Source organism: Clostridium tanneri, from assembly GCF_033659955.1.
In the GTDB taxonomy this organism is placed as follows: domain Bacteria; phylum Bacillota; class Clostridia; order Clostridiales; family Clostridiaceae; genus Clostridium_AM; species Clostridium_AM tanneri.
Genome location: NZ_JARUJP010000016.1, coordinates 57672 through 101345 on the forward strand (window position 1 = coordinate 57672; position 43674 = coordinate 101345).

The 43674-nt window shown below is 33.2% G+C and carries 39 protein-coding genes and 1 other annotated feature (1 of these 40 cut by a window edge); of the genes, 7 read left to right on the plus strand and 32 right to left on the minus strand.

Translation table 11 applies throughout. The features are described 5' to 3' along the window. On the minus strand, positions 1 to 919 hold the 5' portion of the coding sequence (locus P8V03_RS13450; RefSeq protein ID WP_318798499.1) for an ABC transporter ATP-binding protein. 812 nt of this gene lie to the left of the window's left edge; only the first 919 of its 1731 coding nucleotides appear in the window; its start codon is at positions 917 to 919; the stop codon falls past the left edge of the window. Positions 920 to 1004: 85 nt separating this feature from the next. Then, the gene (locus tag P8V03_RS13455) at positions 1005 to 1448 is read right to left on the minus strand and encodes a MarR family winged helix-turn-helix transcriptional regulator (protein ID WP_318798500.1); all 444 of its coding nucleotides are present in this window, start codon (positions 1446 to 1448) and stop codon (positions 1005 to 1007) included. A gap of 481 nt (positions 1449 to 1929) precedes the next feature. Between P8V03_RS13455 and P8V03_RS13460 the strand changes: the two genes are divergently transcribed. After that, complete coding sequence (locus P8V03_RS13460) at positions 1930 to 2160, plus strand: glutaredoxin family protein (protein ID WP_318798501.1); 231 nt, start codon at positions 1930 to 1932, stop codon at positions 2158 to 2160. A 53-nt stretch (positions 2161 to 2213) separates the two neighbouring features. On the opposite strand, the gene P8V03_RS13465 is transcribed toward P8V03_RS13460, so the two are convergent. The 16 genes from P8V03_RS13465 to P8V03_RS13540 form a co-directional block, all read right to left on the minus strand. Then, positions 2214 to 2870 (minus strand): DUF3786 domain-containing protein, encoded by a 657-nt coding sequence (locus tag P8V03_RS13465; protein ID WP_318798502.1) that lies wholly within the window; start codon positions 2868 to 2870, stop codon positions 2214 to 2216. A gap of 103 nt (positions 2871 to 2973) precedes the next feature. After that, the gene (locus tag P8V03_RS13470; protein ID WP_261669881.1) at positions 2974 to 3177 is read right to left on the minus strand and encodes a hypothetical protein; all 204 of its coding nucleotides are present in this window, start codon (positions 3175 to 3177) and stop codon (positions 2974 to 2976) included. Positions 3178 to 3522: 345 nt separating this feature from the next. After that, positions 3523 to 4962, minus strand: coding sequence for an IS200/IS605 family accessory protein TnpB-related protein (locus tag P8V03_RS13475; RefSeq protein ID WP_318798503.1), 1440 nt, complete (start codon positions 4960 to 4962; stop codon positions 3523 to 3525). Beyond that, entirely contained in the window at positions 4898 to 5083 is a 186-nt protein-coding gene (locus tag P8V03_RS13480) for a hypothetical protein (protein ID WP_261669879.1), read from the minus strand. Before P8V03_RS13480 ends, P8V03_RS13475 begins: the two co-directional genes overlap by 65 nt. 248 nt (positions 5084 to 5331) lie before the next feature. After that, positions 5332 to 5958: a lysozyme inhibitor LprI family protein gene (locus P8V03_RS13485; RefSeq protein ID WP_261669878.1), complete on the minus strand. Its 627-nt coding sequence runs from the start codon at positions 5956 to 5958 to the stop codon at positions 5332 to 5334. A 149-nt stretch (positions 5959 to 6107) separates the two neighbouring features. Beyond that, positions 6108 to 6626 carry a nitroreductase family protein gene (locus tag P8V03_RS13490; protein ID WP_261669877.1) on the minus strand — a complete coding sequence of 173 codons (519 nt, stop codon included), beginning with the start codon at positions 6624 to 6626 and terminating at the stop codon, positions 6108 to 6110. A gap of 192 nt (positions 6627 to 6818) precedes the next feature. Beyond that, entirely contained in the window at positions 6819 to 8309 is a 1491-nt protein-coding gene (locus P8V03_RS13495) for an amino acid permease (protein ID WP_318798504.1), read from the minus strand. Between the two features lie 357 nt (positions 8310 to 8666). Beyond that, positions 8667 to 10187 carry a CoA-acylating methylmalonate-semialdehyde dehydrogenase gene (locus P8V03_RS13500; protein ID WP_318798505.1) on the minus strand — a complete coding sequence of 507 codons (1521 nt, stop codon included), beginning with the start codon at positions 10185 to 10187 and terminating at the stop codon, positions 8667 to 8669. 81 nt (positions 10188 to 10268) lie between these two features. Further along, a complete protein-coding gene (locus P8V03_RS13505; RefSeq protein ID WP_318798506.1) occupies positions 10269 to 11501 on the minus strand; it encodes a PucR family transcriptional regulator in 1233 nt (410 codons plus the stop codon). A gap of 117 nt (positions 11502 to 11618) precedes the next feature. Then, on the minus strand, positions 11619 to 12965 hold the full coding sequence (locus P8V03_RS13510) for an aminotransferase class III-fold pyridoxal phosphate-dependent enzyme (RefSeq protein WP_318798507.1): 1347 nt from the start codon (positions 12963 to 12965) through the stop codon (positions 11619 to 11621). 597 nt (positions 12966 to 13562) lie between these two features. Further along, positions 13563 to 14165 (minus strand): ABC transporter ATP-binding protein, encoded by a 603-nt coding sequence (locus tag P8V03_RS13515; RefSeq protein WP_318798508.1) that lies wholly within the window; start codon positions 14163 to 14165, stop codon positions 13563 to 13565. Further along, positions 14155 to 15090 carry an ABC transporter ATP-binding protein gene (locus P8V03_RS13520; protein WP_318798509.1) on the minus strand — a complete coding sequence of 312 codons (936 nt, stop codon included), beginning with the start codon at positions 15088 to 15090 and terminating at the stop codon, positions 14155 to 14157. Before P8V03_RS13520 ends, P8V03_RS13515 begins: the two co-directional genes overlap by 11 nt. Before the next feature lie 10 nt (positions 15091 to 15100). After that, entirely contained in the window at positions 15101 to 15967 is an 867-nt protein-coding gene (locus tag P8V03_RS13525; RefSeq protein ID WP_261669870.1) for an ABC transporter permease, read from the minus strand. Next, positions 15967 to 16956, minus strand: coding sequence for an ABC transporter permease (locus P8V03_RS13530; protein WP_428978978.1), 990 nt, complete (start codon positions 16954 to 16956; stop codon positions 15967 to 15969). Before P8V03_RS13530 ends, P8V03_RS13525 begins: the two co-directional genes overlap by 1 nt. Positions 16957 to 17010: 54 nt before the next feature. Further along, the gene (locus P8V03_RS13535) at positions 17011 to 18615 is read right to left on the minus strand and encodes an ABC transporter substrate-binding protein (protein WP_318798511.1); all 1605 of its coding nucleotides are present in this window, start codon (positions 18613 to 18615) and stop codon (positions 17011 to 17013) included. Positions 18616 to 18816: 201 nt separating this feature from the next. Next, complete coding sequence (locus tag P8V03_RS13540; protein WP_261669867.1) at positions 18817 to 19167, minus strand: metal-sensing transcriptional repressor; 351 nt, start codon at positions 19165 to 19167, stop codon at positions 18817 to 18819. A gap of 504 nt (positions 19168 to 19671) precedes the next feature. Here P8V03_RS13540 and bioB point away from each other — a divergent pair. Then, complete coding sequence (bioB, locus tag P8V03_RS13545) at positions 19672 to 20628, plus strand: biotin synthase BioB (protein WP_318798512.1); 957 nt, start codon at positions 19672 to 19674, stop codon at positions 20626 to 20628. A gap of 90 nt (positions 20629 to 20718) precedes the next feature. Here bioB and arsB read toward each other — a convergent pair whose 3' ends face one another. The 5 genes from arsB to lysS form a co-directional block, all read right to left on the minus strand. Then, a complete protein-coding gene (gene arsB, locus P8V03_RS13550; RefSeq protein ID WP_318798513.1) occupies positions 20719 to 21780 on the minus strand; it encodes an ACR3 family arsenite efflux transporter in 1062 nt (353 codons plus the stop codon). 80 nt (positions 21781 to 21860) lie between these two features. Next, a complete protein-coding gene (gene arsA, locus P8V03_RS13555) occupies positions 21861 to 23606 on the minus strand; it encodes an arsenical pump-driving ATPase (RefSeq protein ID WP_318798514.1) in 1746 nt (581 codons plus the stop codon). Between the two features lie 18 nt (positions 23607 to 23624). After that, positions 23625 to 24023 carry an arsenite efflux transporter metallochaperone ArsD gene (gene arsD / locus P8V03_RS13560; protein WP_261669863.1) on the minus strand — a complete coding sequence of 133 codons (399 nt, stop codon included), beginning with the start codon at positions 24021 to 24023 and terminating at the stop codon, positions 23625 to 23627. Positions 24024 to 24123: 100 nt separating this feature from the next. Beyond that, a complete protein-coding gene (locus P8V03_RS13565) occupies positions 24124 to 24447 on the minus strand; it encodes an ArsR/SmtB family transcription factor (protein ID WP_261669862.1) in 324 nt (107 codons plus the stop codon). Between the two features lie 230 nt (positions 24448 to 24677). Then, on the minus strand, positions 24678 to 26198 hold the full coding sequence (gene lysS, locus P8V03_RS13570) for a lysine--tRNA ligase (RefSeq protein ID WP_318798515.1): 1521 nt from the start codon (positions 26196 to 26198) through the stop codon (positions 24678 to 24680). An 85-nt stretch (positions 26199 to 26283) separates the two neighbouring features. Next, positions 26284 to 26537: a binding site (T-box leader), on the minus strand. Positions 26538 to 26866: 329 nt separating this feature from the next. Here lysS and P8V03_RS13575 point away from each other — a divergent pair. From P8V03_RS13575 to P8V03_RS13585, 3 genes are all read left to right on the plus strand, one after another. Next, complete coding sequence (locus P8V03_RS13575) at positions 26867 to 27853, plus strand: alpha/beta fold hydrolase (protein ID WP_318798516.1); 987 nt, start codon at positions 26867 to 26869, stop codon at positions 27851 to 27853. Positions 27854 to 28225: 372 nt separating this feature from the next. Further along, positions 28226 to 28975 (plus strand): GNAT family N-acetyltransferase, encoded by a 750-nt coding sequence (locus P8V03_RS13580; protein WP_261673258.1) that lies wholly within the window; start codon positions 28226 to 28228, stop codon positions 28973 to 28975. Positions 28976 to 29309: 334 nt separating this feature from the next. Further along, a complete protein-coding gene (locus P8V03_RS13585) occupies positions 29310 to 29801 on the plus strand; it encodes a DMP19 family protein (RefSeq protein WP_318798517.1) in 492 nt (163 codons plus the stop codon). A 63-nt stretch (positions 29802 to 29864) separates the two neighbouring features. Here the strand turns inward: P8V03_RS13585 and P8V03_RS13590 are convergent, their stop codons facing one another. Next, entirely contained in the window at positions 29865 to 30785 is a 921-nt protein-coding gene (locus P8V03_RS13590; protein ID WP_318798518.1) for a carbon-nitrogen hydrolase family protein, read from the minus strand. 302 nt (positions 30786 to 31087) lie between these two features. On the opposite strand from P8V03_RS13590, the gene P8V03_RS13595 reads away from it, so the two are divergent. Then, positions 31088 to 32128 (plus strand): tungsten cofactor oxidoreductase radical SAM maturase, encoded by a 1041-nt coding sequence (locus tag P8V03_RS13595; protein ID WP_318798519.1) that lies wholly within the window; start codon positions 31088 to 31090, stop codon positions 32126 to 32128. A 72-nt stretch (positions 32129 to 32200) separates the two neighbouring features. On the opposite strand, the gene P8V03_RS13600 is transcribed toward P8V03_RS13595, so the two are convergent. From P8V03_RS13600 to P8V03_RS13635, 8 genes are all read right to left on the minus strand, one after another. After that, positions 32201 to 32611 carry an arsenate reductase ArsC gene (locus P8V03_RS13600; protein WP_318798520.1) on the minus strand — a complete coding sequence of 137 codons (411 nt, stop codon included), beginning with the start codon at positions 32609 to 32611 and terminating at the stop codon, positions 32201 to 32203. Positions 32612 to 32684: 73 nt separating this feature from the next. Beyond that, positions 32685 to 33179: an arsinothricin resistance N-acetyltransferase ArsN1 family A gene (locus P8V03_RS13605; RefSeq protein ID WP_318798521.1), complete on the minus strand. Its 495-nt coding sequence runs from the start codon at positions 33177 to 33179 to the stop codon at positions 32685 to 32687. Between the two features lie 9 nt (positions 33180 to 33188). Then, positions 33189 to 34004 (minus strand): arsenite methyltransferase, encoded by an 816-nt coding sequence (gene arsM, locus P8V03_RS13610; RefSeq protein ID WP_318798522.1) that lies wholly within the window; start codon positions 34002 to 34004, stop codon positions 33189 to 33191. A 16-nt stretch (positions 34005 to 34020) separates the two neighbouring features. Beyond that, positions 34021 to 34461, minus strand: coding sequence for a MarR family winged helix-turn-helix transcriptional regulator (locus P8V03_RS13615; RefSeq protein WP_261669850.1), 441 nt, complete (start codon positions 34459 to 34461; stop codon positions 34021 to 34023). 174 nt (positions 34462 to 34635) lie between these two features. Continuing rightward, entirely contained in the window at positions 34636 to 37842 is a 3207-nt protein-coding gene (carB, locus tag P8V03_RS13620) for a carbamoyl-phosphate synthase large subunit (RefSeq protein ID WP_318798525.1), read from the minus strand. A 53-nt stretch (positions 37843 to 37895) separates the two neighbouring features. After that, positions 37896 to 38945, minus strand: coding sequence for a carbamoyl phosphate synthase small subunit (locus P8V03_RS13625; RefSeq protein ID WP_318798526.1), 1050 nt, complete (start codon positions 38943 to 38945; stop codon positions 37896 to 37898). Positions 38946 to 39480: 535 nt separating this feature from the next. Then, positions 39481 to 40308 carry a CPBP family intramembrane glutamic endopeptidase gene (locus P8V03_RS13630; protein WP_318798527.1) on the minus strand — a complete coding sequence of 276 codons (828 nt, stop codon included), beginning with the start codon at positions 40306 to 40308 and terminating at the stop codon, positions 39481 to 39483. 311 nt (positions 40309 to 40619) lie between these two features. Further along, a complete protein-coding gene (locus P8V03_RS13635; RefSeq protein ID WP_318798528.1) occupies positions 40620 to 42317 on the minus strand; it encodes a methyl-accepting chemotaxis protein in 1698 nt (565 codons plus the stop codon). A 528-nt stretch (positions 42318 to 42845) separates the two neighbouring features. On the opposite strand from P8V03_RS13635, the gene P8V03_RS13640 reads away from it, so the two are divergent. Then, complete coding sequence (locus tag P8V03_RS13640) at positions 42846 to 43439, plus strand: TetR/AcrR family transcriptional regulator (protein WP_261669845.1); 594 nt, start codon at positions 42846 to 42848, stop codon at positions 43437 to 43439. Positions 43440 to 43674: the final 235 nt, after the last annotated feature.

The window sequence follows — 43674 nt, forward strand, 5'->3', positions numbered from 1 at the left end:
TAATTCTAACCGCTGAAGCCTCTGCACGAGGAATTAACACGAACATCATGGAAACCATTATTAATGAGAACATAATCTGCATAGCATATTGAATAAATGCCATCATTGAACCTACTTCCATATTTCCAGTATCTATTAGCTTACCACCAAACCAAATAATTGCTACCGTTGTTAAATTCATTATAAGCATCATAGCTGACATCATGAAGGCCATTATTTTGTTAACTTTAATGGCGATATTAGTCAAGTCACCATTTGCCTCTTTAAATCTTTCCTTCTCGTATTCATTACGATTAAAGGCACGAATTACTCTTATACCTGTAAGATTTTCACGTACAACTGCGTTTAGCCTATCAAGCTTTACCTGCATTACTTTAAATAAGGGTACTCCTCTACTTGCAACTAAAGCAATAACTGCAATAAGAATTGGAATAACTACTACAAGTATTAAAGATAGCTGTCTATTTTTTGATACAGCCATAATTATACCGCCTATACACATCATTGGCGCAGTTATCATCATTCTCATTATCATAATAGTTACCTGCTGAACCTGCATAATGTCATTTGTAGTTCTTGTAATAAGGGAGGATGTCCCTATTTTGTTAAATTCATTTAAAGAGAAACTCTCTGCTTTTGTGAAAACTTCTCTTCTAACATCCCTACCAAATTTTGTGGCAATTTTAGAGGATAGTAAACTTGCTAGTATCGTGCAAATAGCACTGCCACCGGCAACTAAAAGCATATATCCACCTATTTTTATAATGTAATCTGTGTCTCCGTGAACTATTCCCTTATCAACTATATCTGACATCAAGGTTGGCAGATATAAATCTGAAAGGGCTTGAAAGAACAATAGTACTAAAATGGCAGCTATAGTAGCTCCATAAGGCTTTAAGTACCTAAATAATTTAATCATAATATCTCATCTCCAATCTACTATCCCTACTTAGATTAATTTTTCATATAATGCTGTTCTTAAATTTAATCAATTTCTGAAAATCTTATTTTTCATCACATACTTTGTTTAAGTTGTCTCTAACCTGCATTAACAGCCTGCGAAGCAAAATTTGTTCTTCTGATGTAAAATTATTAAAGCAATCATTATTTATAATTTTTACAACTTCACTTACTTCTCTCCAAACTTCTTGCCCCTGGTCAGTAAGATATACCCTTGAAATTCTCTGGTCATCAGGGTCCTGTTTTCTTTCAACTAAACCAGCTTTCTCCATTCTGCTAAGCATAACTGTAATAGTAGCTGGCTTAATCTTTAACTTTTCTGCCAATTCCCTCTGACTCTGCCCATTTTTCCTATGTAGTGCATATAACATGGGCGGTTGACCAGGATATACTCCAACTTTGTCTAGCAGCAGATGGGTACGATGATAATGTAATTTTATTATCTCCAGAAAAATCATATATAATGAATCCCTCTCATGAAAGTCCATTTTATCACCACCTATTTGTTTAGTCGACTAAGTATATTAAGATACTATCATTAATCTTGATAATTAGTCAATATATCATATGATTCAATTTATGTCCTTCTAAACTGTTTACATTGCTAGTATGCTTCATCATACTTTATTTATTATAGCATTATGAAAGTATTATTTACATTAATAACTTTAGCAAATAATAGTTAGTCTACTAATTTTTATTCGCTAAAATTATTCCTTTATATCTTTAACATAATTTCAATTTTAATCATATAATATATATAGGAATTTAAAGTTTATAAAGATTTCTCATTAGAATAATTTATTTATCTAGTGAAAGAATATATAAAGATTGAGATTTTTCAAAATAATTAATATAAATTATTTAATAATAATCTTTACAAATACCAATGTTTACTATATAATTAGAATATAGAAATTATATAACTGTTTTAGTTATATAAAATATAAATACAATGGAGTGATTTTTATGAAAAAAGTAGATATATATACTAGCAACACTTGCGGTTACTGCCACGCAGCTATGGATTATTTTCAAGAAAATAATGTTGAGTTCACTGAACATAACATTTCAGAGAATGCAGAAGCTAGAAAAGAATTGATGAAAAAAGGCCATAGATCTGTACCGGTTATCGTAATTGACGGAGAAGAAATCATTGGTTTTGATAAAGAAAGAGTATCTTCTTTATTAGGATTATAATCTATAAAGAAAGAGGTATGCTAACTAAATAAGCATACCTCTTTCTTTATAAATTAATTGTCTCTGTAAAAGCAAGCAGCTGAAATTAGTTCATCTGCTGCCATGGAACATAAACCAGCTAAGTCCTCTACATGAAGCTCCTTGGTAGCTGAATAATCATAGAGGATGGTAGCAGTTGCTTCCAATTCCTCATCTGCTAGCCATAATACAAACCTCATTGGAACATTTGGCAATACATTAATCTCTATTCCAACATCTCCAGAAGGTATCTCTTTTCCACCTAATTTAAGACCAGCTTTTAAAAAAAGGTCACCTTTATCCCCAAAGAATTTTACTAACTTATTTATGCCCTGAAGTGCAAAGCCATTATAAGCATGGCCAACTCCCTCTAACTCTCTAAAGGGTACCCACTTTTGTGTCAGACCATTATTAGTACATCGGTAAAGATAGCTAAGTATTACCGTTTTATCAATTATCTTTCTGTTTTCCTCCTTAGAAAAACTTTCTTCAGCATTATTTTTCAAAACAACCCTTCCCTTTGGATAGGAAATTAAGTATTCTCTGTTGAAATAAGTTAAAGTGAGCTGCTTTTTTTCAGCATCGTAGTAAGCACCACTTCTTCTAGCAACTTCTTCTGGGTCATACTTTTGAAACTCTTCACATAAAGTTTCATAGCAGAGATTATAATTGTTCTTTTTATCCTTCCCCATATTAAATATCCCCTTCTTAATATAATTATAGATATAGGATAGATTTATATTTATAATAAACAGATTGTATCTTTGAAATGCGACTATTCTTCAACCGCTTAAGTTATTTACTTTCTTCTAACTTTTTATTAACTATATATGTTAGTTCTTCCACTGTGGCTTTTATTTCTTCTAAATCATCTTTTTTGCAACTATCAGTACATATTGAAAGATAAATATATTCTAAAGACTTAAGTATTTCTTCTTTGTTAATTTCCAAAATAAATAAACCCTGATTTCTAAAACTATGACAAATTGACTTTTTCATAGTTTTTCATCCTACTCACTAAATAGGACGGTAGTATCACAGGATTCAACTACTAGGATTAAGACAATCATCTTAAAATCTCGCCTTACATCTAGGTAATGCCTTAAGACTCCTTTAAGGAAACTCCTTTTTGTTCCTCAAAGGAGTACTCGAAGAGTAAGCGACCACTACAAAATCTCTGATTTTGAGTGTCTGCTTAACCAATTCGCACAAAATCAGAGATTTTGGCTCTCTGCTTAAGTCCTGCAAGATTATGGGTGTTACCCATTCCTCAAGTATATTATTCTACCAGAGCCTTTCCTTCTAGGTGTACTCTAGCAGTTTTTATGTCTTAGAAGTTAAGATTTATGCTATTCCTAATATTTGTTTCCTTTTTACTATCCAAAAATCAGGTTTTTCACCTACCTTTCTTTTTATAATTTTATCTATATGACTCCATTTACTCCATTCATTCTTTTGATTAAATAACTTAATATCATCTATAAATTTATTTTTTAATAATTTAGGTATTCTCTCTTTAAATTTATAACTTCTCCTGGCTATTACCATAGCAGCACCATTATGGACTTCCATTCCATACTGATGACAATATTTATACAATCCTATTTTACTTGTATATTGTGGTTTTACTTTAACTAATTCTATACCTTTCTTATAACAAGATGCCTTAAGCATTGTCAACAGTTTCGAGTATATAAACCCATGCTTTATTCTTGCAAATTTACTTTGAACATCTTTATCATTTTTAAATTTTAAATTCTCAATAACTAAGCCACAATTATAATTTTTAGCAATTAAAACAGCTTGCTTAACTAATTCACCACATAAATTTAACCTTCTATTACTTCTAGCATATAATAGTTCATGTTGTTTCAAGTAAGTATGCCATTTGTAGTTACCTTTGTTATCTATCATAGTTAAAGCTATGCCATTTGGATTAGTATCTATACCTATAATCCCATTATGTCCTGTATATATTTCATCTGGCTTTCTTAGCTCAAAGGTTATATGGCAATAATACTTCCCTTTTTTCTTAATCATTTCTACTTGGTAAGCTTCCCTAGTAGCTAAATGATTTAAAAATAGGCTTCTATAATCAGTTCCATTTACTTTACCAGTCTTTTTTGATAATTTTTGCGGCAAATATATAGGAACTTCCATTTTTACCGCTCTATTATTTTCAGTTTTTTCAAGAGTAGATATTTGGAGATAACTCATGCCATTGTTTATTATTACTCTTAAATTTGGATTACCCTTTTTTGTTTTATCTCCTCTTGAATAAATGCGGTTGTTTCTGCAAGCTTTCCATTCTTCATTGGATATTAGACCCTTGCACCTTTTTAAAAACATTTGTTTAGTTCCGAAAACTACAGATGGAATAGCATTAGTATGGATGAACTCCCTGAAATATTCAGCCTTTCTCTGTCTCTTATCCAACTTTTTAAGTAAAGCAGTTCGCTTTTTTTCTGATAAATTTTTCTTCTTATCCTTTAAAATATTTTCAATTGTAGTAACCTTTTTAACATAACTTTCATAGTTCATTTTTACTAATTCTTTTTGCGAAGCAATAGTTTGCCTTGCACTTTCTACTGCATCTTTTGCCTGCCTTATATTAAGATTAAACTTAGAAGCTACATCTTTTTCTAAATCCACCCTTCTTTTACCTTGTAATATTCTCTTAAAAGAATATCTTATAGCCGTTGAAAACACTAACATCATATTATCTATAACTTGAATTTGTTCCTTTGTTTGATTTATCAAAAGTGCTTTTATCGTTATTTTCACTGTTTTCCATCTGCCTTTCCAGCTCTAATTCTTCAAGAGCTTTTTTTACTTTTCTTCCACCCCCTGAACCATAAAGCCTTGCTGAAAAGCAAGTGACAACACTTATTAAATCCTGCACCATTTCTTCATTAGGTTCTAATTTTTCTTTTGTTCCACTATCTATAACTTTTATTTTGCACTATCTGTTTTGGTGTTCTACACTGGTCAAACACATCTACCTGACATTTTTATCCGATGACTACCCGCTCTAATACTTCCTCGCACACAGTGAAAGCGATTCGCACCAAATCAAAGATTTGGGCTCTCTGCTTTTCTGCAAGAGAGAGCAAAGAGCGGCTACGTCCCTTGATTCGTTCAACTATCTAATCTTTATTTCATATACTTTTCTACTAGTTCATAGCATCTATTTTTTGTTGTCTCTGCTAAGGAACTAACATATAGTACTGATTCCATTGTTCCACCCTTCATTTCTGAGGATGCCTCTTTAGCTTTAGCATCTCTATAGGCTATCCACTTAATTTCTTCACTCTGTAATTTTTTCATATCATTAGAAGATAGTTGTCCTTTTAGTACGCCATAGATTTCATTTAAAGCAGCATCCCATCGTTTATACCTTTCACTTGCAGCCTCTCTCATGTCTGCTGTTACTCCAGAAGACTCTTTTTCTTCTAAATCCTTTAATCCTAGTTCAATATTGTTTAGCTTAGTTCTATATTCTTCTTTCCTGCTTATATTCTGAATACTAATACCGACATTCTTTTTATCCTCTACTTTGTTCTCTACCTTAGCTTCTTCTTTGTTCTCTGTTTTATTCTCTACCTTAGCTTGTTCTTGGTTCTCTGTTTTATTCTCTGTTTTATCATCTACTTTGTTCTCTACCTTATCCTCTGTGCTAGTCTTTACTGGCTCAGTATTTGTATTTTCTGCAGCACTACTTCCACAGCCAGCTAATCCCAGTGATAGTACTAAAATTATAATTCCTAAAATTTTTTTCATATTTTCCCCCAATAATAAGCTTATAATTTGAATTATTTTGAATAACCATGCCTTATAATGTTAAAGCATGGTTTATTTTTAAGGAGGTATTAAGCAAACAAATTTATTATTTACAAAGTTAAAATACCTCCTCCTTGTTTGATATTCCTCTAAAAGCTTTCGTAAAAAACTATGTCCTCCAAAGGTTTACGAGCTTTGTCATGTCTATCTGGTGATGCCGCTTCACCTTCTGCGTAACCTACTGCTAGTATATTCACTGGCTCAAAACTCTCCGGTAAATTAAATTCCTTCTTTATAACCTGAGGGTCAAAATAGCATATCCATACTGTTCCAAGCCCCTGTGCTGTAGCCTCTAGCATCATATGGTCTGTAACAATGGTTACATCTATGTCCGATATCTTCTTTTTATCAAAAGGCCTCTTCCATACAGCACTATGATCTACACAGGTAATAATAGCAACAGGTGCACCGTATACATTGGCAGATTTACTAAGCTTTTCTAGTCCCTCTTTCTCCTTTATAACAAGAATTCTTTGAGGCTGAGTATTAGCTCCTGTAGGGGCAACTCTTCCAGCCTCTAGTATTCTCATAAGTTTTTCTTCTTCTACCTTTTTACCTTGATATTTTCGTACGGAATAACGTCTTTTTGCAAGCCCTAAAAAATCCATAGTTTTCACCCTTTTCTAAAATTTATTATACTAAGATAATATCACAAAACTTAGCTTTTAATACTACTTACTTCGTTAAATTATTAATTATTTTATATATTTAAAGTGCCCTAGCGAAGACACTAGGGCACTTTAAATATATTTTAAATACACTTTAAATTCATTTTAAATATGTACCTTTTTATACGTTATTTATACAACTTTTTTATACTCAGAATGTGAAAAATCACATTCCATAAGAGGAACTAATTTTGTCTTATGTTTTATTTTATATACAACATAAATTGCTATAAATATAGGAATAAGTGCATAATTTGTTATAAAATCAAACCAGCTAAATGTCTCAGCTTGGAATACCCAAATATTGGCACCAAATATAACAATTGTACATAATATAGTTGCAAATATAGGACCAAATGGATACCATAATGCTCTATACTTTAAATCTTCAACCTTATTACCTTGAGCTACATAAGCTTTTCTAAATCTATAGTGACAAATAGCTATACCCAGCCATGCAAAGAAGCAAGTAAGTCCAGATGCGTTATAAAGTATATAATATATTTTTCCATCTCCAAACATAGAAGCAAAGAATGCTGTAGACGCAACTAGTGTTGTAAGATAAATTGCATTCATTGGAACACCACGTTTATTTACCTTTCCAAATACCTTAGGAGCTTTGCCTTCCTTAGCCATAGCATACAACATACGGGATGCAGCATAAAGTCCAGAGTTACCACAGGAAAGTACAGAAGTTAGTATAACTGCGTTCATTATAGAGGCAGCAACTGCAATACCCGATCTTTGGAATACTATTGTAAATGGACTGAAAGCTACATCTGCTACTCCGCTTTTTAATAAGTTTGGATCAGTAAATGGAATAAGGAAACCTATAACAGTAATTGTACCTATATAAAATAGTAGAATCCTCCAAAATACTGTATTAATAGCTTTTGGTACGTCTTTTTCAGGATTTTCAGATTCGCCGGCTGCAAGTCCAACAAGTTCTGTACCTTGAAAGGAGAATCCAGCAGTAAAAAATGAAGTTAATATAGCTGATATTCCACCAACAAAAGGTGCAGAATGACCTTGTCCATCACTAAGAGTCCAGTTACTAAATCCAGGTGACTTTCCTCCCATGATACCGAGAATCATAAGAACCCCAACAATAATGAAGATAACAATGGTTACAACCTTAATACCTGCAAACCAAAATTCTCCTTCTCCATATGCTTTAGCAGATAATATATTTAACCCAACTAAAATCGTTAGAAAAATTATACTCCAGATAGTTGTCCCTGTGTTTGGAAACCAAAATTTAATGATAAGTCCAGCTGCAACTAACTCAGCTGCAACAGTTATAGCCCAGGCAAACCAAAAATTCCAACCTAATGCAAAACCTAAAGCCGGATCAACAAACTTTGTTGCATAGGTTTCAAAAGAACCGGATATTGGCATCTTTGTTGCCATCTCTCCTAGTGAAGTCATTAAAAAGTAAACCAGTATGCCCATAACAGCAAATGCTGTAATAGCCCCTCCTGGACCTGCAGAACTTATAGCATTTCCGCTTGCAAGGAATAGTCCAGTTCCTATTGCGCCGCCGATTGCAATCATGTTCATGTGTCTTGCTTTTAAACTTCTTCGTAATTCAGCTTCATGACTTTTTTCAATGTTTGTGTTCATTTGAACTCTCTCCTTTCATTCCTTCGAACCTATAATTCCGTTTTGCAAAAACTTATATAAGTATAAAAAATAAATTATAATTATACAAGGCCCCTGTCAGTCAGTTACAAGTATTTTTTAGCCATATCTTTCAAAATTACTTTAAATTTCTCTTTATTTTATCAAATTAGCACTTTGTATTGAATTTGTTCATCTTTTTTTAGGATACCTAATATTTGCTCTAATTTTCATGGGATAAATTGTAGTTATCCATTAAAGATTACTGATGTATAAAGTAAAAAGGATAGCTATTAACTATCCTTTTTAGACTACTGACAAACATATTTTAAATAGGCACCTTTTGGGGTAGTTTTATACCTATTTTCCGCCTAAAGAACCATCCCAAGAATCCACATTAGTATTCTTCTTTTCTTCTTCGTCAAACCATCTAGTAGTTACTGCCTTTGTTTCAGTATAGAATCTTATTCCGTCTTTGCCTAGGCAGTGTAGGTCTCCTATAAAGGAATTCTTATGACCTGTGAATGGGAACATAGTTACTGGAACTGGAATTCCTACATTTACTCCAACCATACCGCCGTCAGTTCTTCTAGCAAACTCACGAGCATAATGACCGCTTTGAGTAAATATTACGGAACCATTTGCAAATTGGTTTTTGTTCATAAGTGCAAGTCCTTCTTCAAAATCCTTAACTCTCTTTATACATAGAACTGGTCCAAATATTTCGTTATCTCCTACTGACATTTCAGGAGTTATGTGGTCAAGTATTGTAGGTCCTAAATAGAATCCACTTTCATATCCTTCTACTTTAACATCACGGCCATCTAATGCAAGTGTTGCTCCTTCTTCTATTCCTTTTGCTATCCAACCAGTTACAAAGTTTCTATGTCCAGCTGTTACTACTGGTCCAAGTTTTGAATCCTTTTCATATGCTGGTCCAAGCTTAAGCTCCTTTGCATATTGCTTTAATAATTCAACTAACTTATCTGCTATACTCTCTTGAACAACTAATGTTGATAAAGCCATACATCTTTCTCCAGCACATCCGAAGGAAGAGTTTATTATTCCACGAGCAGTTCTTTCTAGTGCTGCATCCTCAAGCACTAAACCATGGTTCTTAGCTTCACATAATGCTTGTACTCTCTTGCCATTAGCTGCAGCAGTAGAGTATATGTGTAATCCAACAGAAGTTGAGCCTACAAAAGTTATACCTTTTATTTCAGGATGGTTTAGGAAAATTTCAGCTTCATTTCTGCTGCAGGTAACTACATTTATAACTCCGTCTGGAAGTCCAGCTTCTTTCCATAACTCTGCGCATCTTAATGCTGTCATAGGTGTCATTGAAGATGCTTTTATAACAATTGTATTACCTGCTGCTACACATAGTGGAGCCATCCAGCCCATTGGTACCATACCTGGGAAATTGAAAGGAGCTATTCCTGCAAAAACTCCTAATGGCTCACGGTATAAAACAGTGTCATAACCAGTAGATGTGTTCATTAAGGATTCTCCCATCATAAGAGTAGGAGCTCCACATGCAAACTCAACACATTCTATAATCTTTAATATGTCCCCTCTAGATTCTTCCCATACTTTTCCGTGCTCTGTTGCTACCATGCGAACAAGTTCTTCCTCATGCTTTAAAACAAGTTCACGGAATTTATATAAAACTTGAACTCTCTTCATTACAGGAGTTTGTGACCATGCTGGAAAGGCATCACTTGCTGCTTTTATTGCAAAGTTAACGTCTTCTTCAGTGCAGCATGGAGCTTGTGCTATTACTTCTCCAACACTTGGATTAAATACATCCATGTACTTTTCTGTTCTAGATTCTTGATACCTTCCATTAGCGAAAAATCCTAATCTCTTTACTTCTTTCATAATTAAAACCCTCCCAAAATTTCAGTATTTGACCTAAGTTAAAATATTTTAATATGCAGGAAGCATATGTTATATTTCAAATTAATATTTTTTATCTTCTGCCCCAAAGTAATTGATTTGTTTTACTAAATATCCCAAGTAAAACTCCAGTCTCAATTTTGTGTCTGTCAAATCTCTTTTTATTATTTCTTGTATTTTATTAATCTTGTACATCAGAGTATTTCTATGCATATAAAGTTTGTGTGATGTCTGAATATAATTACCATTTTCCTGAAGAAAGGTATGAAATATTTTTGAGTAATCTGTATGGTTTTGTAAGTCATATCTCTCCAACCTTCCTACTGTATCATCATAATATTCCTTAAGAAGATTAATATTTTCTATTTCAGTAAGCAGCTTATAGGCTCCTATATTAGAGTAAAATATTGTTTCATCGGAGCCGCCTTCTGCTTTTAGGACTTTTAAAGCCTTTTCAGCTTCATTATAACTTCTCTTTATTTCATTAAACTCTGTATACGCATTTCCAATTCCAATATTTATACTAATATCAGCGAAACTATGCTTGACGCTTTCCCTTATAATCTGAGAAAGCATTGTTAAATCTATAAACTTGTCCTTTTCATTGATCTGCAGTATTACTACAGAGTCCTTTTGCAAAAAACTTATTGGTTGAAATCTAGGATCCCAAATGGCACCATTTACTGCTCTTAAAAAATTATCTTTAATATAGGCTATACTTTGTTCATCTTTAATATTTTTAAAGGATAAATATTCTTCCAGCTTATCTATTGCCACAGTAATTACCCTAAAGGAATTGAAGTAACTGTATCCATAAGCTGACATTCTTTTGGTGAAATCTTCATAAGTGATTCTGTTAAAAAATATTATGTTTTTTAACAAGTCTTGATAGGAACTTTCTTCTATTTGTCTTTTCACTATATCACCACAAATTATTCTTGTTATTTCTGCCAAGTTAGATTCCCAGGGAACCTCAAATATTGGAAAACCTTCTTCATTTGCCAGTTCTCTTATTTCCTCTGGAACCTTTGAAAGATACTTACCTACATTTACAATAAGGCCAGATGCTTTTCTTTCTATAATTCCCTTTACAAGCTTAATAAAACTTGAACTATCTTCAAAAACTCCAATGCCAGTAAGTATTATAAGCTCGTCATTTTGTACATATTGTACTATATCAGGAGTTTCTACATTATGAACCCATCTCGTTACCTTAGAAACTCCATTGCCTCCCCCTACTAGTTTTAAATCCTTCAATTCCGGTAAACTCATTAATTGATCAATTCTAACGCCCATAATCGAACCTCTCTCTTAAGATATATTTAAATTTCCATTTATTACATTTTAGTATATTCTAAAGATTCTGTCACTATAATAGTTATTTTCTCAATTATGGGCATTTTTGAATACTTTCTATTCCTCTACATAACCATCAGCAATAGTCAAAGCCTTATCAATTGCCAGGAATGCTTCCTTCATTTCTTCCTCACTTATTGTACAAGGTGGTACAATAAACATATAGTTCCATCTTAGATACATATAAACACCATCATCCATAAAGGATTTTTTCACTCTATCCATTGCTTCTCCGCTTCCATTCCATGGGACAATAGGTTCTTTAGTCTCACGATTTTTTACTAGCTCTATACATCCAAATAAACCTATATTTCTAACATCTCCTACAGATCTATGCTTCTCTTTCATTTCAGCAATAAAGTTAGCTAGTAATTCTCCCTGTGCCTTTGCATTCTCTATTACTTTTTCTTCTCTATAAGCAGTTATTGTTGCCACTGCAGCAGCACAAGCTAAAGGATGTCCACTATATGTCAAGCCGCAGAAGAGATTTTTATCATAAATTTTCTTTGTAACTTCATCGGATACTCCAACTGCCCCTAAAGGTACATAGCCTGAGTTAATTCCCTTTGCCATAGTCATTATATCTGGAAGAACACCAAAGTTATCTATACCAAACCATTCACCGGTTCTTCCAAAGCCACTCATAACCTCATCTGTAATAAGAAGAATATTATATTTATCACAGAGTGCTCTTAGCTGAGTAAAGTATTCCTTAGGTGGAATAAATATTCCATTTGATCCTGTCACTGACTCTACAATTATTGCAGCTACAGTATCTGGATTTTCATACATTATAGTTTCTTCAATGTGTTTAACACATTCCATATTGCATTTTCCATATTCTTTACCAAAGGTACATCTATAGCAATATGGGTCATAAACCTTTACAACTCCAGGCATACCAGGCTCAACTGGTGGTCTTCTTGGATCTCCTGTTAGTGCGATTGCACCATAGGTTGATCCATGATATGAGCGATAGCGTGAGATGATTTTCCACTTTCCAGTTGCTAGTCTAGCTATTTTGATTGCATTTTCATTTGCATCTGCTCCACCGTTAGTAAAGAAGAAGTGATTTATGCCTTCTGGAGTTACTTCACTAAGTAGTTTTGCTAGAGTACTGCGGGCTTCGTTAGCAAAACCTGGTGCTGCAAAACAAAGTTTATCAGCCTGATCTTTTATAGCCTTTACAACTTTAGGATGTTGGTGACCTATATTTTGATTTACAAGCTGAGCAGCCATATCCAAATATTTCTTACCGTTACCATCCCAGAAATAGCAACCCTCTGCTTCATTAACTACCATAGGATTAAGCTTGGACTGTACCGACCATGAATGGATCATATGATCCCTATCATTCTTGTAAACTTCGTCAACATTTACTTTTTTTAACTCACTAGTATTCATTATTTACACACCTCGCTTTATTAAATAACCAAATAAATATATTTTATAATTTAAATTTTTATATTTTAACTTTGCGATTACTTCCTTGCATAATTATAGTACCATTTCCTCAAAATGGAGTATATGTATAAAGTGAACAACCTTTTTGTGCTTTTTACCAAATTTTTAATTACTTTTAATAAAGATAAAAAAAACAGACAATATGATCTTAATATTGTCATGTTTTTAACATATTTGTCTATTTTCTAACAATGCTTCACCCTTGATTTATATGGTTTTTATGCACTTTCTCCTATATATATTTATTTGTATTGCCCTTAAATATTACTATAAATAAAATAATAGTTGTGAATCTACTAACAAATACCATATTTATAACTAAAATAAACTAGCTAAATACAGGGCTGATACAATGATAAAAACTAAACCCTTGAAAAAAATGAAGTCTCATGATAAAACTTACACCTTTGTAAGCTTTATCATGAGACTTCATGCCAGAAGAGATGAAAATCCCCTAAACTTTAATAACAAACTGAAGTTATTTTGAAAATTGAAATCTATGTGTGATATATGATAATTATAATAGTCAGGGTATAATTATTGTTTTTCTAACTCAACAACTCTGTCACAGATCTTACCAACCAAACTTGATTCATGACTTATTACAACAACACCAATATTGTGTTCCCTAGCATAATCTATAACAACTTTCCAGATCTGCGCCTGGGTAATGGCATCTAGCATAGTAGTCATCTCATCTGCAATGATAAACTTTGTTTTTTCCGTTAGCACCCTAAGTACACAAAATCTTTGTAATTCACCACCGGACAACTCTGTAGGCCATCTATTTAACCAATCTTCTTTGATGCCCATAGCGTCCATTAATTCCTTAGAAGGCTCACCAGCCTCAGAAACTATTTTACTCATTTTCCACAAGGGATTTACAGCTTTCTCAGGATGTTGGAAAATCAACTGTACTGGGTTGTAATCCTTATTGTTATAATTACAATCCTCTAGTATAACTTTCCCGCTTTCAGGCTCTTCGTATCCTGCTAGGATTTTTGCCAATGTAGTTTTTCCAAAACCACTTGGTGCCACAAGTCCCACAATTTCACCGCTTTCAACAGAAAAATTAACATCCTTTAGAATATATCTCTCTTTATTATATTTAAAATTTATTTTTTCTGCCTTAAGTCGCATAAATACATCTTACCTTTCCACCACGTATTTTTCGAAATTCCGGTCTTTCTTCCATGCACCTTGCGTTTTTTTGCCAGCATCTATCATAGAATAAACAGCCCTTTGGAAGCTCATTTGGCATAGGCTGAGTTCCTTCTAGTGGTATAAACTCCTTATTAGGCAAGGCTCTGTTCAGTGCTTTTGTGTAAGGATGTCTTAATTTTTCCCCATCTCCATCAAAGTCTGACACATTTGCAACCTCCAACGTTGTTCCTGCATAAAAAATCGCAATGTTATCTGCAATTTTCAGAGCTGCCTGTATGTCGTGTGTAATCATAAGTATTGCACATCCGTTATCAGCAAGTTCTCTAAAATCCTTAAGTACTTCTTTTAATGCTTCTTCATCCAAGCCTGGAGTGGGTTCATCGGCAATTATTACTTTTGCATCGGACACCAGCGCTGTGGATAGCAATATCTTTCTAGCCATCCCCCCGGACAATTGGAAAGGATAATAGCTTTCAACTTTTTTCCCAAGACCATACTTGGAGAACAAACTTGTAACTATATTTTCTTTCTTTTTATCATCGGCTATTGAAATAGCAACCTGTTTTTTAACCTGCTGCAGCGGGTCTAAATAGTTCACCGATTGTGGTATCAAAACAATTTCTTTTCCCCTTAGTTTTTCCTTATCCTTCTTAGTAAGAACATTGCCTTTATATGTTATTTCACCCTCTGTAACTGCATTATCTGGCAAAATGTCAAGTATCGCATGTGCCAGCAAACTCTTTCCCGAACCACTGGAACCAACTACTGCTAGAATTTTGCCTTCATACAATTCTATATCTAAATTTGTTATAACCTTCAAATCTCGTCTTCGAAGTCCCTTCGTATATTGAGAGAAGGAAACTCCTAAGTCCTTTACTTCTAAAATTGGTTTCTGTTCCATCTGTTTCTCCTTACTTATACGCTTTCTTTGGATTTATTAACTTTCCAATATTCTTACCAACACAATCTACTAGCATTGATATCAACACCAGGCTAAAGCCAGGGAAAAAGGCTAACCACCATTTACCACTTGTTAGATATTTCATGGATTCAGAAAGTATAACGCCTATTGCTGGTTCGTGTGGAGGTAATCCAAATCCTAAAAATGTTACTGAGGCTTCATGTAGAATTGCATGGGGGAAAACTAAAACCATTCCTACTACAAGCTGTGGAATTATGTGAGGCAAAACATGTTCTTTTGCTATATAAAAACTGCTTTTTCCAAACTTTCTTGAAATCTTAGTATATTCCATTTCCTTTATTTGCATTACTTCTGCTCTTATTACTCTAGTTAGTGACGTCCAATGGGTAAGAGCAACTCCTATTACTATACCTTTAAGTCCGCCGCCAACAGCTATTGAAATCAATATTATTACTAATGTATGTGGTACTGATAACATCAAATCTATTAACCATGAAATGAAATAGTCCACCTTGCCTCCAAATAGAGGCGCTGCTACTCCTAAAATCATCGCTATAAACCCACTGGTTACAGAACATAGTATACCGATTTTCATACTTATACTAAGTCCCTTTACCGTTCTAAGTAACATATCTCTGCCAACCCAGTCAGTGCCAAAAGGATGGTCTAAGGAAGGGGATATAAATATGTTTACTAAATTTACTCTTAGTGCGTCCATATCTATTATGCTTCCGGCTACCAGTACGGCTATGAAGGATGCTGCAAGGGCAGCTGTTGATATAATAATCTTTTCTCTAACTCCTAGATTAAAACCACGTAGTTTAGCTCCTACTTTTAAGTTTCCTGCTCCTTCCATTAAATCTTCTGCACCTCCCTTATTCTTGGATCTACTACTCTATATAACAAATCCGCCAAAGTATTTCCAACATATACAAAGACTAAACTTATTATGACAACTCCCATAAGCAATGGTAAGTCCCCCTTCAATCCTGCCTGAACTGTAGCTTTCCCAAGTCCAGGATATGAAAATACCTGTTCAACAAATATTGCTCCACCAAACAATTCACTAAAAGATAAAAATTGGAGAGTAATTGCTGGAAGTGAAACATTCTTTAATACATGATTAAATATTATACTTTTTTTATTTTCACCGCGAGCTTTTGCAAATAATACATAATCTGTTGCAAGTATTTCTATAACCTTTTGCCTTGTGTGCATACATATATTGGATATTCCTATTAAACCTAGAGTAATTGCAGGCAAAATAACATGTCTTGCTTTATCTGCAAAACTAACGTCCTCTGCAGTAGTTCCAATAGGGACACTTAGTGCCATAGGAAACCAACCCAGCATCACCGAAAATATCATTACAAACAATATTCCCAGCCAAAAGGTAGGTGTTGAAATTAATATATAACAATAGGTATGAATAATTTTATCAATTGTTTTACCCTCATTTGCACCTGATATTAAGCCTAAAACAAAGCCTACTACACCTGATAAAACCCATGCTATACTCATAAGCGCAAGTGAAGATAAAAACTTCTCACCTATAATTTCAAGAACTGGACGTCTATAAATCATAGACATCCCCCAATCCCCCTGAAGTATAGAGGTAAACCATGCCATGAAGCGCTCAATAGGTGGCTTGTTCAGCCCCCAATGTTCTGCAATTAACGCTCTTTGTTCTGCACCTACTTTAGTGCTTGCACCAACATAAGCTGTAACCGGATCTATTGGGGATAATTCTAAAAGTATGAAGGTAACTATACACACTGCCACTAAAAGTGTAATAAATTTTATAACCTTTTTTGTTAGGAACCTTGTAATACCATTACTTTTTATCACTTTTTCATCCCTCACCCTAACTATCTTTTTCAATATTTAGATAATTTTATTTTATTTCCAAGACCACTCTGCTACATTATCAAAAATTCTTCCGCCATGAGGCTGTACTATAGGATTTCCAAAAGTAAAACCTTCAGCAGCTAAGTATACATGATTTGCATTTGCAAGCCAAGCATAAGGTGCATCTCCCTTTGGTGAAGCATATTTCTGAAGTTCACGCCAGTAAGTAATAGCTTCTTTTTCATCTGTAGAATTTAATGCTTTATCTATGTTATCGTTAACACTTTTATTGTTATAAATGCCTGAATTATTCCAAGGTACAGAACCACCAGCTATTCCTCCATAGTATAGGTTGTACAATTCAGAAGGATCTCCTGATCCAAAGCCGTATAATACTGCTTCTTTATGAATATCAGGTAAAATTGTATCCCAAGTTGTCTTTTTTAGTGTAACTTCTATCCCTATTGCTTTAGCAACATTAACAAATTCCATTCCCATTTCCTGTCTATAATTACCCTCTGTATATAGCAAATTAAATGCTGCCTTAAGCCCATTTTTTTCTACAATACCGTCCTTATTAGTATCAACCCATCCGCCTTCAGCTAATATAGCTTTTGCAGCATCAACATTAGCATATTCATTAGCAGATAATACTGTATTCTCATTTAACCAAGGCATATTTTCAAGTCCTGTGGTGGAAACACTACCGTAGCCGTTCAAGATGCCTTTAACGATTTTTTCTCTGTCTACCGCCATATTTAAAGCCTTTCTGATAGCAATATCAGAAGTTACGTTATTACCCATTACTGAACCGTCTTCTGCAACCTTTCCTTCATTTGGTACCATTGGAAAACTAACTCCATAACACTCGATACTTTTTATGTCTATTACTTTTGTTCCTTCAACTTTCTGTGCAGCCAATGTGCCGTTTATTTGCGCTACATCTACATCACCATTCTTAACTGCTGCAAAAGCTGTATCAGTATCTAGAAATACCATAGTTAACTTTTTAATTTTTGGAACTTCTCCGTAATATTTATCATTAGCTTCTACAATAACCTGCTGTCCTTTATCCCATTGAACAAACTTATATGGACCAGAACCAATTGGTTTGTCTTTAAAGCTTTCATTATGAGCATGCTTTGGTACTATTCCAAGATAGGCAAGTCTTTCTAGAAAAGGTGAATAAGGTCTAGTTAACTTGAATGCCACCGTTGAATCATCAATTTCTTTTATGCTCTCAATCATGGTCAAATCAATTTCACTACCAGATTTTTTAGCTGTTTCATATGTATATCTAACATCTTCAGCCTTTACTGGAGTTCCGTCTGTAAACATTGCATCTTTCCTTATGGTAACTGTCCATGTCAACTTATCATCTGATACTTTATAGCCTGTAGCCAAGTCATTTTCCCATCCTAATTTTTTGTCTCTTTTAAACAGTGTTGAAAAAAGAACCTTTGTTATGGAACCATGGCCACCTGTTGTAGAATCGAAGCCAGCTTCTGGTTCTGCACCTATAGCCGCGATTATTTCTCTGTTTGCAATTCTTTGCTCCCTGCCAGATACCTTTCCTTTGCTGCTACCACAGGCTGTGAAGGATGTAACAGTCATAGCTGCAATAATTGACAATGATAATAACTTTTTTAATTTCATTTTTCTCCCCCCAAAAGTAAACAATTAATCTAACAACATCTGATATATGGATAACTCACCTTATCCTTACCAGTTTTTATTCCTTAACTTTATTTTAACATGCCCAAGTAATTGAACAAGCCCCCCTTGGGGATATTTGTTATATATTTAACTATATTTACTATATTGGGTTGATTTACCATAGTTTTTTTATTAAAATATTTACTTTACAAACTGATTTATAGCCTTTTTCAAATTTTCTATTGCTTCCCAATCTTTATTTTCGACAGCGTCCACAATGCAATGATCAATATGATCCTTTAATATTACCTTACAGGTGTTATTAAGAGCTGCAATGACAGCTGACAATTGAATTAATACCTCACTGCAGTCCTTGCCACTTTCTACCATACGCTTTACTGATTCCAGGTGTCCCGTTGCACGAGATATGCGGTTTAACACCGCTTTAGTATTATGATGACTATGTTTATGCTTATGTCCCTCATTATGGCTATGTGAATATTCTGTTCCATCAGATTTCTTATGGCTGTGGACTTGTCCTTTTTCTTTCATAATTGACTTATCTCCTTTGTTTTAAATATTTGGATTTAATTAACATATACATATCTTTTTATATCTCCGCAATTGAAAATTAGGAATAAAATCTAGCCAAACTCCAAATACATCTGGATAATATGAACATCTATCCATGAAGTGGAAACTTGAATCAGATGGAGTTTCAACTCCATTTGATTCTTAGTTGAACGAATCCAGGGACGCAGCCGCTCAGAACGTAATCTTAGAGAAAAGTGGAGAACCAAAATCTTTGATTTTGTGTGAATCACTTGCACACCCTGCGAGGGAGTATTAGAGCGGGCAGTCATCGGATAAATTTTATATATTATACCATTTTACCACATTTTTGTACATATAACCTGCCGTTGTAGATTGTGTCGAGTTCTAGTGTACAATCTTATTTTTTAAATTTATCCATTATAAATATGGGACATCCATGCAGCTTCAGTTAATACTAAGATGCTTTATTTATATTTAAATATTTATATGGGGGATTTTAATATGAAAGACTTAGCAAAAGAAATTATTCATGGCAGAGTTTTAAAAAGAGGAGAAGATTTCAGTTTCTTTTTAACTGCAGATTCTAATGAACTATTTCAAGGTGCTAATATGATTCGTCAGGAATTATGCGGCAATAAGGTTGACCTTTGTACTATCATTAATGGACGCAGCGGCCGCTGTAGTGAAAACTGCAAATTCTGTGCACAATCTTCTCATCATCATACTAGAATTAAAGAATATGATTTTTTAGATACAGAGATAATTTTAGAGGATTGTAAAAGAAACGAAGCAAAGGGCGTGCACCGATACTCTATTGTCACCGCTGGCAGAACCTTAATAGGTAAAGATTTTGATAAAGCTATAGAGACATATAAAAAAATTCATGAAAAATGCAGTGTCAATCTCTGTGCTTCTCACGGTCTTTTAACAGAGGAGCAGTTTATTCATTTAAAAGAGGCTGGCGTGTCAATGTATCATGCCAATATAGAAACCTCCAGACGGAACTTTCCTAATGTCTGTACCACTCATACATATGAAGATAAAATTCATCAACTTAAACTTGCAAAAAAGGCAGGTCTTAAAGTTTGCTCTGGCGGTATCATTGGTATGGGAGAAACTTGGGATGACCGTATTGATATGGCTATAAGCCTGTCCGAATTACAAGTAGAGTCTATTCCTATCAATGCACTTATGCCTATTAAAGGGACATACTATGAAGATTTAGAACCTCTTTCTCAGGAGGATATTTTAAGAACAGTTGCTATATTTCGTTATATTAATCCAACTGCATATATTCGTATGGCAGCAGGTAGAAACTATTTTGAAGAAGGTGGTGCAAAGATATTCTTATGTGGTGCCAATGCTACAATCACTGGAGATATGCTAACCACTGTAGGCAATAATACTATACAGGATAAAGAAATGTTAACTAATTTAGGTTTTAATATCTCAAAATAATATCTAGTTATTGATAATTTTCATATGAGGTTAATTTATTTCAGACTTAGTTAATTTTAAAAAAGCCAGATTAATCTGGCTTTTTTAAAATTAATTCTCTACAGTTTTCTTGTAGTTAAAATATTTTCTGCCCCATCTCAAGGCTACATTAACAAGTGCTATCATTACAGGCACTTCAATAAGTGGGCCTATAACCGCAGTAAATGCCTCCTTTGACTCAATTCCAAACACTGCAACAGCTACAGCTATGGCAAGCTCAAAGTTATTGCTGGCTGCAGTGAAAGCAAGAGTTACAGTTCTATGATAGTCTATTCCTGACTTATGACTTATAAAGAAAGAAACAGAGAACATTATTATAAAGTATATAACTAAAGGTATTGCTATTTTTACAACATCCATTGGAAGTTCAATTATATACTTGCCTTTAAACATGAACATAATAACAATAGTGAACAATAAAGCAATTAGTGCTAGTGGACTAATCTTAGGTATAAACTTTTTAGTATACCATTCTGTTCCCATCTTAGGTTCTAACAATAATCTTGTAAGCATGCCACCAACAAATGGTATTCCTAAGTAAATAGCTACTGATGATGCTACCTCTCCCATAGAAATATCCACAGCCATACCTTCCAGCCCCATGAGCTTTGGAAGTACTGTTATAAATAAATATGCAAATACTGAGAAAAACACAACTTGGAATATGGAGTTAAAGGCAACAAGTGCTGCTGCATACTCACTATCTCCGTCAGCAAGACTATTCCATACAATTACCATAGCAATACATCTTGCTAGTCCAATAAGTATAAGTCCTACCATAAAGTGAGGGGTGTTTCTCAAAAATATCACTGCAAGAGTAAACATTAATACCGGTCCTATTACCCAGTTTTGTACTAGAGATAAAACTAAAACTTTAGGATTTCTAAATACCTTTCCTATTTCCTTGTAGTTTACCTTAGCAAGTGGTGGATACATCATCACAATAAGACCTATAGCAATTGGAATAGATGTAGTACCTACAGATAACCTTGATAATGCTTCTGATAAACTAGGTACTGCCCATCCTAAAAATACTCCTAATCCCATGGCAATAAAAATCCATAATGTGAGATAACGGTCAAGCCATGATAACCTTGATGATTGACTACTCATAATACTCCCCCTGAATACTTAATTTTAATAAAAGTTCACTGAAAAGCTTTTTTAAATAAACTTTACAGTGAATTTACTATTTAATTGATAAGATCTAATAATCTTTCCCCTTTTACATCTTCTGCTTTCCATTCAATAACCGCAAAATTTCCTTTAGAAATTTCATCTACCTTATTAATCCATTGAATTTCGTTGCTAGCTTTAGCTTTTAATATTTCATTAGTTGTGTTAGCAGCATACATACTAGAATTGATTACCCACCATTTACTATGGATACCAGCTCTCTTTAAATCTTCCTGTAATCTCATTGCTTCATAAACTGGTGTTGTTTCTGCAAGAGTTACAATGACAGCATCTGTATGCTCTTTGTTTCTTAGTTTAGGCAGCAGATTCTTAACTGATTCTGGTATATCTCCTTGAGAACGCTGTATCTCTCTGTTATAGCTTTGAGTTGAATCTAAAAGTAATAAAGTATGACCTGTAGGTGCAGTATCTATAACAACTACTTCATTCTCTGATCTCTCTACTATCTCTGCAAAAGCTCTAAATACGGCAATTTCTTGGGTACAGGGTGATCTTAAATCTTCTTCTATATAAGCTAAATCTTCTTCTCCCATTGTCTCTCTTGCTTTACTTAGTACTTCTTCCTGATATTTTGCTAATTCTTCTTTTTCATCAATATGACTTAGAGTAATACCAAAGTTTTCATCTAACACAAATTTTAAATGAGCTGCTGGATCAGTAGTTGTCAGATGAACTTTTTTGCCCTTTCTTGCTAGACCTAATGCAATAGTGGCAGCTATAGTAGTTTTTCCTACTCCACCTTTGCCCATGGTGAAAATGACTTTCTTATTGCTATTATATAAATCCTCAATTACTGTCTCTAATTTAGGTATTTTACTTACATTTAGTTTTTTACTACTATGCTTTACATTGTCTTCCTTTAAAAAAGCTCTTAAATTTTCAAGACCAGTTATATTATAAGGTCTTAGTGGTATTTCAAAGATTTCCATATTCTTTAAATACTGAGGCATTTCTTTAAGTGCCTTCTGTTGTTTTTCATATAAAGCAGTTGATAGCTCATCATTATGATTTTGTAATACACCATTAATAACAAGAATTTGATTATTTACTCCGATGTCCTGCAGTTCCTTAGAGGCTCTCTCTGCTTCTTTAAGAGGGGAATCCTCTGGTCTAGAAACTAAAATAAGGGTTGTCATATTCTTGTCTGCCAAAGTCTTCACAGCATTTTTATAAACTTCTTTTTTACTCTCAAGGCCCGCTAATTGTCCAAGGCAGGATGCGCCATGAGTATTCTCACTAATGAAATTACTCCAAGCAGAAGGTAATTGTAACATCCTTAAGGTGTGCCCTGTTGGTGCTGTGTCAAAAATTACATAATCAAAGTCTTTTTGAACCTTATCATCTGTTATAAAGTTAGAAAACTCATTAAAAGCAGCTATTTCAACGGTACAGGACCCTGAAAGCTGTTCCTCCATATTTTTAATAGCTGCCTCTGGAAGCTTCCCTCTAAAAGGTCCCACTACGCTTTCTCTATATTCACTAGCTGCTTCTTCTGGATTAAAATTTGCAACTACAAGGTTTGGTACATCTTTTATTTGAACTCCTTTATTATTCAGTTCTGTATTAAAGACATCTTGCAAATTTGAAGCTGGATCTGTGCTTACTAACATTATTCTTTTCCCCTGATCTGCTAAGGTGATAGCAGTAGCACAGGCTGTTGAAGTTTTACCAACTCCACCTTTTCCAGTAAAGAATAAATATTTAGTTAACTGTATCTCATTAAGATTAAATTTTTTATTCAAAAGTATTTCCCCTCTCTTTTAGCAGCAACCACCTTTGCAGCCACAGTCCTTAGATTTTCCTTTATTTAAGTCAATTATCTTACCTATCTTGGCTTCAGCCTTAAGATAACTTTCTGGAATATCTAACATAGTACAAAACTCTTCATTAGTTGGATATGCTTTAGTTTTAACAACTTCGCCATCAACAAGGACTACTGGCAGTATATCTACACCTTCCGTATTAAGCAATTCATTGATAACCTTGTTGTCTACAAAGGCTTGAGGACTGCTAGTTAGATTGAATCTTTCAACGATAACCCCTTTGCTTTTTAGGTTATTTAACACAGTAGACACTCTTAATAATTCTGGATCAACGCTAGGACCGCAAACTCCTGTTGGACAACACATTGCTGGATCAAAAATAATCATTTTTTTCATAATACCCATCTCCTTAATACATCTGGTGCATATCTCTATCCACCGATTGATTATACTTATTTTATATAGAAACTACATGTAATCCATGTAGTCCTTGATTTTATTTACAGTTACAATTTGGTTTGCTTTTACAAATGCAATCATCTGTATCTGTTACAAGATTCATAAGAAATAACATTAATTTATTACAGTTAGAAGTATTTAGGGAGTAGTAACTCCACTGCCCTTCCTTTCTGGTGTTAACTATACCGCACTCTGCTAGCACCTTCATATGATGTGAAAGAGTAGGCTGTGTGAAGTCAAAATGATCTAGAATGTCACAAGCACATCTCTCCCCACAGGATAAAATATCAATTATCTTTAATCTATTAGCATCTGCAAGAGCTTTAATAATTTTGGCATTTTCATCATAGTTTAAGGCCACTTAATCACCTCCATATAGATAACCATCTATATATAATATATACCATTATCAATATAACGTCAATGTAATTCAGATTTATTCATACAAAAATAGCATCAATATATATTGCCCTCTATATAAGCTATTTTATGTATGAAATTATGAGAGGTTACTATATAACTAAAATAAAAGGACTCATATCAACACTTTTTATAGCGGATATGAATCCTTTTTCTTATATGTATATATTATTATCTTTTAATTAGGGGAAATGCTATAACATCCTTTATGCTATAAGAACCAGTAAGGAACATTGTCATTCTATCAATACCTATTCCCAATCCTCCAGTAGGTGGCATTGCAGTATCGATAGCAACAGCGAATTCTTCATCCATTGGACTAGCTGTTTCAAGTCCCGCTCTTAGTTTTGACGCTTGTTCATACAAAAGAATTCTTTGCTTCAATGGGTCATTGAGTTCTGAATAAGCGTTCCCAAGTTCAACACCATAAGCATAAGGTTCAAATCTTTCAATTAAATCTGGGTTATCCCTATGACTTTTACAAAGTGGAGAAGATTCCTTTGGAAAATCTATAACAAAAGTTGGTTGAATTAGCTTCTTTTCAGAATACTCTTCAAATAAATTAACTATTAGTTCGCCCTTAGAGCATTCATCAATAACTAATCCTTCACTTTGGCTTTCTACTAAGAGCTCATTATCCTTAATGTACTTAATAATTTCTTCCCTGGTAAGCGTATTAACATCAATTCCTGTATCCTTTTTTACAAGGTCACACATCTTTTCTCTCTTCCATGGAGCTTTAAAATCAATTTCTACATCTCCATACTGAATCTTTGTTGTGCCGTTAACCTTAGCGAATACATATTCATACATATTTTCCATAAGTTCCATCATATCATTATAATCAGCATAAGACATATAACATTCAAATAAGCTGAATTCTGGGTAATGTGTTCTGTCAATTCCTTCATTTCTAAAAGCTCTTGCAAAGGTATAAACTCTTTCGATTCCTCCAACTATAAGTCTTTTCAAATATAATTCTGGAGAAACATTCATATATACATCACAATCTAATGCGTTAACAAAGGTTGTAAATGGCTTCGCTTCTCCTCCACCGTATTTGGTATCTAGGACAGGGGTATCTGCTTCGATAAAATTTAAATTATTTAAGTATTCCCTAATTGCTGTTATTGCTCTTGAACGCTTGATAAATCTTTCTTTAACATCCGTATTCATTATCATATCTAATGAACGATGTCTTTGCCTTAAGTCAGCATCTTGAATACCGTGATATTTTTCTGGAAGTGTTCTAATAGATTTTGATAGTACTTCAAATTTTCTTGCTTTAATGGTAATCTCACCTGTTTGAGTCTTAAATACAGTTCCTTCAATTCCAATAATATCTCCAATATCAATTAATTTTAAGATTTTATAACTTTCAGCGCCTATTAGGTTCTTACTTAAGAATATTTGTATACTTCCTTTTTCATCTATAACATTAGCAAATGTAGCGTTTCCCATCCTTCTTATCAGCATGATTCTTCCTGCCAATATGAATTCTTGTTCTTCTTTTATATTCTCAAAGTTATCATAAACGTCCTTAGTATGGGTTATGTCTTTGTAACTATAAGGATATGGGTTAATTCCCAATTCATAAAGCTTATTTAATTTTTTAATTCTTTCCACTACAAATTCATTTGAATCTGGCATTATATTTTCTAAGTTTTCTACACTTTCAAATTCCCTGTACATTTTAGCTATACCACCTTTAATTATTTATTTACCATTTAATAAATTTTTGGACAAATAAAAAAACCTTCACCTCCAAGATCTTAATCTTGAGGACGAAAGTTATATCTTCGTGGTACCACCTCAGTTTATCCATATGTCACCATATAGACCTTTTCAAGTACGTAGTTAACTATATACTCTATAACTTATAACGGGTTATACCGTCACAGCCTACCCCTGAAACCAAGCTCGGTGTGCAACTCTGAGACCTTTTTCAATAAAAAATCCTTGCTCATTCTCACCTTGCAGAGCTCTCTGTAAATTCATATATTTATCTACTTTTCTCTTCATAGTCTTTACAAGATTATACCATAAAAAATTTACATATGTCCATACTTCAAATTACTACTATTTGTGCGAATAAATAGTAGTAATCATATGATAAGAGTAATTCACATTCTTCTTATAATGCGGCGTAACTATTGAAATTAAAAATACGAATAATGTTTTTTGAGAATTGAATACTATTATGTTAAAAGATAGAACTGTTTCAACCTCATTGGAAACACCACTGTATTTTACATACAAATTATGATATAATTTCCACTATAAAAGTCAAAGTAATGAGATATTGCGTAATACTTACAATATCAACTTGTGAATAGCTATATTTTAGGGGGAGTTTATAAATGAATTTAGAAACAAAAAAAGATAAAAGAAAAATCAAACTAATAGGTGTAAAACGATTTAGAAAGTACGTATTTAGGGCTTTAATTTGCACAATTATTATTTTATTAATTGGTTTTTCATACGAAAAAATTGGTGAATATACTGATGTTAACCACTACCCTCCAGTGGGAAAAATGGTTGATGTAAATAATCATAAAATAAATGTTTACAGCAAAGGAGAAGGAAAGATTACTGTGGTTTTTGGCTCAGGACTTAATACTCCAAGTGCATATTCAGATTTTTATCCTATTTATAATGAAATATCAAAATATGCTAAAATCGTTACATATGATAGGCCGGGACATGGCTGGAGTGAAGTTACAGATGAGCCAAGAGACATAGATACAATTGTAAAGGAAATGCACACCGCCCTTGAAAAGTCAGGACAAAAACCGCCGTATATACTAGTTGGTCACTCATACGCATCATTACAGGCAATAAGATTCGCACAGACATATAAAAACGAAGTATCTGGGGTGATGCTGATAGATGGTGTTAATCCAGAGTATTATGCAAAAAATGGTTCGGAAATTTCAAGTGGAACCGTAGCTAAATATAAATTCCTAAAGTCTGTGGGCATAGCAAGGTTGATACTAAACCATACTGATTTATATTCAAAAAATTTTAAATCTCTACCTGATGACCTAGAACAATTATATTTTGGAATGTTTCTAAAGACAATGTTTAATAAAAATATTGTTGAAGAAGGAAAAATGGGAAAAGCTAGTGCAAAGCTTATAATAGCTAATGGCCATTTAGGTAGTCTACCACTGAGAATATTATCTGCTCCAAGTGACACAGAATGGAATGACAGTCAGGTTGCATTGAAAGAGTGGTCAGAGGATAGCGAACAAATAATTGTTAATGGAGCAAGACACGCTATACATCAATCTAATCCAGAGGTTGTAAGTGAACAAATTAAAAAATTATTAGAAAATAATAAATAGAAGATGTTTGATTATTGTAACCGACAATTTGGCAGCAGGTTTTTAGTTTTAATACTTTGCAATTCTTTAAAAACTCCCTGGAGTAACTTGATTCGGACTTTTCTAATTTTGCCTAACTATCCTAGGGCTAGGATAGTTAGGGATTATGAAAAAAATGCGAATTAAATAGATTAATTAAAACGTTCTTTAAAAACTGAATATTACGATGAGTAGAAATTCCTCTCAAATGTAATTTTGCTAAAACGTGGTGGTAATGCATTCCATATATGTTATAATTATTCTATAATCAAAGCATAATTGTATTATCATTCAAGTTAGTCATTTTTCAAACTGACAGATAAATAGGAATTTATAAGAGAGGAAAATTTAAATATGTGTACTGATTTTGTAAACTTAACAACAGAAAACCTTGTTAATGAGCATTTATGCTGTATTATACGCAGTAAAAAGCCCCATCAAGGTATTGACGCAAAGCGACAATGGCTTTCAGAGCGACTAAATGAAGGCCATGTCTTTAGAAAGTTAAATGCAAGAGCTACGGTTTTTATTGAATATGCTCCTCTTGAAACTGCTTGGGTTCCCATAATTGGTGACAACTATTATTATGTGTATTGCTTATGGGTTTCTGGTAGTCACAAAGGAAAAGGGTATGGGAAATTGCTGATGGAGTATTGTTTGGCTGATGCCAAAGAAAAGGGTAAATCCGGCATTTGTATGCTCGGAGCAAAGAAACAAAAATCTTGGCTTTCAGACCAATCATTTGCGAAGAAGTTCGGCTTTGAGGTTGTTGATACTACCAATAATGGTTATGAATTGCTTGCACTTTCTTTTGACGGAACAATGCCAAAGTTCGCACAAAATGTTAAGAATCAAGAAATTGAAAGCAAAAAACTAACAATTTATTATGATATGCAATGCCCCTATGTCTATCAAAACATTGAGATGATAAAACAGTATTGTGAAATGAAGGACGTTCCTGTATCTTTAATTCAAGTGGATACGCTACAAAAAGCAAAGGAATTGCCTTGTGTTTTCAATAACTGGTGTGTGTTTTATAAAGGGAATTTTGAGACAGTGAATTTGTTAGATATCGCCTACTTAAAGAGAATACTTAAAAAATGAAAATACAATTTTGGCTTTTCACGTTGATTATTAGGACTATCTATTAAAAAGAAGTACCCTATGAATGTAAAGGCGAAAATATAGCTACAATAGGAGAGTATTATAGGTATAAGGCTCGTTAAATTTCAGTATTACGAGTATATTTAGGGGAACAATTTTCTTATTTAACCAACAATTAATAAAATTCAATAGTTTTCTAGGACACCGCATTATTCAGAGATGGATTTTGAGGTATTCTTTTAGTTCTCAATTCAAAGATTTTACTTATTAATCATAAAACTACGATAGCTGTATATTGGTATTTTATGGCGAACTAATGAAAGGAGATAATTAAATGGATAACAACATTAAGACTATGATAAATGAAGAATCTGATAATGAAGAATTATTTTATAAGATTTCAGATTATGCTTTAGAAAAAGAAATTAAAGAGGGTTATGATAAATTAGAAGAAAATGAAAAAAATCTTTTCATGGTTGGCAAAATATTAATGGAAGTGAATAATGGCGGATTTGACCAATACTTCTTAAATACAGAGGGAATATATGCAAGAGATACTCTACATTTTTTAAAATTAATAGGTGAAACAAAATTCTCAAAGTTATTTAGCGAAGCAGTAAATATCTTTGAGTCGGATACAACGGATGATGAAAAATATGATGACTTCAATGAACTTGATGATGATTTTTATGAATTTGATATCACTGCATATAAGAATTTATATGATAAATGTATTAGTTATATAAGAGAACGAGTAAAGCAATTACAATTAATTCGGAACTTTCTTATATGGTCTAATAATTGTAAATTTACGATATATAAATAATTAAGCGGCCATATACCAATAGAACTTGGTACCTTAGCCGCTTAAATTTATATTAAAAACAATTTATTTATTTTCATTTATTTCAAACTTTAAAATTTCTGGTCGATTGTAGTGACCAACTGGATCCCAATCAAATTTGGACTGTATAATTTGATTTAAGTCTATTTCAGCTGTTAAAATACCTGCTTCATCAAACAATGGACCTGCTACATATTCTCCATAAGGATTGATTATACAGCTGCCTCCCCTGCACATAACCTCAGGCTGATTTTCAAGATCCTTATAATATTTTAAATCAGTTGGATACATAGATTTTTCAACATATTGATTACTCATGATTACAAAGCATCTTCCTTCAAAGGCAATATGTCTTAGCGTAGCTTGATATACGTCTCTTTGATCAGCAGTTGGTACTATATAGAGATTTACTCCCTTCATATACATAGCCATTCTTGCAAGAGGCATATAATTTTCCCAGCATATTAGTGAACCCATTTTTCCATAAGGAGTATCTACTACAGTAATTGTTGATCCATCATCTTCGCCCCATATAACCCTTTCAGCGGCTGTTGGTTTTAATTTCCTATGTCTTCCTAAATACCCTTCAGGGCCAAAAAATAGATTGCAACAATGTAATGAACCATCAAGCCCATAGCCATTTTTCTCAGTAACTCCTATTGATAAATAGATACCTAATTCCTTAGAAAGCTCTGCAAGCCTGTCCACCTCTGGACCAGGTACTGCCACTGAGTTATCATAATATCTTTGATAGTCTTCTCTTGCTTCCATGGTTCTGCTTCCTATTAGCATACCGAAAGTAAGTCCTCTTGGATAACATGGTATAAAGCTCTCAGGAAAGACTATGAGTTTTGATCCATTTGCAGCTGCTTCTCTTGTGAGTTTTATAGTCTTCTCCATAGTTTTTTCTAAGTCAAATATCACTGGCGAATCTTGAATAACAGAAATTTTTAATCTTTTTTCCATTTTCTCATATCCTTTCAATGTTCCCACTATTTTTTATTATCTGTGTTTTCATTATATTATAGCACAATTGCATCATCAATAAATTAAATATGGTCTAACTATTATACCTGAAGGCTTAGTGCTATATTTTTCTGTATTACCTAATATTAAGAATCTCTGCATTTAAATCACCAATCAGTTAAAATTGTTAACATTTATATAATGGTAATATTATGAATACCATGGTAATATAATACATTAATATCATGCTAGCTGCTCTTAACTTCATAGGCTTTAATTTAAATTCAGTGGGGGGTATTTATGTGTCCATAAAAAAGTTATATTTAGAACTTACAGATAAATGTAACTTAAATTGTAAGATATGTTATAGAAAATCATGGAATCAGGACTTTTATGACATAGATGAAAAAATGCTAAATAAATTAGTAAATGAACTTAAAACTCACTGCCAATTAAAAGAAATAGTTATAGGTGGCATAGGAGAACCTATGTTATCTAGTCATTTCAAAGAAACCATTGAGTTACTAAAAGACTATAAACTTATAATTACTACTAACGGTACCTTAATAGATGAAAATCTATCTGAATATCTTGTAAAATATGTTGACGTTATAACTGTATCTATTGACGGACTATTTGACAAGCATAAAGAAATAAGAGGAATAGATTTAGATTTAATTGTGTCAAATATAAATACTCTTAATAAGATAAAAGATAAATTTTCTTCTAAAACACCACTTATAAATATACAATTTGTATTATCTAAAGAGAATTCAAATGAAATCTTTAAAGTTATGGATTTAGCTGTTGATTTAAAAGCAGATAAATTTATAGTTTCAAATATTATTCCGCAAACTCCAGAAAATAAGGATATGGTATTATATAGCATGTATGAAAACAAGGATATAAAAGAGCTATTTAACAAGGTAACCCTTTATTCTCTTTACAAAGGAATTAGGCTTTCCCTGCCTAATTATGAACTAAAAACCATCCGAAGGTGTGAATTTATAAAAGATTCTGCTGTTTTTGTATGTGCTTCTGGAGATATAGCTCCATGCTATAGATTTGCTCATCACTATACAGAATATGTTTTTGGTAGAGAAAAGCATGTAAATAAATTTTCCTTTGGAAATATAAAAACTGATACTTTAGTAAACATATGGAATAGCGAAAAATATGAGAATTTTAGAGAAGGAATTCTAAATAGCTTATATCCTTCTTGTATAGACTGTGATCTAGTTGATGGATGTGATCATGCTAATAATACTGAATCAGATTGTTATGCCTTTTCCCCTTCCTGCGGAGACTGTTTATGGTGTAGATCATTTGTCCAGTGTCCTTAATCTACTTTAAAATTAGTATAAAAGAAAAAAGACCAGATCAAACCGATCTTTTTTCTTTTATTAAGGTTAATTCTATAAATTAATTTCATTATTTTTAATTCTTCTTGCTAAATCTTTTACTTTCTCTTCAATAGCCTTTGCTGTTTTAATAAACTCTTCATCACTTTTTCCAGATGGATCTTCTAGTCCCCAATCCTCCTCATGCTTTGAAGGAAGGAATGGACAAACTACATTGCAGCCCATTTTTACAACTATATCTACCTCTGGTATATCATCAAGTAACTTAGACCTTTGTGTTTCATTCATATCCACCTTATATAAATCCTTTATTATTCTTACTGCATCCTGATTTATTTGAGGTCTTAACTCTGTTCCTGCTGAATAAGCTTCAAAAACATCAGAAGCTAATAGCTTTCCAAGCGCCTCTGCCATTTGAGACCTGCAAGAATTGTGAACACATATAAATGCTACCTTTGGTTTCATAAAAAATCATCCTCCGTAAAATACCTATCTTAAATTGACTGTAAAAACAACCTTTACTTCTCCTCTATTATACCTATAAAAGTTTCTCCATGATAGTGATATTAACAAACTTTCCATCAAGTATTCCTTGATTTATATAAGTGCCAACTTCTCTAAAGCCAGTAGACTTATATAATCTTTTGCCTATTTCATTAGATTCAAAGGTACTTAAGATTAACTTATGAAAATCCTGTTCTTTAGCTATTTCAATTAAATAATTTAATATCCCTTTTCCTAATCCCTTTCCTCTCATATTTCTTTCTATATAGATTGAAACATCGCCAACTCCACTGTAGCAGCATCTTGAATTAAAAACATTTATAGAGGCCCATCCCCTAACTATACCTTGGCTATCTTCAATTACTACAACTTTATACCTCTCACCTCTTGTAGTAAGCCACTCCTTCATTTCATCTATATCCCTTACCCTAGTTTCTAAGGTAGCAATTCTATCCTCAATGCCTTCGTTGTAAATATTAGTTATAGATAATATATCTTCAATTTTTGCTTTTCTTGTAATGTAACTCATTTTTATCACCTACTTATACGCCTTAACATGTGCTCCTGCATAAGCACCGTCAAGTAATTCAGCATCAATTTGGCTATATAAATCTCCTAAACCCTTTTGTTTTGCTATTTCCTCAATAATTTCCTTTGTGTATAAATTCACTGGAGTAATTTCCACCTCTTTAAATCCAACCCTTTTCAGTATCTCCTCATAAACCTTTAAATCTAAGGCTCCAGCAATGCATCCTACCCACATTTCAGCACTACGCTTGATATCTTCAGGAACTTTCTTTAATTGAACTATATCTGCTATGGCAAGTCTGCCTCCAACTTTTAGAACTCTATAAGCTTCTCTTAAAGCATTCTCTTTGTCTTCACACAGATTAATCACACAATTTGAAGTTATAACATCTATAGTTTCATTGTTAAGAGGAATATCTTCTATATATCCTTTTATAAATTCCACATTAGTAACACCTATCTTTTCTTTATTTCTATTTGCTAAATCAAGCATTTCATCAGTCATATCAAGACCATAAACCTTACCTTCTTCGCCTACATACTTTGATGATATAAACACATCAATTCCGCCGCCGCTTCCTAAATCAAGTACTGTCTCCCCTTTCTTAAACTGTGCTAGAACTACTGGATTGGCACAGCCTAAAGAAGCATTTACAGCATCTTCTGGCAAACCTTCTAAATACTCTTTTGTATAAATGTTTGAGTTGTTGTCAATATTTCCACAGCAGGCAGTTCCACATCCACAGGAACTTTCAGCCCTAGTACTAACTTGTTTTGCTATGCCTCCATAATAAGCTTTAACTTTACTTTTAATATTTTTTTCCATAATCCTTCCCCCTTAATTAACAACATTTATCTTCTTTTGCTGCATCTATAAGCAATTGTAGACTCTCAAGTACCTGTTCTCTTTTTTCTTCTGGTATTGATGAAAAAATACTTTTGTAATACTGCTCCATACTACTCTCAATACTTTTAAACACCTTAAGGCCTTCTTCCGTTAACTTAATTGTTACATACCTTCTATCTTCAGGATGAAGCTCTCTAACTACTAAATCTGATTGCACTAGGTTATTTATAGTTCTGCTCATAGTGCTCTTATCTAGAGAAAGTAATTCCGCAAGCTCATTTAACGATATTTCAGCTGCCCTGCCTATCTCTACAATAGCATGACACTGGGCTACTGTTGTTCCACAGCATGTGGCCTCGCTTTTTTCCAGTATTCCAAGATTTCTAACAAGAATTCTAATAAGTTCCCTTAAATAATGACTTTCCTTAGTATTCACTTTACCACCTCATATTAATTGTAATACAAAACAGTTGTGTATTGCAACAGTTTTTTTGTGTAAATATTTCCACATATCCTTATGTTATTCATCAAATATAGACTAAACCTAAATACCACCGACACAGCAGGAGAAAAAATATATTTTCCTCCTACCACATCAGTGGTACTTAAATTACTTAACTAGATCATAAACCTCTAGTTCTTCATAGCTTATTCCCTTAACTTTAACTTCAACCATAGCCTTGAAAGTGTCCAGTGCCGTTATAACACCTATATTTCTCTCAATAGCTGCTCTTCTTATACAAAATCCATCTCTCTTTGAATCATTACCCTTAGTTGGAGTATTCACCACCAAATCTACTTCCTTATTCTTGATGACGTCAATTATATTGGGATGATCCTCCTTAAGCTTTCTAACTTCCTTTACCTCTATACCTTCAGCTCTTAAAAGTGCTGCTGTATTTTTAGTAGCCACAAACTTAAAGCCTAATTTATTAAGCTCCTTTGCCATAGGTAAAAACTCTTCCTTATCATGGTCATTTATAGTAGCTAATATATTGCCTATCTTCTTATCAGTAAACATACCTGCTCCTACAAATCCTTTATAAAGAGCTTCCTCCAAGGTCTTTCCAACTCCAAGTACCTCTCCAGTGGACTTCATCTCTGGCCCTAGAGAAACTTCTACCTTTGGAAGCTTTTGTGTTGAGAATACAGGAACCTTTACAGATATTAGTTCTGGTTCCTTATAAATATTTATGCCATAACCTAAGTCCTTTAACTTTTCTCCCAGCATAACTCTTGTAGCAATTTCCACTATAGGTACTTTACTTACCTTACTTATATAAGGCACTGTTCTTGAAGCCCTAGGATTTACTTCTATAACATAAAGCTGTCCCTTATATTCTATAAACTGAATATTAATCATTCCCTTTATTCCTATTCCCAGTGCAAGTCTTTTAGTGTACTCTAATATTTTTTCTTTTATTTCCTTGCTTACATTTTGAGTTGGATACATGGTTATGCTGTCTCCTGAGTGTACTCCTGCTCTCTCTAAATGTTCCATAATACCAGGAATTAAAACATCTTCTCCGTCAGATATGGCATCCACTTCTATTTCTCTTCCCATCAAATATTTATCTATCAGTATAGGATTTTTCCTATCCTTTGCAAAGGCATTGGACAGGTAGTAGCTTAACTCCTTTTCATCATAGGTTATTTCCATGCCCTGTCCCCCTAATACATAGGAAGGTCGTACAAGCACTGGAAAGTCTAATCTTCTCGCTTCTTCCAATCCTTCTTCTATAGTCCAGATAGCCTTACCCTTAGGTCTTGCTATATCTAAAGTTTCTAAAAGAGCATCAAATTTTTCTCTATCCTCTGCCATGTCAATTTGGTCTGCTGTTGTTCCCAAGGTTTTTATATTCTTCTCCTTTAAAAAGTTAGCCAGCTTTATAGCGGTTTGTCCTCCAAACTGAAGAATTACACCATAAGGATTTTCCTTTTCTATTATGTTTAATACATCTTCCTCTGTAAGAGGTTCAAAGTATAGCTTATCTGATATATTAAAATCTGTACTTACCGTTTCAGGATTGTTATTTATTATTATTGTCTCTATGCCTGATTTTCTTAGGGCCTTTACACAATGCACTGAAGCATAGTCAAATTCTATACCCTGTCCTATTCTTATTGGTCCAGAACCTATAACTATCACCTTCTTATTTTTAGAAACCTCTACTTCATCATAGCTTTCATAAGTAGAATAATAGTATGGTGAAAGTGCTTCAAATTCTCCTCCACAGGTATCTACCATTTTATACACTGGCTTTATGCCTAATATAGTTCTAAGTCTATAAACATCCTCTGGGCTTACCTTCAGCATATCTGCAATCCCCTTATCAGAAAAGCCCTTTCTTTTTAGTTTATAGAACCACTCTTTATCTAAATCCTCTATTTTGCTTAGCTTAAGCCTTTGTTCTTCTTGTACTATCCATTTAAACTTTTCTATAAAGAATTTATCCATTCCCGTTATTTCTGTAATTTTATCTACTCTATAATCTCTTCTCAGCATTTCTGCAAGAGCAAAGATTCTTTCATCATCTGGAGTGATAACTTTTTCTTTTAATTTTCTTATACTTAGTTCTCTAAACTTTTTATGCTCTAAGGAGTATTTTCCTATTTCTAAAGAACGTATCCCCTTTAAGAAGGCTGCTTCAAAATTGCTTCCTATAGCCATTATCTCTCCTGTTGCCATCATCTTTGTGCCTAAAGCCCTGTCTGCTCCTTGGAACTTATCAAAAGGCCATTTAGGAATTTTCACCACTACATAATCTAAGGATGGTTCGAAGCAGGCGTAAGTCTTTTCTGTAACTGCATTTTTTATCTCATCTAAACCATAACCTAGAGCTATTTTTGCTGCAACCTTTGCTATAGGATATCCTGTTGCCTTCGATGCTAAGGCAGAAGAACGGCTGACTCTAGGGTTTATTTCTATAACTGCATACTCAAAGGACTCTGGATTAAGAGCAAACTGCACATTACAGCCTCCCTCTATACCCACTGCATTTATTATATCTATAGATGCACTTCTAAGCATCTGATATTCCTTGTCTGATAGAGTTTGACTTGGTGCTACTACTATACTATCTCCTGTGTGTATTCCTACTGGATCTATATTTTCCATGTTACATACAGTGATGCAGCTTCCAAAGCTGTCTCTCATAACTTCATACTCTATTTCCTTCCAACCCTTAACGCTTTTTTCAAGAAGTACCTGACCTATAGAACTTAACTGAAGTCCCATTGGCAGTATCTGCTCTAACTCTTCTTCATTATTAGCTATTCCGCCGCCAGTTCCTCCTAAGGTATAGGCTGGTCTAACTATAACTGGATAGCCTATTTTATTGGCAAAGGCTCTTCCGCCGTCCATATCCGTCACTATTTCACTTTGTATAACAGGCTGGTTTATTCTATTCATCATGTTTCTGAAGAGTTCCCTATCTTCCCCTTCTTTTATAGACTCAATAGAAGTTCCTATTACCTTTACCCCATATTTTTGTAGTATTCCTTTATCATAAAGCTCTACTGCTAGGTTTAATCCAGTCTGTCCTCCCATTCCTGTAAGAAGGCTGTCCGGTCTTTCCTTTGCTATAACCTTCTCTGCAAATTCTACTGTTAAAGGTTCTAGATAAACCTTATCTGCAACCTCCTTATCCGTCATTATAGTGGCTGGATTACTGTTTATTAAAATGACCTCTATTCCTTCTTCTTTTAAAGCCTGACAGGCCTGTGTTCCCGAATAATCAAACTCCGCTGCTTGACCTATTATTATTGGACCAGAACCTATAACTAAAACTTTTTTTATCTCTCTATTTAATGGCATACAAACTACCTCCTGAAATGCTTAATGTAATACTTCTTAAATATAATACTTATCTATATTGCATATTCCATGAATCTATCAAATATATAATCACTATCCTTAGGACCTGGACAAGCTTCTGGGTGGAACTGCACAGAAAATATAGGCAAGCTTTTATGTTTCATTCCTTCCACCGTTCCATCGTTTAAGCTTCTGTGGGTAACTTCCATATTCTCAGGAACCCTGTCCACAAAATATCCGTGATTTTGAGAAGTTATATGAACTCTATTTTTTTCTAAATCCTTAACAGGATGGTTGCAGCCTCTATGACCAAATTTCAGTTTTGAAGTGCTTCCTCCAAGAGCTAAAGCTAAAAGCTGATGGCCTAGGCATATCCCTACAACTGGTTTTTTCCCAATAAGTGTTTTTATGTTTTCTACTACTTCTGTTAAATCCTCTGGATCTCCAGGACCATTTGATAAAAAAATCAAATCTGGATTTATGCTTAAAATCTCTTCTGGCTTTGTATCTGCAGGAAAAACTGTGACTTTACAATTTCTCTCTAGGAAGGAGCGTATTATATTTTGTTTTATTCCAAAATCTACAATGGCAATATGCTTTCCATCTCTTTCTATTACATACTTTTCTTTAACAGTGACATTGTTTACTGCATCTTTATTTGAAAAAGCCTGTAATTTATTTTTTATATCCTCATAAGATTGATCTTCCAAGGTAATTATGCCCTTCATAGTGCCGCTGTTTCTCAAAGTTTTAGTTAAGGCTCTTGTATCAATTCCCTGTAAGCCTATGATTTTATTTTGTTTTAAGTAGTCTTTAAGTTCTAACTCCGATCTAAAATTGCTAGATGCACTACATAATTCTCTCACTATAAAACCTTTTACCTTTGGTGAGCTTGATTCCATATCCTCTAGATTTATGCCGTAGTTACCTATAAGAGGATAGGTCATTGTTACGATTTGACCATAATAAGATGGGTCCGTAAGAATTTCTTGATAACCTGTCATTCCTGTGTTAAATACCACTTCACCAACGGTATCCTTTAGATATCCGAAGGCAGTTCCTTCAAATATTGTTCCATTTTCTAGTATAAGTTTTGCTTTCATTTTCATAGACCTCCCTTAAAATTTATCCGATGACTACCCGCTCTAATACTCCCTCTTTTCTAAGATTACGTTCCGAGCGGCTACGTCCCTGGATTTGTTCAATTTTCACTTCATAGTAAAAATACACTTTATGCTTACGAAGGCCCTTTCACTGCAAGTAGGTAGGTGTATCTTTAGTTCACAATTATAAGTAATTTAATTATGTAAACTATTATTAGTAATTTTTACCTGCTCGCAAAATAAAAGGGTAATAAGAAGATTACTTAATTAAAAAATAATCTTCCTATTACCCAATATATTCATGTTATTTAATTGTACTTGTATTAACCTTTTTTCTGCATAACAAAAAAACTTATTCATATCCATACCTCTTCCTGGCCTCACAGGACCAAATTAAAGTGCATTTTTCACTTAACTTTTCACATTTAATTCTAATACTTTTTTCATAACTTGTCAACCTTCCAAAGTAACTTTATCTCAAACTGGGTACATGCCCCTGTCAAAGCAAACTAAATTAATCACCTGTTAATGATAATCAAATTGAATAGTCTCGCTGAAAAAAGAAGTCACGATCCTTTATCACTATGAAAATTGTTAATACAAGCAGCAATACTGTTTGTATAATTTTACTGTCGGGATGTGTTAAGAAGATTTCGTTAAAGAACCCTGCTGTAATGTGAAATATAATTGCTACTAAGATGTTTCGTCCTGTCTTGTAGTATAACCAGTTCATTAACAGAACATATGGTATGAGGCTAACCACAAAATTCAAGGAATATATCCATCCTGATTCCGCTAAATTGCTTTGATAATAATCCTTAATAAACGAAAGTGGAAAATGCCACATACCCCAGTAGATTGCAAACATAAGAGAGGTACTTATCAAACTAAAACGTTTCCGCAAACAATCTGTACCATAAGTATGCCATGCTAACTCCTCTAGTACCGGAGCTATTAGAAGCATAAACCACGCTGGAAAAACCCCTGCTGAAAATGAAAATACGCCTGATAGTTTAAATTGATCTGAACTATAACCGAAAAGTAAAGAAACTGCTTGAGCAAGAAGAATACTTGCAAGCATAAGGAAGAAGGTTGCAAAAATATAAATAGGCTTTATTTTTTTAAAACTAAAGAACCTCTCCAGTATATCAGACCTTAATTCTTTATCCGGTAGAATCATAGAAAAGGCTATTATCATTGGACTAGTTAACCCAATTATTCCAAGTATGCTGGCTACCAGGATATTCAAGTTATTGCTAGGAGTAATGTGACTTATGTGCCCAGCCGTAAACCAGGATATCCATGGAATTAGAGTTGCTAGGATGTAAAAAAGAACTGGATGACGATATTTTTCAATAGTCATAAATTTGCCCCCATTTTATACTTGATAAATTATTTATATACTGGCTTCCCTCCTTCTGATTTGCATAAAAATACAATTATATCTAAAAGTAACAGGTTGCTTTAATTAAATTTTACCATAGCTGTATAATTACTACAACGAATAGCATAATACTTTTACGTTTTATATAAATTATGAGCTAAAAAACAAAAGGGTACGTCCAGGCCGTACCCTTCTAAAAATATTCATTTTTATCTTTTCATCTCAATTATATTTTAGATTCCTCTGTTATCTTCAATACGTTCAGCATTTATACTCTAAATGGTAAGTTTTTATAGCTTAAACTTTTCCATAGAAGAAACTATCTTCTTTGTCATGTCTGATAGTTCTAAGGCAGCACTTGCTACTTCCTCAGAAGAAGCATTCATTTCCTCTGTACTTGCAGAAACCTCCTCTGCAGAAGCCGATACCTCCTGAGAAATAGCAGAGGCACTCTCAAGTTTTTCTATGATAGCGTTCTTTTGCTCTTTTATAGAGTTCATAGATAGATTTGCATTGTTAATTTGTGGGGTCATGTCATTAATTAATTCCTTTATGTTGTTAAAAGACATCATAGCAATCTCTGAGATTTTAAGTTGTTCAAATAACTCTTTTTTCAAATTGTCAGAAGTAGCAATCATAGTATTGGTATCTGTAGAAATCTGTTTTACTAGTGAAGCAATATTCACTGAGGAAACTTTACTTTGTTCTGCAAGTTTTCCAATTTCATCAGCTACAACTGAAAAACCCCTTCCTGACACTCCTGCCCTGCTAGCCTCAATAGATGCATTTAGTGAAAGAAGGTTAGTTTGATCTGCTATTTCATTTATAAGATTCAAGATTTGATTAATTTGATTAACGTTCAAACCTAAGCTGCTTATTTTCAAAGAAAAATCATCGAATACTTCATGTACATTTTTAATAGAGACTATTAAGTCATTCATTTTAACGTTACTGTCCTTTGCCATACTTTCAATATTGCCTGTACCTGCAGATATTCCTGTAATGAGATTTATAGTGTCTTCTAAAACTTTATTAAATTCGTCAAGTATTACTGTTGTATCTATTATTTCTTCCGATTGGGTGCTTGTACCTTGAGCAACCTCCTCAATAGCTGTAGATATATTTTGAGACACCGAAGACATTTCTTCGGAAATAGCACTGAAGCTTTCAGCCTTTCCATGTATGTCTAAAGATTGATTCTTTATAACATTAATCATCTCTCTAATATTATCAACTGTTTTACGTAAAGACTTCTTCATCACTGCAAACTCATTCTTTTCATCTGAATGTATAGAAGCTGTTAAATCTCCAGAGGCTACTAATTCTAAGTTATTAATAGTCTCATTAATAGAGTTTCCAATAAGCTTTATAATAGAGTATCCTATTAAAGATAAAAGCAATAAGATTGCAATACCAATATAAAACAATTCTCTAACCTTATTAAGGTATATTTTTTCACTAGCTGAATTTAGTTCTTTTGCTTGCTTTTCATTATAATCTCTTAATTCAAGTATAACACTTTCAGTCTTATTACCTAAACTTTCAAGACGTTTACTATCTTCTTGTGAAGTTTCTTCTTTATTTTCAATCTGTATTTTAATCTTTTCCCATGTATTTATATATTCATTTATGCTAGTTCGAATTTCTTTTGTCTTGTTAGTTTCATATTCATCTAGATTAGTCTCCTCAAATTGTTTTATTCTAGCTTCTAGTTTTTCATTGTAAACCTTAATATTCTCCACATATACGCTGTCGTATTTAAGCATAGCCTTTTCAGCATTTAGTCTTATATTTATAAAATCGCTTCTTACAGATCCAAGTCTTGTAATACCTATTAAGTTATCCTTGTATAAATCTTCCATATTATTATTTACAGTACTTATTCCTGTTAAACCTAAAAAATCCGTAATTGCAATAGAGAGTATAGATAATACTATCATTGCAGCAACTATTGTCTTAACTTTAAATCTTTTAAAAAACTTACTCATATATTTCCCCCTAACTCTTTATTTAGCATTTTAACCTACCTATCATTTGATAGATTGTATTTTAAAAAATTAGATATCTTTGATTCCTGCATCAAGATGGAATCATAAATATCTCTTTTCAACAATCATTTAGTAAATAATTACACCTATTAAGGTCAATCTCTTGTACTTATAGCCTATCTTGAAACATTTATTAAAGCTACCGTAATACCATATTATCATATTATTATTTAATGTTTCAACAGAGATTTTCATTGTAGTCAATTATACATTATCCAAATTTCTAAGGCCAAAAAAAACACTAAATATTATCCTTTCTACACTTAGCTTAGTAAGTACTAAATACGTAAATTTTAAATAGGCACTAGAGGAGAATATCTGCAAGTGTTTTGCAAAACTATATTGTTATTGGTAATATAATACTGAATCATAAATCTACTATCAGGCTCAAGTAGATGGATACTCCTATGGAAGTAACTCAAATCTAGAAATAAAACCAAAAATATAATAGAAGGAGTGGAAATAAGAATGAGTGTTGAAATAGATACGCTATCAAAAATTAAGCTTACTGCGCTAAAACTCTTTAATGAGAGAGGTTATTTTGAAACTACTACAAGAGATATTGCCAGTGAAGTCGGTATAAAGTCCTCTTCATTATACTTTTATTTTAAATCGAAAGAAGAGATATTTTCCACCTTGCACAGAGAGGCAAGAGCACTCTTTGAAAAAAAAACATATTCTTGCCTGGAAAACCCTTTAGATGATGATGTAAGTAATCAGTTGTATAATTTATTTTGTGTCTCAATGGACTTTTTTATAGAAAACAATGAGTACAGCAAGTTTTTATTTCGATACTTCATATATGAAGCACATGGTGTTCAACAAAAAGCTGGAACTAAACTTGAGGATTGGGTAGATATTTTTAGTTCTTATATAATAGGATTATTCAATAAAGGATTGCAAAATAAACTTTTTAGAAAGTTAACTCCAGACTCTTTAGTGAAAACCTTTTATAGGAATCTAAATGGATATATTTATGAACTGATAGCTTCCAACAAAATACCAAGTAAAGATGAAGTTAACGAAGCATGGGAAATATATTGGAATGGTATAAAAGCCTAATCAGATACATATGTCCATTGATCAACTAAAAATTATAATTTTAAATCAATACTAACTCTATTACTACAATATCGAACTTATAATTTTCTTGTATTTTAGAATATAGCACTGATTACTGTCCTCTATTTCAAAATCGAATCTATGTTTTTACCTTTACAGTTAAGCCTCAATAAACTTATAATATAAACTAGAAATAATTGTTTAGTAATATTTGGTACATAAGGTGATGCTTTAA

What these genes read in the sequence shown, in the direction of transcription:
- P8V03_RS13455 (WP_318798500.1), bottom strand. Translation starts at nt 1,448, where the DNA reads ATGGACTTTCATGAGAGGGATTCATTATATATGATTTTTCTGGAGATA.
- carB (WP_318798525.1), bottom strand. Translation starts at nt 37,842, where the DNA reads ATGCCATTAAATAGAGAGATAAAAAAAGTTTTAGTTATAGGTTCTGGT.
- bioB (WP_318798512.1), top strand. Translation starts at nt 19,672, where the DNA reads ATGAAAGACTTAGCAAAAGAAATTATTCATGGCAGAGTTTTAAAAAGA.
- P8V03_RS13580 (WP_261673258.1), top strand. Translation starts at nt 28,226, where the DNA reads ATGTGTACTGATTTTGTAAACTTAACAACAGAAAACCTTGTTAATGAG.
- P8V03_RS13640 (WP_261669845.1), top strand. Translation starts at nt 42,846, where the DNA reads ATGAGTGTTGAAATAGATACGCTATCAAAAATTAAGCTTACTGCGCTA.
- P8V03_RS13625 (WP_318798526.1), bottom strand. Translation starts at nt 38,945, where the DNA reads ATGAAAGCAAAACTTATACTAGAAAATGGAACAATATTTGAAGGAACT.
- P8V03_RS13590 (WP_318798518.1), bottom strand. Translation starts at nt 30,785, where the DNA reads ATGGAAAAAAGATTAAAAATTTCTGTTATTCAAGATTCGCCAGTGATA.
- P8V03_RS13600 (WP_318798520.1), bottom strand. Translation starts at nt 32,611, where the DNA reads ATGAAACCAAAGGTAGCATTTATATGTGTTCACAATTCTTGCAGGTCT.
- P8V03_RS13500 (WP_318798505.1), bottom strand. Translation starts at nt 10,187, where the DNA reads ATGAAAGAAGTAAAGAGATTAGGATTTTTCGCTAATGGAAGGTATCAA.
- P8V03_RS13460 (WP_318798501.1), top strand. Translation starts at nt 1,930, where the DNA reads ATGAAAAAAGTAGATATATATACTAGCAACACTTGCGGTTACTGCCAC.
- P8V03_RS13605 (WP_318798521.1), bottom strand. Translation starts at nt 33,179, where the DNA reads ATGAGTTACATTACAAGAAAAGCAAAAATTGAAGATATATTATCTATA.
- P8V03_RS13585 (WP_318798517.1), top strand. Translation starts at nt 29,310, where the DNA reads ATGGATAACAACATTAAGACTATGATAAATGAAGAATCTGATAATGAA.
- P8V03_RS13525 (WP_261669870.1), bottom strand. Translation starts at nt 15,967, where the DNA reads ATGGAAGGAGCAGGAAACTTAAAAGTAGGAGCTAAACTACGTGGTTTT.
- P8V03_RS13470 (WP_261669881.1), bottom strand. Translation starts at nt 3,177, where the DNA reads ATGAAAAAGTCAATTTGTCATAGTTTTAGAAATCAGGGTTTATTTATT.
- P8V03_RS13575 (WP_318798516.1), top strand. Translation starts at nt 26,867, where the DNA reads ATGAATTTAGAAACAAAAAAAGATAAAAGAAAAATCAAACTAATAGGT.
- lysS (WP_318798515.1), bottom strand. Translation starts at nt 26,198, where the DNA reads ATGTACAGGGAATTTGAAAGTGTAGAAAACTTAGAAAATATAATGCCA.
- P8V03_RS13485 (WP_261669878.1), bottom strand. Translation starts at nt 5,958, where the DNA reads ATGAAAAAAATTTTAGGAATTATAATTTTAGTACTATCACTGGGATTA.
- arsD (WP_261669863.1), bottom strand. Translation starts at nt 24,023, where the DNA reads ATGAAAAAAATGATTATTTTTGATCCAGCAATGTGTTGTCCAACAGGA.
- P8V03_RS13520 (WP_318798509.1), bottom strand. Translation starts at nt 15,090, where the DNA reads ATGGAACAGAAACCAATTTTAGAAGTAAAGGACTTAGGAGTTTCCTTC.
- P8V03_RS13515 (WP_318798508.1), bottom strand. Translation starts at nt 14,165, where the DNA reads ATGCGACTTAAGGCAGAAAAAATAAATTTTAAATATAATAAAGAGAGA.
- P8V03_RS13535 (WP_318798511.1), bottom strand. Translation starts at nt 18,615, where the DNA reads ATGAAATTAAAAAAGTTATTATCATTGTCAATTATTGCAGCTATGACT.
- P8V03_RS13465 (WP_318798502.1), bottom strand. Translation starts at nt 2,870, where the DNA reads ATGGGGAAGGATAAAAAGAACAATTATAATCTCTGCTATGAAACTTTA.
- P8V03_RS13480 (WP_261669879.1), bottom strand. Translation starts at nt 5,083, where the DNA reads ATGGTGCAGGATTTAATAAGTGTTGTCACTTGCTTTTCAGCAAGGCTT.
- P8V03_RS13505 (WP_318798506.1), bottom strand. Translation starts at nt 11,501, where the DNA reads ATGGGCGTTAGAATTGATCAATTAATGAGTTTACCGGAATTGAAGGAT.
- P8V03_RS13490 (WP_261669877.1), bottom strand. Translation starts at nt 6,626, where the DNA reads ATGGATTTTTTAGGGCTTGCAAAAAGACGTTATTCCGTACGAAAATAT.
- P8V03_RS13630 (WP_318798527.1), bottom strand. Translation starts at nt 40,308, where the DNA reads ATGACTATTGAAAAATATCGTCATCCAGTTCTTTTTTACATCCTAGCA.
- P8V03_RS13540 (WP_261669867.1), bottom strand. Translation starts at nt 19,167, where the DNA reads ATGAAAGAAAAAGGACAAGTCCACAGCCATAAGAAATCTGATGGAACA.
- P8V03_RS13510 (WP_318798507.1), bottom strand. Translation starts at nt 12,965, where the DNA reads ATGAATACTAGTGAGTTAAAAAAAGTAAATGTTGACGAAGTTTACAAG.
- P8V03_RS13635 (WP_318798528.1), bottom strand. Translation starts at nt 42,317, where the DNA reads ATGAGTAAGTTTTTTAAAAGATTTAAAGTTAAGACAATAGTTGCTGCA.
- arsB (WP_318798513.1), bottom strand. Translation starts at nt 21,780, where the DNA reads ATGAGTAGTCAATCATCAAGGTTATCATGGCTTGACCGTTATCTCACA.
- arsM (WP_318798522.1), bottom strand. Translation starts at nt 34,004, where the DNA reads ATGGAAAAAAATATTAAAAGTAAAGTTAAAGCTTATTATGGAGGCATA.
- P8V03_RS13495 (WP_318798504.1), bottom strand. Translation starts at nt 8,309, where the DNA reads ATGAACACAAACATTGAAAAAAGTCATGAAGCTGAATTACGAAGAAGT.